Raw genomic sequence first — 56,753 nt, 5'->3', positions numbered from 1 at the left:
TGAGATGGGCAGCGCGAGCCAGGCAACACGGACCAGACAGCGCGAACTAAAACAATACGCGTGAAGGCGGTGCACCGTTATTGGTGCACCGCCTTCACTCATTATCAGATGTCTATACCCCCAGCGGGGTAAGAGCCTGAGGCAGCTTAGAGGTTAGCCTCGGCGCAGAACTTCTGCACATCCTGCAGCAGACGCGCCTTCAGCTGCTCGGGCGCCTGCTGAGCGCACGAAGAACGCATCTTCTCACGAATCATCAGCTCAAAGTCCTTCACATCCGCGCACTCGGGGCAGGCATCCAGATGCGCCTGAACCGTGCGCAGCTGCTCGGGGCTCAGCTCCCTATCGAGGAATTCGTAGAGGCGCTTGAGGGCCGCCGAGCAGGGCTGGCCGCCGCAATCCTCCAGCGACTCAGAAGCCGCGGAGGCTTCGGGGACAGAAGAATTCTTGTCTGTGGTTGACATCGGGGTTCCTTTCACACGGAAGGTATAAAGCGTTAGGGGAGTCTAGCCCCAACCTCAGGGGGGCTAACTCACAGGTAGAAGAGCGAAGCTAAGAATCTGCAGGCGCCTTGGAGCTAGAGCTCGCCGGAGGGGACTTTACGCCCTTGGCCGCCTTAGCGCCCTTGGTAGCCTTTGCCGGCTGCCCCTTAGCGCTTGCCTTCGCGGCTGCTTTCGCCTCAGCCTTCGCTTCTACCTTTGCGATGGTTGACGGGCGCAGACCGTTCTCACGCGCATAATCGAGCAGCTTCTCACGCAGAATACGGCGGCCACGATGCAGGCGAGACATCACCGTGCCCAGGGGGATATCCAGAATCTCCGCAATATCCTTGTACGCGAACCCCTCCACATCGGAGTAGTACACCACCATGCGGAAATCCTCAGACAGCTCATTCAGAGCCTCACGAACCTCCGTATTCGGCAGGGCGCTCAGCGCCTCCGCCTCGGCAGAACGCAGACCCACCGCATCATGCTCACCGGCCTGAGCCAGCTGCCAATCCTCCACCGTCTCACCCTGAGACTGCTGCGGCTCACGCTGACGCTTACGGTACAAATTGATGTACGTATTCGTCAGGATGCGGTACAGCCACGCCTTCAGGTTCGTACCCTCGGTGAACTGGTGGTACGAAGCAAAAGCCTTCATGTAGGTTTCCTGCACCAAGTCTTCAGCATCGGCAGAGTTGCGGCTCATCCGCAGGGCGGCAGCGTAGAGCTGATCCACATACTGCATAGCGTCCGCGGTAAAGCGTTCGCGTAGCTTGCGGGTATCCGCCGCGGTGTTGGTTTCAGCCATGTTTCTCCTCTACAGGAACGCGCCAGGCGTTCACTTCCATAACGTAGAATTCTTCTCTTTATTCCGCAGAATGCGCACAAACATCTGCGGGTAAAGCAAAACCCCGGGTCCGAATAATATCCGAAACGCCGGGGTTTTAAAGTGTATGCAAGATACCTTATGCGTTGGGGCGCTTACCGTGGTTTGCGCCGCCCTTACGACGGTCCTTGCGCTTACGACCGCGCTTGCTCATCAGAGCCTCCTTATAGTGTTCATGGATGCACGCCCCACCTTCGCGGTGCGTGCCCCCTATTACCTGCCCTAGCAGAGGCGGTCACCGAAAACCGGTGCTCCACGCTATAAGGGCAACGCCGTCTATTTTTTCATAGAAACGGCATGATTGCATCTTGGAACCGGGATATGAGCTAAAAAACACGAACTTTCTTCGCATCAGCTCACAACCCCAGCGGGGGGAGCGGGCTCTTAGCCGTGCTCAGGAATGTTCAGCCAGTTGTACCAGCCGCGGTGCAGAACCAGCCATGCCATCAGACCGTAACCGGACTGACCCGGGCGGCCGTCATTCGCGGCAAGGTCGTTGCGCCACTGCTCGTGGTGGAGCAGCGGGTTGAACGTATCCACGTACACGTGGTTACGGCGGGTCACCACATCCGCGTATGCCGCCGACAGGTCAGCGATACGGCGGTTACGCTCAGCGTCCAGGGTCGGCGGCGGACCAACAACCAGAACCTTAATGTTGTTCTGCGACGCCATGTCCACAATGTTCGCCAGGTTCAAACGCGAACGAGCGCTGGTCAGACCCAAATCAATGTCAAAGGTCGACGGAGCAATAATGAGGCGGTTGTCAGCACCGGGAACGAAGCGGCGGCGCGCCTCCTCGAACCAGCGTGCATTCAGCTGCTCGCTACCTTCATTGGGTGCGGCAAGGTTATATGCCGCAATGGATGCGGTGGTCTGCGGGGTGCGCGCCATAACGCGGCCAAACCAGCCGAGGGTACGGGGGTCGCCAACACCGGCGAGCAGGTCATCGCCGACTGCCACAATTCGAATATTGCGTTGCTCCACGGAATTCTTTCTTCTGCAGTATGCGCCCGCCGTGAGAGGCGGCAAGGCACGTGAGTAATAGTCTTTATATCTAGGATAAGCGCTTACCGGCCTCTTTTCGAACTTAATACCCTATCCGGTAAGTATCCGAGACTAAAAAACCCGTCTGCCCACCAGAAACATCTGACGGGAAGACGGGTTTTGAAGAGCTAAATCATGAGCCGATCAGCTGTATAAGATCTTAGCCTTCGAAGACCTGCTTGAGCAGAGCCTCAGCCTCAGCTGCGTGCAGCTTACCGGTACCGGCAGCCGGGGAAGCAGCTGCGGAGCGGGAAGCCAGGCGCATACGGCGGTCGATCAGCGGCTGCAGGTTGAGAGCCATGAACGGCCACTGACCCTGGTTAGCAGGCTCGTCCTGAGCCCACACAACGTCGGTAGCGTTCGAGTACAGAGCCAGCTGCTCCTTGATCTCCTGTTCGGGCAGCGGGTACAGCTGCTCCACCGAGACAATAGCGGTCTTGGTGTCGCCGCGGCGCTCGCGCTCAGCTTCCAGATCGTAGTAGAGGCGACCGGATACGAAGACCACACGCTCAACCTGAGCCGGGTTAATACCCGAACGGTCACCAATCACCGGCTGGAACGAGCCCTCGGTGAAGTCCTCGATGGAGGACGCAGCAGCCTTCAGACGCAGCAGCTGCTTGGGGCTGATCACCACGAGCGGCTTGTACGGACGGTGCTGCGAGTGGCGACGCAGCAGGTGGAAGTGCGAAGCCGGAGTCGAGGGGCATGCAACAGTCATGTTGTTCTCAGCGCACAGCTGCAGGTAACGCTCAACACGAGCCGAGGAGTGGTCAGGACCCTGACCCTCGTAGCCGTGAGGAAGCAGCATAACCAGCGAAGAGCGCTGGCCCCACTTCTGCTCGGAGGAAGACACGAACTCGTCAATGATGGTCTGAGCGCCGTTTGCGAAGTCACCGAACTGAGCCTCCCACACCACGAGCGAGTCGGGGCGCTCCACCGAGTAGCCGTACTCGAAGCCGAGAACGCCGTACTCAGAGAGGAAGGAGTTGTAGATACGGAACTTGCCCTGGTCCTCAGAGAGGTGCTCCAGCGGCGACCACTCTTCATCAGTGATGTGGTCGTGCAGAACAGCGTGTCGCTGAACGAAGGTACCGCGCTGAACATCCTGACCGCTCATACGAACGTCGGTGCCCTCCATCAGCAGCGAACCGAAGGCGAGCAGTTCACCCATACCCCAGTTCACGTTGCCGGTGCGGCCCATCTCAACGCGCTGCTCCATGAGCTTCTTCAGCTTCTTGTGGACGGTGAAGCCCTCGGGAGCCTTACCGAACGCGTCAGCGATGTGCTGCAGAGTCTCACGGGAGATTGCAGTCTTACCGCCGTGAACGACCTCGGTGTTCTGCTGAGCAGCGGGCAGCTCCAGACCGGAAACGTGCGCGCCAGCAGGAGCCGGTGCCGAAGACTGAGTCTCGACGAAGATAGCGTCCAGCTTCGAGTGGTAGGAGTCCAGAACTTCGTCTGCCTCTTCCTGAGAGACATCGCCGCGACCGACCAGGTCCTGTGCGTACAGGGTGCGGGTCGAGGGCAGGACGTCAATATCCTGGTACATCTTCGGCTGGGTCATCGACGGATCGTCAGCCTCGTTGTGACCGCGGCGGCGGTAGCAAATCAGGTCAATGACAACGTCGCGACCGAAGCGCTCACGGTACTCGAATGCCAGGCGTGCTGCGCGAACCACTGCATCCGGGTCATCAGCGTTGACGTGGAAGACCGGGGCCTTAGTCATACGCGCAATGTCGGTAGCGTGGGTTGCGGTGCGGCCATCGTTCGGCAGGGTGGTGAAGCCAATCTGGTTGTTCACCACAACGTGCAGGGTACCGCCGGTGGTGTAAGCCTTCAGGCCAGCCATCTGCAGGGTCTCCATGACGATGCCCTGGCCAGCGAACGCTGCGTCACCGTGAATCAGAATCGGCAGGACCGGGTGACCCTCAACGCCCTGCTCGCGGTAGACGTCCTGCTTAGCGCGGACGATACCCTCGAGCACGGTGTTTGCAGCCTCAAGGTGCGAGGGGTTAGCAGCCACGTACACCTGGGTCTGCTTACCGGAATCGGAAGTGAAGACACCCTCGGTACCGAGGTGGTACTTCACGTCACCGGAGCCACCCTCGTAGGGTGCTGCGGTGCCGGAGAACTCACGGAAAATCTGAGCGTAGGACTTACCAGCAATGTTGGTCAGCACGTTCAGGCGACCGCGGTGTGCCATACCAATGGCAACGCCCTTCAGGTCCTTGTTAGCGGCCTTGTCCAGAACAGCGTCCAGCAGCGGAATCAGGGACTCGCCGCCCTCCAGGGAGAAACGCTTCTGACCCAGGTACTTGGTCTGCAGGAAGTTCTCGAATGCCTCAGCCTCGACCAGCTTGGAGAGAACACGCAGCTGCTCCTCGCGGGTGGGCTTAGCAACGCCGCGCTCCAGGCGCTCCTGGAACCATGCGCGAACTTCGGGGTCCTCAGAGTACATGTACTCAACGGACAGGGAGCCGGAGTATGCCTCGTGCAGACGCTCCAGGATGGTGCGCAGCGGCAGACGCTCAGCGCCGCCGAAGCCACCGGTCGGGTAGACGCGGTCCAGGTCCCACAGGGTCAGACCGTAGTTCTCCAGCTTCAGGTCCGGGTGCGAACGCATCTTGTAACCAACGGGGTTGGTTGCTGCGGTCAGGTGGCCGTGCACGCGGTACGCGTGAATCAGCTGCTGAATACGTGCAACCTTGGAAATTTCGTGAGCGTCATCGACGTGGTTGTCGCGTGCCCAGCGGACCGGTTCGAAGGGAACCTTCAGGTCGCGGAAGATTGCGTCGTAGAAGTCGTCGCCGCCGAGCAGGTAGTGCTCAACCAGCTTCAGGAACTCACCGGAACCTGCACCCTGGATGACGCGGTGGTCGTAGGTGCTGGTCAGGGTGATGATCTTGGACAGGCCCTGCTGGGTGATGAGCTTCTCGGACAGGCCGCGGAACTCAGCCGGGTACTCCAGCGCACCCACACCAATGATGGCTGCCTGGCCCTTGGAGAGGCGGGGCACCGAGTGGACGGTACCGATACCACCGGGGTTGGTCAGCGAAACAGTGGTGCCGCGGAAGTCCTCAATGGTCAGCGCGCCGTTACGGCCACGCTTAACGATGTCGTTGTACGCATCCCAGAACTCGCGGAAGCTCAGCTTCTCAGCACCCTTGAGGTTCGGAACGACCAGGTTACGGGAACCATCGGGGCGGGGCAGGTCAATAGCCAGACCAAAGTTCACGTGTGCGTTGTGGATTGCAACGGGCTTGCCCTTCTCATCCACACCGTAGGTCACGTTCATCGAAGGCATCGCTGCCACTGCGCGAATTACTGCGTAACCAATCAGGTGGGTGAAGGAGACCTTGCCGCCGCGGGTGCTTGCCAGGTACTTGTTGATGGCAGCACGGTTCTCAATGAGCAGCTTTGCGGGGACCGCACGAACGGTGGTTGCGGTGGGGACAGTCAGCGACTCTTCCATGGTCGTGACGACTGCCTTAGCAGGGCCGCGGAGGGGGACAATCTTGTCTTCAGCAGGTTCCACAGGTTCAGCCTTCTTGGTAGCAGCGGGAGGGGTGGGGTTAGCAGGTGCAGCCGCAGGCTTCGGTGCCGCGGGGGCGGGAGTTGCTACAGGTGCGGCAGGTGCAGCCGGTGCGGCGGGTGCCGCAGCAGGAGCTGCACTAGCGGTACCGGCGCCTCCCAGCGCCTTGTCGATGGTCTCAAAAATGGGCCACCATGAAGGGTCCACGAGGTTCTTGTCCTTCTGGTAACGCTCGTACTGTTCTTCAACGAACCATTCGTTACCGGCAAATTCCTCAGGCACCAGATGTTCTGGCAGATTTGGCACGTTAAACGCCTCTTCCAATTAGTGTGAATTTATCCGTCGCGTCCGGGACTCTCCCCGGCATAGACGACCCGCGTCTTCGAGGGGCGAATCATCACGCTGAGCATGTGCGCATCGCCTAAGATGGTGGCCGTATGTGCGGGGTGTGCACCGTACAAACCTGCCTAGCGTGCCGTGAACGTCGGAGTTCATCCGCTTGCATGGCGGCACACTCATGCTCCTATGTATAAGTGTAAAGAGAATCACGGTGAACTTTCCAGCTCATCGCGCCATATCCGCAATGCAATTTTTCACTCTTAGGGATTAGCAATGAGCCGCGTGCGCAACAAGTGCTGTCTTGCGCTTGTGAGCAGGCACTCTACAGCACCGGGAAGAGACGAAACCTTCGCTAAAATATGGGGTATGGATGACCCTTTGAGTAAGACCCTGAATACTAGTCAACGCAGAATAACGCCCGAATACTCGGCGCTCCGTACCGGTATGTTCCGCGCCGCCACCCGTGAAAACAACTCGCTTTCGAATGCCCAGCATCTGGACACCTCCCATGCGGTAGTGCTTCACCAGAACCAAGGCGCCGCACACCAGTCAATGGAGGCGGTGGCTGAGTGGATCTGATTCTCCTACTCATCGGCCTGCTCCTCATCCTGGGAACGGGCTTCTTCGTTGCCGTAGAGTTCTCCCTCGTGGCACTCGAAACCGCAACCGTGCAGCAGGCAAAGGACTCCGGCGATAAAGCCGCCGACGCCGTCCTGCGCTGCCTCAAGACGCTCTCTACTCAGCTCTCCAGCTGCCAGATCGGCATCACCATCACCACGCTGCTGACCGGTTACACCCTCGACGCCGCCATCAAGGCGCTCACCACCGGCGCCATCAGTAGCCTGGGTCTGCCCACCAGCGTGACCGACGTACTCACCCTGCTGCTGGCAATGCTCATCGCAACCCTGCTGTCCATGGTCGTCGGCGAGCTGCTGCCCAAGGGCCTCGCTATCGCCGAACCCTACGATGTGGCGCGTCGAGTCGCCCCCGCGCAGCTCGCCTTCACCCGCGTCATGTCCCCGCTCGTGCGCATCATGAACGGCTCCGCCAACTGGATCCTCGGACGCTTCGGCATGGAAGCCAAGGAAGAACTCTCCGCGGCACGCACCCCCGAAGAGCTCTCCTCCATGGTGCGTCGCTCCGCAGAAGAAGGCACCCTCGACTCCGACGCGGCACGCTTCGTGGACCGCACCCTGCGCTTCTCCGAGCTGACCGCCTCCGAAGTAATGACCCCGCGCGGCCAGGTCGCCATGCTCGAAGACACCGCCCCCGTTGCCGAAGTCATCAAGCTGGCACGCTCCACCGGCCACTCCCGATTCCCGCTCTACAAAGGCGACCACGACAACATCGTGGGCGTCGTACACGTGAAGAAGGCGGTCGGCGTGCCCCCGGAGGTACGTGAAACCCTCGAAGCCGGTGCCCTCGCAGAAGACGTGCTGCAGGTGCCCGAAACCCTGCACCTGGACGCGCTACTCACCCAGCTGCGCCAGGGTGCCCTGCAGCTCGCCGTAGTCCTCGACGAATACGGCGGCACCGCGGGCATTGCAACCCTCGAAGACCTCGTCGAAGAAATCGTCGGCGAAGTCTCCGACGAACACGACCGCGGCCGCACCGAACGCCCCCTACGCTACGGCAACGGCGACTGGGTGTTCTCCGGCCTGCGCCGCCCCGACGAAATCAACGCCCTCATCCCCGGGCTCGAGGTTGAGGAAAGCCCCGAATACGAGACCGTCGGCGGCTTCATGATGGAACGCCTCGGCCGCATCCCCGAAGTAGGCGACAGCGTCCCTGTACCCGGCGGCACCCTGCGCGTCGACACCCTCGAAGGCCGCCGCGTGGACCGCATTCGATTCACCCCCGCACCTAGCGCACAGGAACAGGCCGAGAAGGGAGGCAACGCATGAACGACTGGGTAGCTATCGCACTGCTCGTCATCCTGCTCGCCGGAAACGCCTTCTTCGTCGCCGGTGAATTCGCCATCATGTCCACCCGACGAGCACAAATCGAACCGCTCGCAGAAGAAGGCAACAAGCGAGCGCAGACCGTCATCTACGCCCTAGAGAACGTCTCGCTCATGCTCGCCACCTGCCAGCTGGGCATCACCATCTGCTCCCTGCTGATTCTGAACGTCTCAGAGCCGGCGCTGCACCACCTGCTGGAGGTGCCCCTGCACCTGGTCGGCCTGCCCCACGCGATCGTGGACGTAATCGCCTTCGGTATCACCCTGATCCTGGTCACCTACCTGCACGTGATCTTCGGCGAGATGGTTCCCAAGAACGCCGCCGTGACCCTCGCAGCCCGCGGTGTGGCCCTCTGGATTGTGCCGACCCTGGTGACCTTCTCCAAGATTTTCGCCCCCGTGGTCGCCCTGCTGAACAACCTGTCCAACAAGCTGCTGGCGCTCATGAAGGTCGACGCGAAGGACGAAGTCGCCTCCACCTTCACCCTGGGCGAGCTGCAGACCATCGTGGCAACCTCAACCGCGGAAGGCACCGTGGAAGACGACGCTGGCGTGATTGAAAGCGCCCTCGAATTCACTGAGAAGGACGTCTACGAAATCATGGTGCCCGGCGATAAGCTCGTCACCCTGCCCTTCGGCAGCACCCCCGCCGAACTGGAACGCGCCGTGGCACGCAGCGGCTACTCCCGCTTCGTCATTACCGACAGCGACGGAACCTACATGGGCTACCTGCACGTGAAGGACGCCCTCGCCATCGCCCCCGAACGGTTCGAGGAGCCCTTCCCCTGGTACAAGCTACGTTCCCTGGACACGCTCACACCGACCACCGATATTGACGATGCGCTCGCCTCCATGCAACGCAGCCGAACCCATATCGCGCAGGTTATGGATGAACAGGGCGTAACCCTCGGCGTGGTCTTCCTCGAGGACGTGCTGGAGGAGCTCGTCGGTGAAATCAACGACACCACCCAGGATGCGGTGCGTGAGCGTGTACGCCGACAGCAGGCGCGCGAAGCCCAGTAGCCGCATGAAGCACAGTAACCGCATCGTGAGATATCCCGAATAAAACGGGAGAATCTTTGAACGCACAGTCCGCCCGGCGCCCTCGTCAAGGAGGGCGCGGGGCGGGCTGTTTTGCGGTCAAAAACGGCTTATGGGTGCTCCCAAGGGGTGGTCTCAGGCGGCGGGATGAAGCGGCAGTATAAAGTAGCGGTGGGGGAGCGCAGTAGGCTGAGCTAACTATCCCTGTTGCATAAGCTACTAACAGGGAAAAGGGTTGCCTAACAGCACCCAAATGACAACAATAAAGAGATGTTTACTGCTGCGCCTTACTCCCTTGTAATTTCAAGGGAAGCACGGTGTAGTAGGTGGCTAGGTCACTATTTACTCACTACTTTGGGCACAAAAAATAAGCCCCTTCAGCACCTGATGTCTCAGGTACTGAAGGGGCTTATTAGTTAGCTCTACTTCTCCGGTGCGGTGGGTGCAGAGGGCTTGTCGAGCAGATACTCGGTGAGCTTCTCGCTAGCCTGCGGGTCGTAGTGGTCTCCGTGAGGGTTAGCCGGCGCAGCAGGCGCAGGCATGATGTTCACCGCCTGAGCGACTACCGCGCTAGCGAGCTCATCAATATTGATGGGTTCTGCATGCGGTCGGACGTTAAGGATTGCGACGCCTAGCGCGAAGAGTGCCGGGATGACGGGAAGGTACTTCTCCAGCTGTTCGCCGGTGATAATGCCGTTGGCGACGAAGATTCCGCCGATGACTACGGCGACGCTGTAGATTGCGTTGCGGATGGATGCGAGCTGATGTGCGTTCATGGTTTTCTCCTTTTGGTTGTTTAGAATCCGGTGCCCCAGGTGGTGTCAGTGCGGCCGTCGTTGGGGCCAACGGCGATGTATCGGCGCGGGCCGTACCACGAGACGTAGCTGAGCCACACGTAGCCGTTGTTCGCGACATACCCGTCGTAGTTGAAGCCGCTGCCGGCGGAGTAGTATCCCATCGAAGGGGAATCTACCTCGGTGTCAGCGGATACCTCCAGTCGTCGGTCAGCAGTGAACCAGCCGCGTGCGTTGTACCAGACGCCATCAGGGAGCGGGGTGGGGCCTGCAGACTGTGCGGGGGCGCTCTGCTGCGGAGCCGGTGCCGGCGGCGCGCCGTTAGCGATGTTGGCGGTGCCGTTACGGTGGGCCTGGACTCGTTCGATGAAGTAGTCGTAGGGGAAGCCATAGCCGGGATCCGTATGGTCAGATTCTCGGAAGACGCGACTGATTGCGGCGTGAGAGGTGATACCCTTCTCGCCAGCGGCAAGCTGCGCATCGGTGAGGATTCGGACAGGGATGCCATGGCGCGCGCAGATGTCTGCGGTGAGGGCAGCGACCAGCTCCAGCAGGGCGCGCGAGTAGTCATCAAACCACTCGTTGCGGCTCTGCGAGGCGCGGCCTGCCATCTCGATGTGGATGCCGTGGGCGTTGCCGGTGGGCATAGCCGCCCATGCGTAGTCGCCCTCGTTGACGCACTGGAAAATCTCAGTGTCGCCGACGACATAGTGTGCGGAGGCCTGAGCCTCAGTGCGGGAGAACCAACCGGTGGCGATGTTACGGGCGACAGTAGAGTTCTCGGGGGTTTCCATCGTGTGGAGGACTACCCAGGGGCTCTTGCGCTCGTAGTATCCGTCGTAGTGGTTGGGACTGGGGGCGAGCTCAGTAACGAGCTGGCTGTCGGGCTCGAGGAGGAGCATGTTCTTTCTCCTTAGTTGAGGGTTTCGTGGTTGATCTCGACACGGTTGAACGCGCCGAGGCTCTTGGCGGTGTGAGGGGTGGGGATGTCGACGGTTAGGTTCGACCTGCCCTGCATGTCGTGGCTCCACTTCTCGATTGCGAAGCCGGTGCGAGCGCTGCGTCCCTTGTACTCTGCCTGGGCGATATTGTTCGATAGGATCAAGTGATGCGCCCAGTTTGTGATGAAGTAGTCTGCGGCTTCTGCAGGCTTGGCTTCACCGCTGACGCAGTCGTGCCAGGAGCTGGATGCGGAGCGGCATCCGGTGACCTGCGAGGAATGGCCGACGATGACCACGCCGTGTCCTCCGTTTTCCTGGGCGGTGCATGAGGCGAGCATGTTGCGTCCGCCGCGGATGAAGAAGCCTGCGCCGGCGGCGGTGAATTTATGGTTGCTGGCGGTATCCCAGATGCCTGCCGGCTTGCCGTCGATGCCGTGGATGCTGCGGCGGTTGTACCAGGACTTACACGAGGTCAGGGTGGTGTTGGTAGCGTAGATTTCGAAGCCCGCTGACGTGCCGCCAGCGATATTGGAGCCCGATACGTCGACAGCGTCGAGGATATTGTCTGCTGCGCCGATTTCACGGCGGCCAGCAGTCACCGATGCCAGATGGTCCGGGGACTTGCCAATCACCACGCCGGGGCCAAGCGTGCGGCGAACGCGAATATTGCGTAGCTGGCATCCCTGGTCATCCAGACCCAGCACCGCCATACCAAACGCGACGTCCCAGATGAGTACGTTTTCGATTCTGTGGGCGCCGTCGGGTTCATGGGGGTTATCTCCCAGTTCGGTATGCAAGAGGATGCCGCCGATATTCGGGTGCATACCATCCTTGCCAGCAGACGGGATCGCCGACGAAACGTGCGACGGGCGAGGATGCGAGGACTTAATCCACAAATCAGAAACACCCATCAACAGATTGTCCCCGCCGATACGCGGGGTGAACCAGGTGCCCGCGTGGATAATCGCTGTCTTCTGCTCCGAACCGGCGCTAGTATCCGCAAAAATTACAGTGGATTCACGCCCTGCACCCTGTAGATGCACACCGCCCAGCAACTCAATAAACGGGGCAGAAACACGGTAAGAGCCTGCCGGCAGGTGGACAGTGCCGCCGCCAGCCTCATGGACACGGCGGATAGCCTGGTTAATTGCGGCAGTCGAGTCCGCGGCGCCGGTCGGATCAGCACCCGCCTCCACCACGTTCACAGTACGGTGAGCAGGTGCTGCAGATGCCTGCACCGACTGCGGCTGAGCCGCCAGCCCATGTGCCTGTTCAGCCTCAATAACTTCGACGAGATACCTCATCGCTACTCCTTTTAATTAAGGAGAGGCAGGCACCCCGATAGTGGGGGCACCTGCCTCAACATTTTTGTACCCGCAGGCTAGGTAGCCGGCGGGTTATTTGCTTGGTCTTGCGCCGCAAACTTCGAAGTCCACAGCTCACGGCTCACCCATTCCTCCACCTCACCCGGTAGAGGCGGCGGAGGCGGCGGGGAGCCAGCCGTGATGTGGGCGTTCAACCGGTTAATGTGGGATATGGCGATGCTCATGACCCACCGTGCCTTGTCAGCCGTCGCATGGGCTTCCTGCTCCCGCAGGCGAACCTCAGCCTCCAACGCGCGACGGGCGCCCGTCTCCTCGCTCAGGTGCTTTTCCAGGTCACCGATACGGCGCTCCAGAGCCTCAATCAGCACCTTGTTCGATTCGTGCTTCGCCTGCTGCCGGCCCGTGATGAAAGCAAAAAACGCTGGGATTAGAGTGCCCAGGATTACGCCACCGAGCGCCCAGACCTCCGGCGGGAATATGTCAGACTTCATTACACCTCCACAGCCTCTTGGTAGCCATGTCTGATTACCATCCTTTCTAAGTGTTTTTTTGTGTTCCCGCGCCACGTTTAGGCTGGGGTGCCCGGCAGTACGGTCGGGAACGGATCGGAGGCTAGGTAGATGAGCAGGCCACACCGCAGGTTGGTTCGGTTTTGTGGGGAAAGGTCAAGGGTCCCGCGGCGCCAGGTGATACGATTCCCGTCACCCCTTGAATGGAGGAGAATGACCCCTCGGGGTTCTCCCGTGTCTGTGACCACGTTGGCTAGTACAGGATTGTTGGATTGCCACCCGGGTGGAACGTTGTTGCTGAGACGAATCTTTTCGTCTCTATCGCGGTACGCTTCATCTGGGATGTCGGGGCGGTCGTGAACAGTGATGGTATCCCATGCGCCGCCGCGGGCAGCGACGATGCACCAGTCTCCGACGCGACGGAAGAAAAGAGCTCCGGCGGCGAGGGCTGGAGATTCTACGCGTCGCCAGCCAGTATCGCGCGGGGTTGCCCCGGAGGCGAGGCGTTGCACAAGTGCGGCTGCTTCCGCGTCCAGCCCGCCAGGGTCACCTTTAGGACCCTGCTCGCCACGCTCGCCACGCTCGCCACGTTCACCAGGGTCGCCCTTGGGGCCAGGCTCTCCACGCTCACCAGGTTCACCCTTCACCGGTACCGGCGCAGGAATCGTACTCTCCGCACCGGCGGGGGCAACCGCCGCCAAGTTCAGCGTCACACCCGCACGAACATAAATGCTCGGGTACGGCAGCTTCGCGGCACATCCCGCGACATCCCGCAGCTGTGCCTCCACACGGTACCCCCATTCAGAAGGCACCGCCCCCGGGCTCGGAGCCATCAGGCGCACCCCCTGGTTCCCGCCGCGCGGCGCATCCCAGAGCACCCCGTCACGCAGCCACCCGGTCACCGGCGCAGGAACAAACACGCGCCTGGTCCCAGCATCCGCAACCCGCGTAGTCGGCGTAAATACCACACGTCCCTGCACAGGCACACCATCCGCTTCACCACCCGCCGCGCGCTGGTGCGTCACGAACTTCGCCGTCACCAGCCCATAAGCGGGCACAAAACCGGACTCGCTCACGGTGTCACTCACACCCATCTAGTTCCCTCCTGTCATTGCTTGGATCTTCAACCTCGCAGCATTTAGCGCCTCTGCCGGAGCCCTGACAGACTCAAGCACGGCGAGGTTCTGCCGCAGAATATCAACCTGGGTGAGGTAATCCTCCAGTTCACCCTTCGCCCACGCAATCTGCAACCTCCACAGCCACGCGGCAGGCAGCCGGTCGTACGGGTTCGCCGTCCTGGACCGCACTCCATTCTTGGTCTCCCAGATTGTGTCGTCCGTCAGATAAAGGATGCCCACGTTCAGGGTGTCCGCCAGGCGCAGCACTTGCACCGCCTGTTCAAACCCTGCGATGTCGTGGATGCAATGCCAGAACATCTGCCTCGGCTGTCCCTTATAGTGCTCCTGCACGAGGTATTTATCAGTTAGATACAGGGATGCTTCGTTCTCGAAGGTCATCATGTGCCAGCCAGTGCCGACCATTCCTGCGGTGGTGTTCGCGCCGGGGTTCACGATCGTGGGCATCCACGGGTACAGCGCATTGAAGCGGTCGGCGATGCGGTGGTGAAATTCTTCCTTGCCTGCCTGGTCGCCCCAGCCGTTATACGCCTCGTCCCAGAAGATGCCGTCCACGTCGTACCAGTCGATGTACTTGCGCACCTCATCGAACAGGGTCTCCAGGTCGCGAGGCTCCCCAATCGATGCACCCGTCCGAACGTAGCCGTAGATTTTCTGCCCATACTCGCCGCGGTTGAGCTTGAGCTGGTTCGAAAAATCCTTGTACTGCGGGGAGCCGGGGCCTTCTCCGGGTCCAGAGGCCGGGTTAATGATGAGGAACGGACAGGCTTCGGCGGCTTGCGCCATGGTGTGCCAGTTCTGCTCCGCTACCGGCTTCCAGTAGTCGGGGTAAAAATAGGTGGGAGGCACAATCGAGCGCATCCGTGCCCGGTAGGAGCGCTTCGCGTCCAAAATGCGCTGCTGCTTGTCTACATAGTCGCGGACCTCGGACATGTCCAAGATGGGACGTACCGTAGGTGCAACCGGGGCAACATGCCCCCCACCTTCACCACCGGGGTTGTTCGGGCGCGGTACCGGCGGGGCAACATATCCCCTGTCATCACTGCCGGGCCTATTCGGGCGCGGCGCCACCGCAGGAGCTGCCGCTTCCTCACTCCGAGAAGTAGCAGTCACCTTCTTCGCTTCCAAATCGTATGAGACGGTCGGGACTCGACCATCCCACGACTCACGAGAGCCAGTGATGATGCACTCAGCAACCCATCGCCCAGCATTGAGGGTGATGGTGTCGCCTGTTTGCTTGCGGGGGTCCCACAGCATAGAAATCGCATCGAACGTGATGCGCTCTGTGCCGATTTCCTGAGCAAGAGATTCTGCAACCTTCCTCGCGTCCTTCGCCGTGACATACCATCCGGCATCAAGCGTGAACACCCCTGCACCGCTCTTACGGGAATACGCCGTGAAGTGTTTCTTCTCCCACGTCACGACCCAATCCGCACGGAGCATCGGCATTGGGCGGCCCCACGCCCACTGGCCTAGCGTACCCACGCCGAGTGACGGCGCAACCAGCGAGTAGGTCTTGCCGTTCCCACCCTTAACGGTGTCGACGCGATGCGTGAGCTTCACGCCGCGCTGTCCCAGCTTCTCTAGCTTGCCAGTGAGAGTCTCATGCTGCGGCTCACCACCAGTCCACCGCCAGCCAGGAGGCTGCTCGTTGTTCTCAAACGAGATAGCCCACCAGGAACCGGTGAGCTTGTTGAACGCGTCCCAGTCGAAGATTTTCTTCTTCGCGTTCACAATCGGGCGGTAGTTTGTGTCGAGACCGATGACGTCGACATTGTCCTCCCAGTTAATGAACTGGACGTTGTCGCTGTTCTGCGTCAGCGGTGTAGAAGATGAAGCGTCGTAAGCAACCGCGGCGGCGCCGGTAAAGCTCTTCCCGCCGCGCCCTGCAGCCCATGCTCCGTCATCAGCCGAAGGCACAAGATGATTCACCCGCACAAGCGATCGCACGCCATCACGAGCCGTCTGCCATGAACCGGCGAAGACCCTCTCAGAGACGACATCAGTCACAACAGATGAGGAGGAAGCGAGACGGTCACGAGCCGCCATCACTAGCGTGCCTTCCTCATCCACCCATACCGTCGACAGCGTCGCATTGCACCACGCCGTGACGACCTCTGCAGCTTCCACATTCTCAAAACCCCTCGTGGCTGAGAGCGGCTCCGTCGCGATTGCTGACGCCAGAATCTTCGGCGGAGTCTGACGCACCATCTTCGCCACATGATTCCGCGAGTAATCGCCGATAATCGGCTCATGCTGAGACACGTGGATGCCGAGAGTGTTTGAGCAGGAGGCAGTTTCTAGCTCTGCGTCATTATTCAGGCGGCGGTTAAACTTCTGGCTATGAGATGTGTCGGTCCAGACGGTGATTGAATCCCACGCGATTGCGACCGCGAGGAGCTGGTACTTCTGCGGGGACGGCACCTTAACCTGCCCAATGAGCTGGCCTCCCTGTGACAGCGTCAGCGTGGACGCGTCTCGCGACCAGACCAGCATGACTTCAGCCTCTCCGCGAAGCTTAAGAGAGACAGACGCATCACGGTTCGGGGCCGCACGCGTCACAGCCAGGACATCCTCAGCATGACGGTCAAAGCCCTTGGCTGGATGATAAATGGTGTTAGCAGAGGTGAGGAACCCTGGCGCAGCCTCACTCACAGAGCCAGCCGAAACAAACTCACCGACCCCTGCCCCTAGTCCGAACGCCCCAGGAGCATGAATCAGCGTCGTCTCAGTGATTGGCGGCAAGAGACCGTACCCGGCCTGCTCAAGCGCCTGATACGCAGGCCAGCCACCAGTAGTCTGAGACTTATACAGCACAGCCGGCTCAATCGTCACAGGAGTCTGCAACGCAGCCGAAAGGCCGTCACTAATTGTAGTTTCGACCTCATCAGTAACCAGCGAGTATGTCGAGGCCCCCAATGAACCGGTGAACCGGAGGAACGTCTCACCATTGACTTCTGCGACAATTTTCACTGAGGCGCCAGGCCGCGGAACCCACCGGCCCTCCCCAACAGGGGCAAAAGGTTCAACAGTGGTCGCCGTGCCTGATGCCCACTTAATCCTGCCAGTGCGGGAAAAAACGCCGTCACCAGCCGCAATCAGAGACTCAGGCAGACCGCCGCTAGTATGCCCTTCCCACTCTGCAGAGAGGTGCTCTCGCTCGACACCATCCACAAAGATACTGAGGCTCGCGTCAATCACATCGCCAGGATCATACACACCAGGGAGCATTAGCCGACCTCCTCAATCTTCGCGCTCACAGACCGCCACACCGCGCCACTTGCGTGATGCACATCCTCAATCGTCGTCTCGACGTCACCAATCACGACCGATGCAGCCCCCATACCGACATCCCACGGCGGCGCATCCTTTGTCCAGGTCGCCGAGAGTCGAGAGAACTGCCCACCCATAGCCAGCGTCAACGTCGCATACGCCGCCGCTTTAGGCGGCACGGGAACAGTCACAACAAGACGCTGGGCGTTAGTGCCACGCGCTACGGCGGTGGCTGTTGCCCCTACCGCGGTTCCCGTAGCAGTGAACATCTGCACGCCCAGAATGGCGCCGTTGCCAGCCGCCTCCACGGTGGCAGTAAACGGCTTGCCAGGCATCACGGGGACACGGTCAGCCGCCACCGTGCGGGCTCCCCCACCCAGTGACGACAGTGCTACAGAGCCATCAGAGGTCACCATCGCGCCGCGATTACTGATCCCCACCATGAGAGATTGTGCCGGGGTGAGGACATTGGTTAACGCTGCTGCCTCGCTCACCCACACCAGAGGCTCAACGGGCGCGGCATGCGCCAGCTGAGTCAACGCACGAGTGTCCTCCTGTGTGCCTTTCACCTCAACACTCCAGCTGCGGCGAGGAGTAGGCGACGCTAAAAACGCCCACCTCCTCCCCGCCGCCTGCTGAAAAGCAAAACGTGCAGGCGTGCTCTCACTCAGCGACACCTTCCACAGCACCTCAGATAGCGCGCCTAGCGTGCCAATCCAACCAGACATTAAAACATCCTCTCAGCACGACGCTGCATCATCAGGAAGTCGCGCGGACCCACAGCCTGCAGCTGAGACAGCGCCTCCGCAATCTGAACAAGCGCCTCATCCGACGTGCTCACGCCGCCACCAGCAGTAGCTACACCAGCAGGTGCAACGGGGACGATAGAGGCAGTCGACGCAGCCACCGATGCGATAGCCGGCACCTCCGGGGGAGCCACCAAATCACGCATACTCGACTGCGCCGCAGCCTCCATCGCAGAAAGACCCTGCACAAAACCCTCACCGGTGAAAACACCAATCTGGCGGAACACCCTCGACGGAGAATGGATACCCAGCATCCGCTTCGCACCGTCAATAGCGCCACGCACAGGACCTAGCACAGCGTCAATTAGCCGCTGTCCGAGCCCTGCAACACCATTGATAAAACCAACCATGAGGTTGTGCCCCAGCGTCCACATGTTTCGGCCCAGGTTAGAGAGAGAATTGATGACTCCGCGCCCCAGGTTTCCGAAGAACCCGACCGCCCGCGAAATACCAGAAGAAATTGCGTTGCCTACTGCACCCATAGCATCGCCAACAATGCCGCCAAGGCGAGAGAAGGCGCCAGAAACAGCGTTCCAGACAGCCTGAGCGCCAGTGGACACAAATCTCACTACGGCGTTCCAGCCAGCACTGACCGTCTGCGCAATGTTGCCGATGGTAGAGCCGATTGCTGCGAACAGCTTGCCGACCGAAGTGACAATCCAGTTCACCGCCACACCGACCGCCTGTGTGCCAATCTGCCATGCGGCGCCGAAGGCTGCCAGTGACTTATCCGTCATGTCAGCCATCCATTGGAAAATGGCAGTAACCGTCTGAATTGCGCTAACGATTTCGCTACCAATTTCCACGAATACAGGGCCAAGCGCCTGGATCAACGGCGTCACAAAATTCAGAGCCTTCACTAGCTGCTCAGCGAACAGTACCACCAGCGGCACCAGCGCCTGCACAATCTGCACAATCACAGGTGCAAGAGCCTGGAACACCGCCATCAGGGCAGGAATCAGCGCCTGCACCACCGGCATCAGAGCCACAGCGACCTGCGTGAACACCGGCGCAAGCTGCTGAATAACCGGAACAAGCATCTGCCCCAGACTCTGCGCCAGCGGAACCACCATCTGAAGCATCACCTGCAACATCGGTGCGACCGCCTGCAACGCGGCACCAAAGACAGAGCCCAAGGTCTGAGCAATCGCCCCGACCGCCTCACCTAGAGCCCCAAAGACGGGAGCCATCGCTTCCAAGCCGGGCGCTAAAGCATCCATCGCAGCCTTGATGCCAACGAACATGATCTTGATGCCGGCTCCAACCGCAGGGTTCTGCATAATCTTGCCGATAGCCTCGCCCAGACGCCCGACAGCCGCCGCCCCGTTTTCCATCGCCGAGCCGAGCGACGGGGCAAGCTCTGCTAGGCCCTTACCAATCTCCCCAATGCCAGGAGCGAGGTTAGACATCGCCCTCTGCGCGGATTCAAAGACCGTGACCAGGGCGTTCTGCCCCTCAACGGACTTCAGCGCGCCCGCAACACCCTGAAGCCCATCCGCGAGAGCCTTCAAAGGTGAGCCGCCCGCCGCCAACGCCGCGGTGCCGATAGCGCCGATAACCCCGGCAGCGCCACTAAGGACCCGCATCAGGTCACCCGCAACGGTGACAGCGTTCTGAATTGCTGTCACCGCGTCAGCAGACGCCGACCATTCAGCAAACGCGTTAGCGGCACGGGTGAAGCCCTCCGCCATAGCAGGAAGGTACGAACCACCAATGCTGCCAAGGCGGACAATTGCCTCAGCAAAACCATATGCGCCCTGAGACGCGATACTAATCGATTCGCGAAGCGGCGCGAACAATGCGGCCATACCGCCGATAGCGGTAATACCGTCAGACATGCCGCGAAAGAAATTACCCCAAAAAGCGCCTGAAACCTCACCCAAACGGCGATACTCAGCGAAAAACGGCACGATACCAGAGGTATACAGCTCCGCGAGCCCAGCCTTCGCAACACCCCAAAAAGCTTCATTGTGGTCAGCGCGTGCATCCACGAACATGTCACGGAATCCGCCAAACTTACCTGCCAGCTGGTCTACATAAATGAGGATGTTCTGCAGGCCGTCCGCGCTAGACGCCAAACCAGTCGCAAAACCTGCAAAAATACCTGGTAGAGCCAACGCTGCTGGGCCAATAGAAACCAGCGACGCACCTACCGCAGCGATATTCTGCGCCGCAACAATGCCAACAGACGACATCGATGCCAGCGCAGCACCAGTCGCCGCAATGCGAGGAGTAAGCCGGTCCAGATTCGATGCGAACTCCCTCACGTTCGAAACCGCGTCACCAAGGACGCGCCCACCAGAGAGCGCCGCCAACGCAGATGCAGCCGATGCCGCCGCAGACGAGTTGATAACCGGGCTAATCACCGCCACGCGAGGACGAGTCAGCGCCCCCAGCTTCGCCACAGCCGCACCCGTGTCCGCATCAGCGTTAACCGTGCACTTTCGAGCTTCCTCAAGCTTCCTCAGCGCACGCTGTGCCTGCTCCACATCAGCGTCAGCGTTAACCTTCGCGATTTTCTCCGCGGACAGGTTATCCAGCTGATGCAAAGCCTTCTGAATGTTCACATCCACCGACACGGTCGCTGTCAGCCCGTTCAGCGCGTGCTGGAGGCGGCCCATAGCCGCCCGGTCCAGCACAGGCACCACAGTGACCTTCGCCGTGGTCGACTTCTCGATTCGGTCCAGTGACCGCTTCAAATCTCCACGGAACCTGGACGTGTTCGGGTAGACGCGGATACCGACCTTAGCCATTCGTTACCCTCCTAGAATCGCTTTGATGCCCGAAAAATCAATGCCGCCAGGACCCACCCTGACGGCATGTGACGTTTTCTTTTTCTTCGGCTGCGGGACCTCAACCTGCTCCGATTTGCTGAGCTTGCCGCCCTTCGCAATCGCGCGGGTGATATTGACCAGCCCAGCAGACAGGAACTCCTGGACACCCCAGCCGACCAGGTCGGGGTTACCCAGGAGTTCCGCACGCCACAGGCTGTCCGGTTCGCGCTTCAGCTTCTCAACTGCCGCCATTGCGACCCGCAACGCCCTCGCAGAGTCGATAGACTCAACATCGACCCCTAGTAGTTGCAACTCCAGGTCGAGCGCCGGGTACTTTAGCGCTGATTCGAGGAGGGCTGAGATTTTCCCGACGCCTGCATGTACGCACCCACGAGCGTCACAAGCGCATCAAGCTGCTTATCGCGTGCCCAATCCTCCCACGCACCCGGGTCCGTAGCGTAATGCTCGGAGACAAAATCCAGCAGGTCGGCAATGCCGTCCATCGCCTCCAGCGAATCCTCACCGTGCTTCTCCGACAGCTGTCGAATCACGTTCAGACGGCCAGCCAGACGAGTGCGCTGACCAGTCTTCAGCTCCCACGGAGCGATAAGCAGGTCATGGCCATCCAGTTCAGTGAACTCGGGCAGATCAACTACAGGCTCTGCTGCAACCTTCTTAGTCATGTGGTGTCCTCTCAATCAGGGATAGGGGTTAGGCAGTGACAGCTCGGGGCTCGAAGAACTCAGCGAGGGTCGCATCGTTACCAGGCAAGATACCCAGGTTCAGCTCGGTGGTCGCGAACTTTTCAATGCCAAACTCCGGGTACTTTCCGGCCACGTTCGTGTTCGGCAGACGAATAGCCGCAACATTCTTGCCATCCTCAAAGACCGCGAGGATTGCCTTGTTCGCATCGATGGTCTTTGCCTTCACCTTGTACGACTTCTTCACGGGGTCGTAGGTGCCACCTGCGAAAGCCAGTTCAAACACGGTACGGTCAATACTGAGCGCCTTGATGGTGCCGGTAACGGTCACATCCGAACGCTTAGAACGGGCCTTGACACGATCCGCAGTGCGCAAATATTCGATCTCGCCGCCGTCGGACTCCACCGAGAACGGCTCCTCCTCGTCAGTGTCACCAATCCACGTCCAGGAGCCGTAGGTGCTGGGGGTGCCAAACTTGAACTTGGTCAGGTCGAGCGCCTCAGTGTTCGGCTCTGCAACAAAAACGTGGGTGAAGCCTGTGAAAAAAAGCTTCGAATCTTCAATAACGTTGGCCAAGGGTGGCCACCTCCTAAATACTGACTGAGCCACGTGCGACGATGCGCACCGTGGCTCGAGTTTCGGTTACATGGGCTGAATGGAGAGTATGGCTGCCAGCGAGGATAGGTTCAGCCTCGACCCAGCACCTCGCAACATAGTCCGCCCCCACGATCGGGCCGAGGGTATGTGCAGCTTCGAGCAGCTGAACAGCCTCCCCACAGAGCCGCATCGACTCGGCACGAGTCGGCGCGTAGACGTGCACATTCACGGCAGCGTCCACGGCATGCCCCATCCTGGGGGACCCCACCGCAGGCGACGCAGAGACAACCTCCCAGATACATGCCGGCAGTTTGCCGAGAGTCTGGGAGGTCGCCCCACCAGAGACAGCTACACCCGGTAGCGCGGAGAGAATTTTCTGCACGATGGCCGAGATATCAACTGGCTTCATCGACGGTCCTTAAACGCGTGGGCAACCTTACCAAAAACATGGTGTCCAGGGGTTCGGTTACCGTTCGGGCTAGTGAACCCAAATTCGATAGGCACTGCTGCTTCATCGAGCGATGTGATAACCCTGTCGTGGACTCCTCGAGGAGTCACATGTGTAGTCATCACGATTGATGCCGCGAATGTGCCAGTATCCTTAGGTGCCGCAGCTTTTACTGCCGCTTGGATTTCGCGGGCGGCGGCGGCGAACTCAGGGGTGCGCGATGCCTGCCGCGCCACCTCGAGCTCGATGTCAGATTCAACCCATGACATTGGCTCCCCCTCCCCTGCCTTGCGTGTACGCCACGGCAAGCACCTTGACGTGCCCTGTGGTTGAGGACATCCGAGAGATCTGCGGTTCGCCGCGCTGCTCGAATCTCTGTCCGTCAATCTCGATGAGAGAATCTGATGTGCCTGGCCACGGCGCGCCGCCATGCTCCCCCGGCCAGTACTTGATCCGGTAAACGCTGGTTGGGGTGAGCCCGCCAGGCAGGTCGAGAACCTCGTTCGCACTCGACGGCTGGACATTACACTGAACGGGGACCCCCGCCCCCAGCGTCTCCACCACGTCACCATACGCATCCGCACTGTGGATGCGTGGGTAGACGATGACGGTATGGAGGCCTTTACGAATCCTGCTCATGCCACTCCCTAAAGGTACCGGCGGGACGAGAATGAATCCTGCCCAGGCCACCCGTACTGAAACTGCCACGGCCCCGCAGCAGCGCGCCCACTGTACCGTGCCGCAGCATAACAATCGGTCGCAGGAGCAACGGTCCGGTACCTGCCGGTTCCCGTTGCCTGTGCGAGGTTCTTCCAGTCCTTCTCCAGAATGTCCAAAAGACCGGACGCGACCATATAGTTCAGCTGGTACGAGTACCCGTCTTCCGTCTCAGACTTATAAATGCCGCCATCATCCGCACGAAGGACGCGGGCTACCGCCTCAGCCTCGATATTCTTGACCAGGTTGAATACGACCTCATCAAGAACCAGCTCATCCAGTCTCTTATAGCGGACGCGGATGAGGTTCTCCGCCTTGGAGAGCAGGGAGGCAATGTAGGATTCTTCGTCACCGCGAAACTCCCTGCGGAGCGCAGCCTTCACATCGTCAGCCGTCGCAATAGTCGGTGAATCACTCACCATGCACGCCTCCCCTCTCTACCAGCGACGCGATTACTTCAGGTCAGCGACCTTGTCTTCGTATGCGACGAACGCGGACTTGTCGGTGATGACCCAGCCGAACTGAGCCTCCACCAGCATTGCTTCCATGTTGTTCTGCCACAGGTTAACCTGGGTGCCGCCATCGTTGATGGTCGCCTGGTCGGTACGGCGAATAGAAATCTTATCCACGAAGCCGTACTTGAGCGCGGACCAGTCACCACCGAAGGCACGAACCTTGGTGTCTGCGGATGCGCCAACCTTACCGGAGACAGCACGACCATAGGAGACGGGCAGACCCAGCAGGGTACCCAGGTTGTCCTTCAGGTTCACGCTATCGCTGTAGATGGGGCGGCCGAGGGTGTCGGTTGCACCGTAGATACGGGACTTAAACGACTTGTCTGCTGCGAAGCCGTCCAGGTCAAAATCGAAGTTCTCGTTCAGGTTCACCAGATCCGCGCCAGCCAGAAGCTCAGAAGTCAGGCCGCCCTTATCCTTAGCGGTTGCACCCAGCTCAATACGGTTGGTGGTCTGGTTGACGTACTCAACACCGGTAATAGTCTGACCATTGATCGCGTTCTTGCCGTGCAGGATAGCGAGGTCGAACGCGCGGGTGATCGCCGCGGCTGCCTCCTGCTCCAGAAGCTTCAAGTAGCCGGACTGATCAGCCTGACGCGCCTCCATGCTCCAGTACATCAGCGCCGCAACCTTGATGGGCTTGATGGTCTTTGAGGTCACGCCCATGTTGGTCACGGGCTTCGCCTGGCCTTCACCGACCACGCCAGCCTGCGGCTGGGAGGTCTGAACGGAGATAGTGGTGCCGGTAATCGGGATAGGGGTGGTGCCGGCAAGCTTCTGAACGACGGAGCCTTCAGAGACTCGGCCGATGATGTTGCGGGCGAACGACTGCGGCAGGATACCGCCAGTCTTAAAGGTTTCAAGAGTCGCGGTTGCGCTCATATTTGGGTCTCCAATCAAGTTTGGGGTACGAAAAAGCCCTCACCGTCTCGGTAAGGGCTCAAATATTAGGGGCGTTTAGCCGAAGATAATCTCTGCTGCCTCTTCATAGGCATCACGTGCCGGTGCCGCGTGCTGTGCGGGGTTCGGCGCCATGCCTCGGCTCTTCGGAGCCGCCGCGAGGACCGCCTCGGTCTTCTCATTTGCGGCATCACTGATGAGCTTCTGCAGAGTTGCGAGGTTCGTCTCGATTTCCTCGCTGGTCGCACCCGGCACGAAGGGCGCGAAGTCTTGGGACAGTCCGACTGCGGCGAGCGCCTTGACGCGTGCCAGCTCAGCCTGCAGGGACGCGATCTGGGCGGCAGAGTCATCCTGCGGCTCAGGAGCCTCTGCCTCAGTGGGCTTATCCTCGGGTTCCGGCGCAGGCTCTTCAGCAGCAGTAGGCTTAGGAGCCTCTGCCTGCTTCGCCTTCACCGACGCCAGCTCAGCCTTCAGATTCTGAACCAGCTTCCAGGCGCGTTCGGGGTCGAAGGTCTCGCCGTCACGTTCCCACGGAGGTGTAGTTTCGGTGGTCTCTTCAACCTTTGCCTCAGGGGTAAGTGCTTCGCTCATCTTTGTTCCTTTCGGGTATAGCAAAAGGCACCCTGCCACTTAGCAGGATGCCTTTCACAAAAGTTATAAGGAGCTAGCCAGTGACGCCCCCGAACGGTCCTCTAGACCGAAGCATAAAAGCCGCGGCCGCCCAAGCATTATTGCCGCACCAATAGGTGAGGCTCAGGGTTGCAGGGGAATTGTCTAACTCCTTACCTACAGTCTATCAACCGTCCTTGTTGGATTCAAGCTGAATGGGGGTTAAATATTGTCCCCGAGAGTGCATAACGTACAAATTTTTAATAGGGGCTTGAGGATTGCGTACATTGTACATTCGCAGTTGCCTCTCCAATTTTTGGTCCAAATACTTGTTTCCCAAATCAACCACGAAGTTCTTCTTCTGAACCCCCTGTGCCTCAGCTTTCCTAACCGCATCAGAAATTCGGGTTTTAATTGTCGAGTACTTGTTCTTTGAGGATTTCAGCTCACTAATCAGTTCGCCATTATTCAGCCAAATAAAATCGTTGCTGGGCTTCATCGCGCCGTCTTTATCAGGTGCCGGTCGTTCAATCCACCGAACCTTATTCCCCAACGCCTCAAACCTCAGCAAGAACAACAGCTCATGACCGTACAGCCTCTCACCATCAGGAATCTCAGAAGCAAGAGACCCATAATACTTCGGGTCCACCTGCTCGCCTTTACCATCAAGCCGCTCAGCCTCCTGCCACGCCTCAGCCTCACGCGATAGCACTGTCGAGATCTTGACTGGCTCATACCCCTCTGGGTCTGCCTCATACTTACGGTCTTCCTTCTCAACCGTCTCCCGATAAAACTTCGCCAACCGCTGCTGCTCAGCCCGCCCCGACCAATTCTCAGGATCAAAAACAGGCACCACAATGCAGTCGCAATGCTCATGGAACGCTCTCGGGTTCCTCTTCCGCAGCTCAGTTCTCGCACGACGCGAGAGGAAGCCCCCTTCACGAGATTTCTTGCCAGCCTCAGCAGCTACGAGCTGTGCCGCATCAGCAGACGAATAAACCGCGCCGCGAGCGGCAAGCATGATACAGAACCCGCAAGACCAGCGCCCCTGCAGAACACGCGCCCAACCAACTGGACGAAGGCGAGGAAGCTCAGAATCAGCATCAGCATTATCTGCCTCCGCCTCTGCCCGACGCAGAGCCTCATCAGCTGAATCATTCACCGCCGCCAGAGCCTCATCGAAGCCCTCCAACGTGACCGACCCACGCTCATGACGCTCACGCTCATCCTCAGACGCAAACTCATCGAACTCGCCATCCAGGACAGACCGCATCACCTGCCTGCGGCCAGCCATCACCACATGACGCCGCGCCGCAGCAGCCAGCTGCTCAGGTGTTGCTCCTTGATTCTCACGAAATAGCTTCCTGACCGCCTGAACGGTATAGGACTCAGCCGCAGGATGATACGCGAGCGCACCAAACGGCGCCGCGGACGCATCCAAGTAATCGTTAGCGGCTTCGACCGCCTGACGGCGGTGCCGCTGGATTACACGGTGCGCCGCAGGAATCAGCCTCTCAGCTGATGCCCGGTCTGACAGGTCAAACGCAGACAGCAGATCAGTGAAAGCCTCCACAAACGCACCGCCAATTGAGGCGAGCGCCTGAGCATACGCCGCAGCGAGATCATCAAGCATGCAGCGCCTCCTTTAGTAGACGGGGTCTCCCACCGACACCGCCAAACGACGGTCCAACGCACGGTCACGCTTCAACTGCTCCGGCGACAAACCCATGAACTCGCGGACGGTCTCAGACGAGACGACACCCTGCGCCTGCGCCTGCAACATGAGCGCGTTGCGGGAGCTGAGCGAGATAACCGCGGGGTCACGCCAACGCGCCTCCAGAGTTTCCAGCCCCTCAGTGTCCACACCGGCGACCGCCAGGACACAGCGAGCCAAATCTTCCACAGCGTCACCAAAAATCGACTGCTTCAACTCCGCCTTCGTGATGAGGCGGTCTTTCGCGCTTCGCATCGCCTCCGCAGACGCGGGATTCGACTCCGTAGAGACACCCAGCATGAACGGCGGGATGCCCGTCTGCGACGCAACCTGCAACGCATAGATCTTGAAGGTATTCAGTAGCTGAGTCAGGTCAGCACCCGGCACTGAGCCGGTCTGCGAACCGGACGGGCCAACAAGGAACCTGCCGAAATAGGCTTCGAGGCGGCTCTGCTGCGGATTACCGTCCTCATCTAAGAACATTTCCTCCACGCCATCGCCAAAAAGGTAGCGAACCGGCATCGAGAGGAGCTCCTGAGCGACCTGCAAGTTCGTCAAAGTACGAGCCGCCGCGTCACACAGCTTATGGATCTCTTCAATCTCGCTTCGACCCTCTTCACCCAGGCGAATCTGATTCACAAACGGGATAACGGGGATACCATCGAAGCCATGCTCGTCGATATGGGTGAGAACCTCGAAACCGTCACGAGTTGAATAGAATCTAGTCACACCATGCTCATAAACCGCCCGGAACGTGTCAAAACCGTCACGGTACGTCTGCACCGCCTGCACCAGGCGGCCCGTAGCGTCCTTCCTCAGCTCAAACTCATCACCCTTATGCACCGAAATGTGAGGGATAGACGGGTCAGAGCCACCACCAACGACCATGAACGCCGCACCGGAGACCAGAGCCTCCGTCAGCGCCAACGTCAGCTTGGTACGGAAATTATTCGCCTGCAGAATCCTATTCAACTGCTCAGGGGCTTCATCCTGACCGCCATGACGCGAAATCGAGAACCCATCAAGCACCAAAGACTCAACGAGTACGTCCACAGCGAGCTTCGGCCAGCCGACCTGCATTTCGAGGACGCGAACGTCAGGAGGCAGGGACACGCCAATAGCGTCAAGCCTTGCAGTGCCGTTGTAGTAGGCCTCCCATTTCGCCGGGTTCTTTACAACACGGCCCATTGGTTGCCTCCCTTCTTGTCCTTCTCAGTTAGTCCATGGAACGCAAGAGTGCACGCCACCAGAGGCGAAATATCTTCGCTTCGGTTGTCACGCGTCCAGCTCCATAACTCGCTACCACCTTTAGAACGGCGGCAAGCCTGCACAGCAGCATCCAGCTCCTCCTGCCCGGTGTGACGCACCTGAGCACGCCCCAGCGCCTCATAAAACGCGCCACACGCCTGCATATAGGTTCGATGGTCAAGACCAGTAGTCATCCGCTTCAGCTTCGGGGACGCCGCAAGCACCTCAGTAGCCTGCGACGCCGCCGTATAAACCATCGCCGCAGGCTTCCACTTACGCTTCAGCTCCTCCAGACGCGCCGGCACCCAATCCGTACCAGTACGCCTATCCACAACCTCAATATGGACGTTCCCATCAGCCCGGCGTGACGCTGCAGCAATCGTCGCCACGTCACGCAAAGGCGTGACATCCACACCGAACGCAACCTCAACACCCGAACGGGACTCCGTATCGAGGCACTGAGCCCAAAAATCAGCAGGAATCGCCGACGAAGAACCAACCTTCGACCAAATACCAAGCCTCTCACGCTTGAAATGCTCATCACTCATCGCACGGCGCTCCGAATCCACATACTCAGCCGAAATGCGCCGACCGAGCGCCGGATTTGCCAGCGCCCAGTTCGCCGGGTCAGCCGGATCAGCGTCCTCGGCTGTTGACCATTCATAGAACGCCAGCTTCGTCTCCTCAGCAGGTGAGAGCGCCCTATCACGGATACTTTTCAGCACCTCAGAGTCAGGCATACCAGCAGACGAGGCGTACCAGATCTGCGGGGACTCATTCAAACTCTTCGAGGCCAGTGTCGGCAGCATCGAAGCCTGAACAGAACGCGGCAAATCATAAGCCTCATCAAAAACAACCAGGTCGGCGGTGAATCCACGCGCCGAACCGCGACTACGCGCCTTAAACAGGACGCGGCTACCGCTCGCAGTCGTCAAGGACATGCCGCTGTTACCGGTTTTGATGCCTGACATCTTCCCCTGCGGGTCGCCGACATATCCCTGCATGTACTCGACCAGCTCGGACCCGCGAATCAGCGACTCCAAACGCTGCTGATGCTCAACAGCCGTCCCGAACAGGTGCGCAGAGTGAAGAATCAGCCGCTCGCCGAACAAAAACATGCCCGCAAGCTCACGCGCCTCAAGAATCGAGCCCTTACCGTTCTGGCGAGGAACAATAAGGCCGACCTCGAACGCCTTCCATCGCCCGTCCACACGCTCACCAAGCGCGCCACGGAGCACATGCTGCTGCCAGGGGTCCAAATGCAGGCCCGCAACAGCCGCCAGATCCACCGCATCATCACCGGCAGAGGTGAAATACAGCGGCGTGACGTCAATGCGAGGTGTCTGAGACCCCATCAGCTGACCATTCTCAGCCACAGAGCCTCACCTCCACCCTAAACAGCCTGCGCCTCTTCGATGCGGCGCTTCCTACGAGCCGCCAGCTCATCCAAGGCACTCACCTTCGGCTTCGCCGTCTCCGTCAGCCGGGCAATCTCTGCCACGTCCTCACGTTCAGCCGCCATCAACCCGGCAATATCCCGTGGCGAGGCGACAATGAGCGCGGCACGTGTCCGGTGAAGACGCCAACGCGCGGACTCCAACGGGTCCTCATGCGTCGGCACGGGCACCTCACGGACCGCGCCATAGGCACCGACCTGCTCAATGACGACTACATCGCTTTGTCCAACGGTTCGGACGACAGGAGCACCAGCCGCCACCTGCCCAGCCACCCGAGCCGGGCGCTCCGCAGCTTTACGGTCACGCGCCGCCTTCGACGCGGCACGCTCCGCAGCCTTACATTCCGGGCAAGGAGGCTCACCCCGGCGACGGTGACGCTTCGCCGCCGCCGTAGTCCCACACGGGGCAAGCTTGCGGCTCTTTTTCTCAGCCACAAAGCCCCCCTCTCTCATGGGAATTTTTGGTTATGAGCCCCCGCGGGGGGATGTCACTATGACCGAAGGGGGAAACTTGACCCTGGGGAGGGGTAACCCCCCGGGGTCGTTTTCCATTCAGTGGACATCATCACTCGAAACCGTTCCATGTTGGTCGTAATCAAAATCTGTTTACACCACAGCTGGCACTCACCAGTCTTGTGTGGTCTTGGGTGGCCGCACCTGGTGTGCGAGTCGTTTGCGTCCGCGCCTACTGTTGCATCTGCGGTGTGCGGGTGCGAGGTCGCCGAGCAGGTTGCCGCCGTTAGCTATGGCGTCAAGATGGTCGGCGGTGAACGCCAGCGGGTGAGTGTAGGGCAGGCTCATGTCGATTGGTTTGCCGCAGAGGTGGCAGGGCCAGCCGTTGTCGCTGGTTGCTTTGCGCAGTTCGGCTGCGCGTTTGCGGTATGTTCGGTCACTGTATTTGGTAGCAGTCGTCACAGTCGCACCTGCTTCCGATGATGGCGCGTAGTTGCGCCTTGGAGATGGTGAGTTCGAAGTAGCCTTCGGTGTCGAAGATTGCTCGTCCCCAGCTGATGTCGATGTCCCATTCTGCGGGGAATCGTTCGCGGAGTGTCTTGAAGATTTGTTCTGATTCTTCGTCGGTGAAGCTTCTGCGGCACATGGTGTTCCTCCCGTCAGATGGTGAGGGTGAGGGTTGTGAGCAGTGTGGCGAGCAGGAGTGCTGCTGCGATGATGGCCATCAGAGCTCGGGGTGTCCCGAGGTCTGCCATGAGGCTTGTTGTGTGGATGGTTAGGTTGGTGCCGATGATGGCGGTGATGATTGCGACGGGGAGCATTGGTGTTTGCTTTCTGGTACGGGTGGAGCCCCTGTCCGTTGTTGGGCAGGGGCTCCGACTGAAGTGACTACACGCTGTTGCTAACCATCGACCTGTGTCGTCATTGTTCCGCCGCGTCATGGGTGCCTGTTTGTTTCTGGGCACCATGAAGCTGGGCCACAGTGTACACAAGTTTTCAGGCGGTTGCAACGGGTTTTGTCTATTCGGTGGAGTAAGCCTTGAGGAACGTTTCGAGCCCTTGCCAGGTGGTTCCGCAGAGGGTGCAGGTGACGCTTTCGGCGTTGATTCGGAAGCGGAGTGCTTCGTCGATTCGGAAGCTTCCGTCTTCGGACGGGGTGCTGACCCAGGTTTCACCGCATGATGGGCAGGGTACGCGGAGCGGGACAATGGTTTCGTTGAGCCCGTGAATTGCTTCACGCCAGCCGGTGAGTTTGGCGAGGGCGTAATCGTAATCCACGTTTGCTGCCCAGTGGATGAGCTTATTTGAGAGGGAGTGGCTTTCGTGAAGCTGCTGCACTGCGGGCAGGTCGTACCTGATTTGGTGTTCGATGGCGGCTTTGATGAGGAGCGCATTGTCGTTACAGGGGCTGGTGGGTTTGAATCCGCCGCCGCCGGGTCCGATGTTGGGGCGTTCGGTGATGGCGTGTTCGAGTTGCACCAGGAGTGGTGGGGATTCGAAGTAGCTGGTTTCCCCGCGCCAGGTGTAGCTGACGAGGTGGGTGTTGGTGAATTCGTGGAGGAGTGAGTCCAGGGAGAGCATGGTGTTTCTGGTTCCTTAGTGTTGTGGGTGGGTTGGTGGTTCGGGCTGGTGGTGTAGGGGTGTGATGACGATGAGCAGGCCGGGGGCTTCTTTGTCGAAGCCGCCGTGGTGTAGGTGGGGTCCGTCGAGGTGTTCGTGGTTGTCGTCTGGGAGGAGCCCCGCTTGGACGTAGGCGTCGATGAGGGGTTTGGCGGTCGGGTAGAGGTTGGCGGGGTCGTAGCGGCCTCGGCGGTTCTTGTAGATCCAGATGTCGATTTGGGCGTGGGTGAGGGTGGGGATTCGCCCGCTGGGTTGCTCCTGTTTCCATTGGTGGATGTCGTGGTTAGCTGCATGCTTCCACTCATCTGCGTTTTTGCGATAGGTGCGCCAGTGGGTGCCGTTGGAGCGGTTGATGGAGAGGAGTGTCTTGCCGTCGAGGGGTATCCAGCGGAGGATTGGTTTGCTGTGGGGGGTCTTTTTGAGGGTGATGGTTGCGGGTGGGGTTTCAGAAGGGTGGAGTGTCATTGGTGGTGGTGTCCTTTCGGTGTTGGTTGAGTATTGGGGTGTAGCCGGGGGCTGTGTAGTGGCAGATGTGGTGTGGTACTGCGGTGATACCGGGGGCTGGTGGTGCGTGCAGTTCGTTGAGGTGTAGTGCGGTGTCGGTGGTTTCGAGTTGGTAGGCGCGGCGTCCTTGGGCGAGGGTGGCGCGGATGGTTGTTTGGTTGGTGGTGGTTGTGGGGTCTGCTTGGGTTGGCATTGCGGTGGTGGGTCCGGTGAGTCCGGTGAGGATGAGTGCTCCGCAGCGGGTGCAGGTGTTGATGTGTGCTTGGCGTGCTTGGCGGGGGTTGGGCTGGGTGTTTTGTTCGTGTCGGATCCATTCGGGGGTGCCTGGTGGTGGTGTTGGGAGTTGGTCGAGGAGGTCGGGCTGTTTTTTGGCAGGTTTTCGGGGCATGGTGGGTCTTTCGGGGTGCATGGAAAAGTTGTGAAGCTGGGTGTTTTGCCTTGTCGGCAGGTTTTCGGCTTCACAACATTCACAAGGTTCTATATGCATGGCTGTAACGGGCGTGTGTGCGCGCGTATGTGTTTGTTATCTACTTGTAAAAGTTGTGAATGTTGTGAAGCCCATTTGTGCCCTGACCTGGGAAAACCCCGGCTTCACAAGGGCTAAAAGTTGTGAAGCCCTTGTGAATGTTGTGAAGCCCGGGGCTTACCAGATGTCGGCATCCTTGAGCTGCAGGCCGCCGTACAGTCGGGGGCCGCCGTGCACCTGCGGGGGTGCGTCTCGGCCGACCAGCACCCCGTGCACCTTCAACTGGGAGGCGAACGCCCTGCCCTTGACAGGTTCCAGCCCTTCTTCGGCGCACCAGATGTGGTAGGCCTGGCGTAGGTCGGTGACTGCCACCGTGTAGTGCTTGTTGCCGGGGTAGAGGTCGCAACGGGCGGCGAGGAATTGGCCGACCGTGTCCTGGCTACTCTTGTAGGCTTCGGTGGCGGCGCGGACTGCCTCGGGCGGCTGCAACCCGTCACGGAAGTATGCGACTGCGCCTGCGATGATCCATGCGAGCACTGCCGCCGCATCCTGCCGGAGCTTTTCGGGGAGGAGTTCGTCGCGTTCTTCGGCGGGGACGGTGTGGACGAACGGGACGAGGTTCATGCGCCTCCACACGGACTCGCCGCCGTCTTCGACTGCAGGCTGGTGGTTGCCCATCAGGTGCAGGTGGTGGGTGGGTGCGAATTCGAAGAAGTCCTTGTTCATGAAGCGGGCGGTGATGCGGTCGCCGCCGGTGAGTGCCTTTAGTTTGGCTTCGTCGAGGGTGTCGGTTGCGTTGGTTTCGGAGCCGACGACGAAGCGTTTGCCGTTGAGGCGTGCGAGCTCGGTTGCGTGTTCTTGGAAGGGTTTCTTCATGAGGAATCCGGCGGGTAGGGTTGCGGCGTAGTCGCCGAGTGCGCCGGTGATGGCGTCGTAGTAGACGCTCTTGCCGTTGCCGCCGGTGCCGTAGGCGAAGGCGAAGACGTGCTCACGCTGTAGACCGGTCGCAGAGTAGCCGGCAAGCCTCTGCATGTAGCCGGTGAGAGCCTGGTCGTGGTTGAAGGTGGTGGCGAGGAATCTCTCCCAGGTGGGGGAGGTGCCTGCGGGGGCGACGGCGGTTTGTTTGGTGTGCATGCGCTCTGGCGTGTGTGGCATGAGTTCTCCTGTTCTGAGGTTGATGATTCCGGTGGGGGTGTTGAGTTCGTCGAGGTGGGTGTCGAAGGCTGAGGCGGGCACTGCGATGGTGGGTTGGACTTTGAGGAGTCCGAGGAGTGCGGTGGAGCCGCGGTGTGAGCGGGCGTAGCGGATGAGTGCGTGCGCTTCTTTGTCGGGTTTGCCTTCGTCGGTGACGGGTGGTTGGAGGGCGGCTGCGAAGTTGAGGAGTGCGAGTTTGGTGTCGCCGCCGGTGTCGGGTTGTTCTTCCCAGCGGGTGCCGGTCCAGTGGAAGAAGCGGCCGCGGTCGATGTTGTAGCGGATGTGGTTGTTGAAGAGGTGGGTGAAGGCTCGGATGAGTCCTAGTTCGGTCCAGTCGGTGATGGTGGTGGCACCGTCACTGCTGACGGTGGGGTCTTCCGTGGTGGTGGTTGCTGTTTCGGTTGCCGGTTCCCTCACTGCCGGCACCTCTGCCGCCGGCACCTCTGCAGGGGTGGGTGGCGGTGTGGGTGGTGCCGGGTGGCGTGCGGGGAGGATGTCTGCGAGTTTCACGGTGATGGGTGCTTTCTCACCGAACCCGGCTGCGGCTAGAGCACGCGCGGCAGCGGAATCGTCCCCGTCGTGGTTGAGGATGCTGTACGCCTTGAACTTGGTGTACGGGGTGTCCGTATCGAACAGGGGCACGGAGGAGGAGAAGCAGTAGAAGCGGTCCCTGTCATCTGCGTGCCCGGTGGATGCGGAGTGGCCGTCGCGGGGGTGTTTGCCGGGTCGGGTCCAGAAGCGCTCACCGCTAGAGAGGGTGGAGTGGAGTGTCCAGCCGTGGGGGGTGAGGATGTCTGCCCAGTCGGTCTTTGCTTCGTAGTCGTCTCCGGGCTTCAGACCGCCCTCAGCCGGGCTTTCAGCGGCAGGGCGGGTGGTGGTGGGGTTGGGCTGGCTAAAGAGCGTTACGGGGCGTTCTGGGGTTTCGTCGAGGGTGTCGGTGATTGCCTTGTGGAACGCCGCGCGCTCGATTTCGGTGATGGTGGGGGCGGTTGCTGGGCCGCCGGCAAGCACCTGCCAGGGGTTGCCGCTCTTGTGATGCGAGCCAGGGGTGGGTGCGGCGATGAAATAACCGCCTTCGCCGCGGGTCTCTGCGAGGACTTCACCCTGTGCGTTGCGTGCGAGCTTGGTATTGCCGGGCACCTTGGCGCCCGCCTCGAGCCTGTAGATCCAGTGGAAGCCGCCGGAGGGTGAGAGTTCGAGCCAGCCGGTGTTGAGGCGTTCCCAGAGCTTGGCGTGGCCGCGTTCGGTCATGGTGGCGGCGATTTTGGGGAGGTCGGCTGCGGCGCGTCCTTCGATTTCGGTCATTTCGAGGCGGTCGGAGGCGGCGCCGGTGACGATGGCGATGCCGAGGTTACGCCGGTTGCCGTCCTTGTACCATTCGTTGATTTCGGCTAGGGGTGCGGGGGCGGTCTGGTAGGCCTTCCAGGGTAGGGCGGGTGCTTTGGTGCCGTCGGGGCGGGTGGGGATGATAGAGAGGCGGTGGTTGCGTAGGTGGAGGGCGGTTTCGAGGGTGACGGGGGTTCCCATGGCGTGTTGTCTTTCAGGTGGGCTGGCTTGGTGGGGGGTGTGCCCCGCGCGGTTGGTGTGTGGAAGAACCTGCGCGGGGCACTGGTTGGTTGGGTTGGGTGTGCGGCGCTATGCGGCGGCGGCGCGGATGGTGGCGACGGTTTCTGCGGTGACGGGCAGGCCGGTTCCGGCGAGGGTTGCGGCGATCTGTTCGTCAGCCTGGCCGGTGCCGATGAGGGCGGTGACTGCCTGGCGTACTGCGTCGGGTACGGCGGGGACCGGTGCAGGGGTTGCAGGTGCCGCTACAGGCTGTGCAGGAACAGCAGGAGCCGGTGCCGCTGCCTGGTTGGTGAACATGCCACCAGCCGGTGCCGGCGGAACGTAGGAAGCACTGTAGACCTTGCGCGGGTTCGCCGGGTTCTTCGAATTGGGGTCGAAACCAGAGAAGGTCACGGTCAGCTGGCCGCCAATGTCGATGGTGCCTGCGCCCACCTGGTGCACTGCCTGACGAATGGCGGAGAGGATGGAGCCGGAACGGCCGTCCTCAACAACCCAGAGGGTGCGCTTGCCGGTATCGTTAGCGTCCTGCGGGTCACGCTCGGCGGTGTCCAAGGTGACTGCGACCTGCATCTTCGGGCGGGTCTTCTCACGGTCCCAGAACGCGGGCTCGTTGGAACCGAACTCGGTCGCCTGGCGTGCGTCGCTGACCTCGGTGATGGTGCCGGTGTGGGTGTCGCCGGGGTTGGTGAACTTCCAGGAGTGGGAGGCGCGCGGTGCGAAGAAATCAAAAGCGGACATGGTGTTTGTTTCCTTTCAGAAGGGGTTTGAAAAATTGGGTTAGATGGTGGCGTTCTGCTTCGCCTTATCGGCAGGGCACCAGGGGCAGAACCTCTCATTGCAGAGCGGGTACATCGCCAAGGTGGCGTCCTCGCCGATTGCGTTGATGAGGGTGACCAGCTGGTTTGCCTTAGCGAGCGCAGCTTCGGCAATTTCGGGCTGGTAGGGTTCCCACCAGAAGTAGGCGTCGCCGAGCTCACCGTCACGGGGTAGGAACGCGATCATGACCTGCTCCACCTCGTACCCGGCGTTGACCCAGCCGGTGCCGTAGAGGTGCGCCTGCACCCTGTACTGGTTGGAGGGGCCGGAAGCCTTATATTTTTTGAGCATCGCCGGGCCGACGAATTTCCAGTCGATGACAGTGCGGTCGTTGACGCTGAACAGGTCGGTGGAGCCGGTGATGTCTACGCCGCCAATCTGGCCGACGGTGACACGCTGCTCGACCAGGTACCCTTCGTCCTTGTGGGCGCCGAACCACGCCTCCATTTGGGTGTGGCAGGCGGTGCCGACGGTGGGTTTCCATGCGATGCCGCGGTCTGGTTCGGTGTCTCCGGCGAGTTTGTGGATGAGGCGGCGGGTGCAGTCCATGCCGATTTCGGAGGGGCCGATGCGTTTTTGGAGGCTGCGGGGGTGGGCGGTGATGGAGTCAGTAATAACGTTCATGATGCCTGCGACGGTGAGGTCTGCGACGAACGAATCGGCTTGCCCTGCCCCTGCTGGGGGTTTGGCGATGGTGGGGTTAACCAACGTGCGTTTCCTTCCTATGGGTGGTTAGCGGATGGTGAGGCGTGCGGTGGAGTCCTCGGCGAACTGGTCCTTCAGCGCCGGGGCGAGGGTCTTCAAATCGACCTTGCGCACGGTCTGGTAGAACTGCGGGAACGACTCGACCGGGTAGGTTTCGACGAATTTCTTCTCGTTGAATCGGCGGGGGTGGGAGACGGTGAGGGTCGCGTCGCCGCAGGTGTACTTGCCGTTCGGCAGGGCCTTGAGGGTCGCCTCGATCTTGGCGGCTTCTTCCTTGAGGTGGGCGATGTCTGCCTGGATGTTGACGAGTTCGAGGGCGAGTGCCTGCAGCTGTTCGTCGGTGATGGTTGCGCCGGTGAGGGTGGTGTGGGTGGTCATTTCTTTCTCCTTCTTTCGGGTGGGGTTGAGGCGGTTGCGGCGGGCGGTGAGCCAGCCGGTGAGAACCTCGTGGTTGTGGACGTCACGCGCTGTGGTGAGCGTGGTGACGGGTACTGGGGGCGCCGCCATCGCCTTCGTGGTCATGAAGGGAATCCAGGGTTCGCGGCCTTCTGCTTTAGCACGCCGTTGTTCGCGTTTGATGCAGGTTTTGCAGTCGGGGTTGGTTTGGTGGGCGGGTTGCCCGCAGGCGGCGCAGACGTTTTTGCGGGGTGTGGGGATGCCTCGGGGGTCGCCTGCCCTGCACCAGCGTGCGTGCCTGTTGCCGCAGGCTGCGCAGTTGGGGTTGCGTTCTAGTGCATCCTGCCCGCATGCCCCGCAGAGTTTCTTGACAGCCATGATGTTTTACCGCCTCTTGAGTGCGATGAGGCTGACAGTTGCGGCGAGCACGGACAGGGAGAGTGCCGCGTTCACTTTGGCGTCGAGTGCCTCGTTGGCTTCGTTGAGGGCGTTGACGGTGGTGGTGATGCGGGCGGCTTGGGCGATGCGGTTTTCAACGCCGGAGAAGATGGTGGGCATGGTTATTTCCTTCCTTCGTAGGGGTTGTTCCAGTCGATGCTGGAGCGCTTCAAGCGGGGCGGGGTGAGTTGCTCTTTGCTGGGGATGATGTGCCGGTACTCGCGCTTTTGACGGAGGGCTTTCTCGGCGCGATAGAGCGCGTGGTCGAGAGTGGCGCGGGTGAAGCAGTACCCGGTGTCTTTGCTCCACGCAACTGGGGTGAGTGTGCGCCGGTAGACGCGGTTGGTGATGGTGAGCGGTTTGACGCCGAGGAATACGGCGGCTTCGGCTGCCGAGTAGAGGGGCTTCTCTCCCTCCCAGTCGTTGGGGTGCGGGAGGCTATCTGCGATGTGTCCCATGGTGGTGTTTCTTTTCCTGATTTGCTGAGGGCGGGGTTAGCGGCGGCGGTATGGCAGTTGCATGTGGTTTCGGCAGCGCGCCTTGGTCTCGGCACGCTTGACCTTCCACGCCGCGACGTCTTCGCTGACGTACCAGCGGATACCTGCCTCATCCTTGCAGACCGGGTCGAGGCGGGTACCCACGGCGGCCTTGATGGAGGCGTGCGAGTACTGGCGGAGCGTCTGAATCTTGATGCCTTCGTCCTCGGCGACTTGCACCTCGGAGATGAGGTTGTGGTTGGGGTTGCAGGCTTCGTATGCGGTCTTGTGAGGCAGGTCGGGGTTAGCCATTGTTGGTGTCTCCTGTGGTGTGGTCGTGGATGAATGAGCCGATGAGGATTGCGGCGGCTGCGGGGATGAGTGCGGCGGTGAAGATGATGGCGCGCAGGGCAATGTCTTCCTGTGCGGTGCCGATACCTGTGATGAGGATGGACGCGGCGACGCATGCCCAGACGAGGGCGCGTGCGGCACGAAGGGTTGCGGTGTCCATGGTCGGGGGGTTCCTTAGTGGGTGGTGATGAGGTAGGCGAAGATGGTGAGGGCGGCGATTGCCCAGAGGCCGACAGTGATCCAGGCGAGCTGGAAGAGACGGCGGTTGGTGTCGTCCATTTCTGCCTGCAGGAGGTTGATTTCCTGGTTGAGTGCGGTCTGCTTGCCGTGCACTTTGTTGGTGTAGGCGATGAGCTGGGCGATGGCTTCCTGGTGTTCCTTGCTGGTGTGGTTGAGGATGGCGATGCCTGTCTGGTGTTCCTTGCTGGACTCCTGGAGGATGCCGACGGCGGCTTCAACTTCGGCTGCCTTACGTTCGTTCTCGACGACGCACCGCATGGTGTAGGCGACATTTGCCAGGGCGTCTTTGTTGGCTTGGTTGAGCTTGGTGTACCAGCTGTCGACCCTGTTGCCGAGGTCGCATGTCCTCTCTTGCAGGGCGGCGATGTTGTTGTCGATGCTGGCGATGTCGTCGATGATGCCTTGGTGGTTGTTGACGATGGTTTGGATTGCGGTGTGGCGGTGCTGGCGGCCTGCTGCGCGGTCGCGCTTGGTCTTGGCGGTCATTGTGTAGTCCTTCCTGGGTGGTGCGGTTATACCTGCTTCAATTGGTCGAGTAACTTACGAACCCTTTCCTCCCTCTTCTTTCGCTCCTCTTCCTCCTCCTCTGGTGAGAGAGGCAAAAGGAGCCCTCGGATGGTGAATTCTTTGACGTCGATGCTGGAGTCGTAGGTGATAGCCACTTCGACGTTGCCTAGGTGCATCCCCGCGGCGATCTGCCGGATCACGCGGAGGGTTCTTTCTCCGATTTCTTGGAGCGTGTTGTTCTCTTCGGGTGAGAAGAGAGGCTCTTCATGCGGGTTCATTACTGGCTCCTTAGTTGTTGGTGTGAGTGACAGGTAGCTTGCTCAGCCAGGCGGTTACTGCGGTTGAGGTGTAGTAGACGCGCCCTCCGCGCTGTCCCGTGGTGGTTCGGATGAACTCTGGCCCGGTGCGTGCCGTTCGCCAATCGGCGAGGGTGGCGGCGGAAACGCCGAGAGCCTCGGCTAGTTCGTCGGGGGACCAGATGGTTAGTCCCTCGTGGGGGATGGTTAGCATGATGTTCCTTTGAGGGATTTCCCTATTTAGAGAAAGATGGGCAAAAATTTATAGACTCAAAGCGACTTCCTGAAGATGCTCGGTGTACATCCAGTTGGGAGCCACTGAGAAGAACAAGGCAACCTGGTAAATCTCGATAGAGTTCAGAATTGATTCACCGGCAAGTACGCGGCTAATCTTGCTCTTCGAAATACCAGTGCCAGCCTGTAGGTCTAGCTGTGTAGTCCCCGTTTTTGCAAGTGCAAGGCTAATATTCTCTCGAACAGTCCGTGCAAGGTTATCCATATTCCTCCTTTCATGGGTTGTATCAACACCTTACATTCCCTATTTAGAGAATGTCAAGATGATATTGGGAAATTTTTCAAAATTTTTGTACTATATAGCCATGGGACGTAAAGCAATTGGACCCGCAAACCAGTTCAGCAAGAAGCTCAACCAAGAGCTTCGTGCATGGATGGGACGCCGTGGCATGACAATACAAGACCTTGAAGAAGCAGCAGAAGTGAGCCGAAACCGAATCAGCCTCACTCTCTACAAGCTCGATTCCCCTCTCAACACAAATGAGTTAGATCGTATCTGTAAGGCTCTTGGTGTTGAGCCTTCTACCGTTGTACGTGATGCGGAAAAGGCTCTGCGTGTAGAACAAGCAGCTGAGACTTCTTTCATGTCCGACAAAGAATTGGCAGCGCAGATTCTTGCCCGCGCTGAGGCAGCAACCAAGGCCGGCTACCGCCTCGCCGCGCACCCTGCCGACGATGTCGTTACCGACGACGGCAACTGGACTGCATAACGACAACCCGCGGGCGCGAAGAAAGGGATAGCGCACCCGGCAATTCACTGAACTTCATGAACCAAATTCCATATGACCCCGAAACGCATGCGAGCCAGCTTGGTATCCGCATCATTGACGCCTGCCTACCTGCAGGCACACTAGCGCTCTGGGACGAGACAACAAGGACGATTCTCGCAAGCCCAGGGCTACTACACCGCCAGCGCCGATGCGTCATCGCACACGAACTGGCCCACGCCGTCAACGGCGACACTCACGCCCCCATCGACGACGTTGCCGCGCGCAAGCGCGAGCGCAGGGCAGACCTGACCGCCGCCGGCTGGCTTCTTGATCCTGTGGCGGTGCGGACGGCGTTGGCTGTGTCGCCTGATTCGTTGTCTGCTGCGGCGGCTGATTTGGATGTTACCCCGAGGATTCTCTCTGCGTGGTTGGAGGGGAGGAAAGGAGAAAGATGGTGAGGGATCCGTTGCCTATTGGGTCGCATGGTGTGATTACTGTGCGGCGCCTGCGGGCGAAGACGTGGCGGGCGCGGACGTATTTTCGTGATGAGCGTGGGGTGCGTCGTGATGTGACGGCGCAGGCGGCGACTCGTGCGGCGGCTGAGACTAAGCTGAAGCTGAAGCTGTCGAGTCTGCCGGCGGCTGGTCAGTCGGTGAATGCGAGCATGACGATTCGTGATGCGGCTGAGCGTTGGCTGGGTGGCCTGGATTCTTCATTGTCGACTAATACGGTGAGGAACTATAGGCTGTTGGCGACGGCGGTGAGTCGTGATTTGGGTTCGCTGCAGTTGCGAGAGGCGACGGCGGGTGGTTTGGATTCGTATTTGGGGTCTGTTTCTGCCCCGTCTGCGCGCCATAATCGGCGCCTGGTGCTCCGCATGATTTTTGATGAGGCGGTGCGTCTGGGCGCGGTGCCGTATAACCCTGTACTGTCGACGAGGCCGGTGAAGGGGACAAAGAAGACGGTGCAGGCGCTGAGCTTGGAACAGGTTCAGCAGCTCCGGTCGCTGGTCTCTGGTGATTTGGCTGACCTGGTGGATGTTCTGCTGGGCACGGGCTGCCGCTGGGGCGAGGGCACGGGCCTGCGCTGGGAAGACGTTGATCTGGACGCTGGCACGGTGACCGTGAACGGCACGTTGATTCATGGTGCTGGCTGGCAGGCGGAGACGAAGACCCATCAATCAAGGACCCTGCAGGTGCCGGCGTTCGTGCTGAAGGTGCTGCAGAGGCGGCGAGCGCAAGCCGCGGCTAGTGCCGTGTTCGTGTTTGAGTTTAGGGGCGCTCCGTTGAAGTACAACTCGAGTCGTGCTCAGTTGAAGAAGGCTTTGGCTGGGTCTGGGTTGGAGTGGGTGACGTGGCATGTGCTGAGGAAGACGACGGCGACGCATCTTGATCAAGTGTTGGGATTGTCGGAGGCTTCGGTGCAGTTGGGTCATGCGTCGGAGGCTATGACGCGGCAGGCGTATGTGGCGCGGTCGAATTCTGCGGCGTTTGCTGAGGCGTTGGAGGGGTTGGTGGCGTGAGGTCACTATTTACTCACTACTTTGGGCACCTGTTTTCTCCGATATTGGCGGCATCTCTCACTGGTATATGCCGGTGGTTGATTTTCGCTTGACTTGGTGTTTTTCGGTGATTTAGCCGTTTGAATACCCGTTTATGCCAGTCTTATTTTTGGGCGCTGGATTATAAAGAGTTGTTTATACGGGTGTGCGCATGATGTAGTTAAGGAACCTACAGACTAGAACGAACCGAAAGAGAGCCCTCATGTCGCACCCGAAGATCACCCGCAAGCACTTCCTCACCGCAATGGGCTCACTCGCCGCGTCCTCCCTGCTACTGGCAGGCTGCGCAACCGAGAACAAGACCTCCTCCGGTTCGTCCTCCTCGGCTGGCTCCAACAACGGCAAGGTGAAGGTCGTCGCCTCCACCGACGTCTACGCAGACATCGCCAAGCAGGTTGGCGGCGACTACATTGAGGTCACCGCGCTCATCGCCTCCACCAGCACCGACCCCCACTCCTACGAAGCCACCAGCGCCGACCGCCTCAAGGCAAAGGACGCATCCCTGATCGTCATCAACGGCGCAGGCTACGACCTGTTCCTCGAAGACCTCGCAGGCAAGGACAACGCCTCCCAGAAGATCGTGAACGCGGTCAAGGTCAGCGGCAAGCTCACCGACGCCGAATACACCCACCTGGTCGAGGACCACCGCGGCGGCGAACACCACGAAGACGGCGGCGACCACGCCCACGCACACGAGTTTAACGAGCACCTCTGGTACGACTTCGAAACCATGAAGAAGGTCGCCCAGAAGATCGCTGAAGAGCTCGCAGGCCTCGACTCCGCACACGCTGAGGCGTTCCGCACCAACGCATCCACCTTCTCCAAGGAACTGGACGCACTGGACACCACCGCCAAGGCAATCGCCGGTGAAGGCAAGAAGTACCTGTCTACCGAGCCCGTGCCGGACTACCTGATTTCCTCCACCGGCGCAGAGAACGCAACCCCCAGCGAATTCGCTGAGGCAGCCGAAGCCGGCAACGACGTCCCCGCACTCGTCCTGAAGGAAACCAAGGACATGGTCACCGAGAAGAAGGTCCAGCTGCTCGCCTACAACGAGCAGACCTCCACCTCTCAGACCAACGAGGTGCTGCAGGCAGCTAAGGACGCCTCGGTGAACTACGTATCCTTCACCGAAACCCTGCCGGAGAACACCAACTACCTGGCATGGATGAAGACCAACGTCAGCAACCTCGAAAAGGCGCTCTCCTAAGTGACTGACAACAATAACGGTGCCGCCCCCGCGATTTCCATTCGCGGGGGTAGCCTCGCTTTCGGGGCCCGCACCCTCTGGAAAGATCTAACCCTCGACATCGGCGCAGGCGAATACTTCGCCGTGCTTGGACCCAACGGCTCCGGCAAGTCCACCTTCCTCAAAGTCGTTCTCGGCCTGACCGGACTCAACGCCGGCGAAATCTCCGTGCTCGGCAAACCCGCACGCCTGGGCAACGCCGGCGTCGGCTACGTACCGCAGCAGAAGTCCATCCCCACCTCCACCCCGATGCGCGCCCGCGACCTCGTGGGACTTGGCGTGGACGGGCACCGCTGGGGCATCCGCCTGCACGGCCGCAAATACCGCGCCAAGGTTGACGAACTCCTCGAAGCCGTCGGCGCGACCGAATACGCGAACGTGCCGGTGGGTCTGCTCTCCGGCGGTGAGCAGCAGCGTCTGCGTATCGCCCAGGCGCTCGCGAACGACCCGAAGATTCTGCTGGCTGACGAGGCGCTACTCTCCCTGGACCTCAACCACCAGTACGCGGTGGCTGAGCTGATTCACCGGTTCAACCGTGAACGCGGCGTGGCGGTGGTGTTCGTGACCCACGAAATCAACCCCATCATTGAGCATGTGGATCGCGTGCTCTACCTGGCAAACGGTCGTTTCACGGTCGGCTCGGTGGAAGAGGTCATGACCAGTGAGACTCTCACTTCCCTGTACGGAACCCCGGTGAGCGTGCTCAAGTCTAATGGCCGTTACGTGGTGGTGGGTGAGACTCACGCCAGCGACCACTGCCATATTGAGGGCACCGACCAGAACATTCACGGTTCCCACCTGAAGTCTGGTCTTTCTGAACCGCAGCGCACTCTACACATTCCGGGAGGAACCACTCGATGACCATTCTTGCTTCCCTCCCCGCTCTGGCACCGGTTGCCGCCGCACAGAATGATTTGCTCTCCCGTATCTTCGTTTTTGACCGCTACGGCGAGCTGCTGCAGATGCTGCAGAACTCCATTTTTGCTGGCGCTGTGCTAGGCATTATCGGTGGTTTCGTCGGCATTTTCGTGATGATGCGCGACCACGCCTTTGCGGTGCACGGCGTCTCTGAAATGTCTTTCGCGGGTGCCGCCCTTGCCCTGTTGCTCGGCTATGACGTGGTGACCGGCTCCATGGTCGGTTCGATTGCCTCGGCTCTGCTGATTGCCTTTCTGGGCTCTAAGGCGAGCAATTCGAACTCGGTCATTGGTGCACTCATGCCGTTCGGCTTGGGCTTGGGTATTCTCTTCCTCTCCCTGTACCAGGGCCGTAGCGCGAATAAGTTCGGTCTGCTGACCGGTCAGATCGTGTCCGTGGATGCCGACCAGCTGCACACCATGATTATTGGTGCGGTGGTTATTATCAGCCTGCTGGTGATGGTGTGGCGTCCGCTGAGCTTCGCCTCCCTGGACCCGGAGGTCGCGCGCGCTAAGGGCGTGCCGATGCGCTTTTTGTCCCTGGTGTTCATGGTGATTCTGGGTATTGCTGTGGCGCTGTCTGTGCAGGTGGTCGGTTCGCTGCTGGTGCTGGCGCTGCTGATTACTCCGGCGGCTGCGGCGATGCAGGTGACTGCCTCTCCGGTGCGCACCCTGATTCTGTCGGTGCTGTTCGCGGAGGCGTCCATTGTGGGCGGTATTCTGCTGGCTCTTGCCGGTTCGCTGCCGATTAGCCCCTACGTGACCAGCATTTCCTTCCTGATTTACGTGGTGTGCCGTATGATTGGTGGCGTGAAGCGCCGCCATAGCGCGTCGGGCCGCCAGCTGGCTGAGAAGGCATAAGACCTATAGAAAGAGCCCCACCTCGGGAATGAGGTGGGGCTCTTTCGCTGTCGTGCTGTGTTAGCGCTACGGGTCATGTACCCGGTGCGCAATGCGGGCGCAACCTGTGTGGCGTTATGTTGCCTTGTCCAGATGCCCTGTGTGTCGTGCTGTAGCGGCGTCGAAGATTTTTGAAGGCGCCGTATCCTTCGTTGAGAAGGTTTTCCCCGGTGGGGGGGGGGGAGAGAGAGCTCCTCAGATTGAGGGGCTTAGAGGTTGCGGCTTAGCCTGCAACGTTAGCGTGCAGCGCCGCCCTGCGATTCTTCCTCGCGACGTGCCAAAGTGCAGTCCGGGCAGTAACCGGTCACTTCAACCACGTGCTCCAGCTCCGAGAAGCCGTGCTGCTTGCCCATGGCCAGTGCCCAGTCCTCGAGGGCGGGTGCTTCCAGCTCAATGGCGGTGCCGCATCGGCGGCAGAGCAGGTGGTGGTGATGGTCCTTTACCTGGCAGTGGCGGTACAGGGTCTCACCCTCAACGCCCTTGACCGAGTCCAGCTCACCGGCGTTAGCCAGCGACTGCAGCACGCGGTAGGTGGTTGCGAGAGAGACCTGTTCCTTGCGGTTCGCGAGGGTCAGGTGCAGATCCTGTGCTGAGATGAAATCGCCGAGCTCTTCCATGGTCGCCTTGATGATGCGACGCTGGCGGGTATTTCGGGCTTCGGCGGGCTTCGTAATTCTCCGTACGGGAATATGAGTGTCCATTGCTGAACCTTTCGGGGCGGAGGGCCGCCCCATTGTGTGGTCGATCTTGTCTTACGACTTTACACTAGAGGCGTTCAAAAGGTGGTTGATTTGCGGCTTATCTCAAAAACTGAAGCCGCCGCGAGGGAGCGGTTGGGGTTCGCGGTAGACTGAAACTATGAAGATGACGAAGTACACCCACTCATGTATCCGCCTTGAGAATGAGGGGCGCACCCTCGTTCTTGACCCCGGCAATTTTGCCGCTGAAGGCGAGCATGCCACCGCGCTGGAAGGCGCCGATTACCTGTTCGTGACCCACGCGCATCCGGACCATTTTGATGGTCCGTCGGTGCTGTCGCTGATTGCTGAGCGTGCCGAGTCGCAGAACCCCTTGAAGATTTGGGCGCCCGAGGCTGTCGCCCAGGTTATCAAGGAGGCTGTACCCGCTGCCGAGGTTACCGTTGTTTCCTCCGATTCTGAGTTCAGCGTCCCCGGTTTTGAGGTGAAGACTTACGGCGGTCAGCACGCTCTGATTCACCCGCTGATTCAGACCATCGCAAATATTGGTTACCTGATTAATGGTGCCGTGTACCACCCGGGTGACTCCCTTGTGGTGCCCCACCGTGTGAAGGCGCAGACCGTGCTGGTGCCGATTCACGCACCCTGGTCGAAGGTTCAGGAAGTCATTGATTTTGTGATTGCAACCGGCGCGCAGCGTGTGGTTCCGATTCACAACGGCATGATCAACCAGAACGGCACCGGCATTATTGAGGGCCTGGTGACGAACTTCGGTGCGAAGTACGGCACGGAGCTGAAGCACCTGAACCCCGGCGAGAGCATTGAGGTTGAGGCGTAAGCCTGAACGTTGAGCTTCAAACGCGCCGACGACGGCGCATGAAGGAGATTATTGTGAGCACGATTTTTACCAAGATTATTGACGGCGAGATTCCCGGCCGCTTCGTCTGGAAGGACGATCAGTGCGTGGCGTTCCTCGACATCATGCCACTGTCGGAAGGTCACCTGCTGGTGGTTCCCCGCGCTGAGATTGACCGCTGGCCCGACCTGCCCGAGGAGCTGGCTGCCCACCTGTTCGCTGTGGCGCACAAGATTTCGGGTGCCCTGGATCAGGCATTCGATAAGGACCGTGTGGCTCTGATGATTGCGGGCTTCGACGTTCCGCACACCCACATCCACCTGTTCCCGGCTGACGGCATGGCTGACTACGACCCCGCCAACGCCAAGAAGGATGCTACCGCCGAAGAGCTGGATGCGGCCGCCGAGAAGGTCCGCGCAGCCCTGCGCGAGCGCGGCCACGGCGAGTTCGTGCCCGAGGCGTAAGCGCCGTTTACAGCGCCTATAAACAACGAAGGAGCCGCCCTCTACAGAACAGTAGAGGGCGGCTCCTTCGTCGTTATACCCAAACGGGCGAGAATTTTAGTGCTTTTCAGCCTTGGAGATCTGGTCAGCCAGGTCCTCGGGGGAGAGGTTAGCGGAGGAGAACTCGGGGGTCAGCGGCAGGTGCAGCTGCAGACCGGTGCCGGGGCAAATCTCGACCTTTGCGGAGCGCAGCTTGAAGTCGACCACGTGGCCGCCCTGAACGCGCTTATCGTCGATGAAGTGGGCGTGGCAGCCGGGCACCGAAATGCCCTGCTCGTAGATGGGGGTGCGGAAGCCAACGATCGTGCCGGTTACGTTGTCGAACTGGACGATGTCCTCGTTCTCGGTGGCGGCGACCATCTTCGGGTAGGGCTTCTCCTGCTTGATGACGGTGCGGGTGCGGACCCACTCGAAGTCGCCGTAAATCTTGACGGCGTACATGTAGTTCTTGGAGACGGTGAAGTCATCCAGAATCTGGGAAGCAGACTTACGGAGCAGGTTCTGCGGTAGTTCACGCTTAATCATGGGCACGAAGTTGGTGACCACGGCGTAGGGGGTCTGCTGGCGCAGGTCCGGCAGGGATACGGAGCCGTCGTGACGCACCTGGTAGCAGACGCCGTCGAGGACGACCATTTCGCCGTCGAGGCCGTTGAAGGTACCCACACCGAAGTTGCCGTGGCTCAGGAGCTCACCGATGGTCATCTCGCCATCGTAAATGCCGTCCAGCAGCTGGGACATGAGGCCGGTCTGAAAAACTTCGTTACGGAAAACAGTTTCACCGTTTAGGATGGTCGGCTGATATGCCATGAGATTTCTCCTCGTTACAGTGGATGCGGCGTCAGACGGGTCGGTCGGTCATCGGCGATACTCGCCCTAGCTGATGCTAAAAAGGGGAAGGGCGTCGGTGAGAACACGGCGTTCGGTGTCGTTTCTCGCGGAATTCGTAGGTGCCGCCGGCCGGGCGCACACACTTTCATTGTACGCCTGCCTGCGAACATATCTACCGGTCAGTGGGCCAACATCTTATGATGTGACCTCTAGCCCGCTGAAAGCAGGCACCGGCACGAGGACATAAAAATAGACTGGCGTTCCCTCCGGTTGCACGACAAAAAGGGAGGGAACGCCAGCACCAACAGCTTAGCCCTTAGAGCCGCTCTAAGCGCAACTAAAGCGCGCAAGACCCATCGAGGCATAAAAATATTGGACACGTACTGTCGCCAAAAGTGCTACAGCAAGATAGAAGTCCGCAGAGATACTCCAGCAGACACAACAACGGCCTATACGTTCCTAAAGGAACATATAGGCCGTTGTCTGTTCTCCAGAACGCACCCCCCTACAAGGGGCACCGTTCAGGAAGAAAGATTAGACGCCGTAGTACAGCTGGTACTCAAGCGGGTGCGGAACCAGCGAGAGCGGCTCCAGCTCGTTCTTACGCTTGTAATCGATCCATGCCTGAATCAGGTCCTCGGTGAAGACGCCGCCCTCGAGCAGGAAGTCGTGGTCAGCCTCCAGAGCAGCCAGAGCCTCCTCGAGGTTAGCCGGAGCCTTCTTGATGTCCTTAGCCTCTTCGGCGGGCAGCTCGTACAGGTCCTTGTCAATCGGTGCCGGCGGCTCAATGCGGTTGCGGATACCGTCCAGACCAGCCATCAGCTGAGCAGCGAATGCGAAGTAGGGGTTAGCGGAGGGGTCCGGTGCACGGAACTCCAGACGCTTAGCCTTCGGGTTGGTGCCGGTAATCGGGATGCGGATACCGGCGGAACGGTTACCCTGCGAGTACACCATGTTGATGGGAGCCTCGTAGCCGGGAACCAGACGCTTGTAAGAGTTCACGGTCGGGTTGGTGAACGCCAGAACAGCGGAGGAGTGCTCAATCAGACCGCCAATGTACCAGCGTGCGGTGTCAGAGAGGTTAGCGTAGCCGCGCTCGTCGTAGAACAGGGGCTCACCGTTCTGCCACAGAGACTGGTGGCAGTGCATACCGGAGCCGTTGTCGCCGAAGACGGGCTTGGGCATGAAGGTCACGGACTTGCCCCATGCGTCTGCGGTGCCCTTGATGACGTACTTGAACTTCAGCAGGTCGTCAGCAGCCTTGGTGAGGGTGTCGAACTTGTAGTTGATCTCTGCCTGGCCGGCTGCGCCCACCTCGTGGTGGCTACGCTCAACCTCGAGGCCAACCTCGTCCATTGCTACGCACATTGCGTCACGCAGGTCAGCCTGCTTGTCGACGGGGGAGACGGGGAAGTAGCCGCCCTTGACGGGGGTCTTGTTGCCCAGGTTGCCGCCCTCTTCCTTGCGGCCGGTGTTCCAGGGAGCCTCGTCAGAGTCAATCTTGTAGAACACAGAATTCGGCTCAACCTGGTAGCGGACGTCCTCGAAGACAAAGAATTCAGCCTCGGATGCGAAGAACGCGGTGTCTGCAATGCCGGTGGACTGCAGGTATGCCTCGGCGCGCTCAGCAACGCCGCGGGGGTCACGGTGGTAGGGCTCACCGGTGCGGGGGTTCACGATGGAGCAGATGATGACCAGGGTCTTCTCAATGCGGAAGGGGTCAACGTATGCGGACTGAACATCGGGGATCAGCTGCATGTCGGACTCAGCAATGCCCTGGAAGCCGCGAATGGAGGAGCCGTCAAAAAGCTGGCCGTTGACGAAGAAATCGTCATCAATCGCCTTGGCGGGCAGGTTGAAGTGCTGCTGCACGCCGGGCATGTCGGTGAATCGGATATCAACGAAGACTACTTCTTCGTTCTTGATAAAGTCGAGAACTTCCTGGGGGCTGGTAAACATGAGGACTGCTCCTTGTTCGACTGACGGTGCAGGAGGGTATCTTCCCTCATCACATTCAGTCTTTGGTTTAGTTTTTGGCCGCGGGCAAAACCCTGTGACATATCAAGCATAGTGGTTATTTTTTGCGCGTGCGTGACTATCGTGTTTCGGTAATGTTACAAATCCTGGAAAGGAGTTACATTTTGGTTGCCTCACGAAACACAGCGTAGCCGCTAACGCCCCGCATCAAGGGCAGTAGCAGAGCCCGTAGCAACGCCAGTAGCAGCGCCAGTAGCAGTCCAATAATCGGGCGTAACAAAAGGCTCCGGCCCTCCCACAGGGGAAGAGCCGGAGCCTTCAAAACCTTATATCAGCGCCTCGCTTAGCGGCCGCGCATCGCACGACGGTCGGGGCGTGCACGCATCGGGTCAACACCCTTCGGCAGACCGTTCATCGGGTTACGCATAGTGTTCAGGGTGCTCAGACGACCCGAAACAACCTGCATCTCCTGCTGAGTCAGAGCCTTCGGAAGCTTGTTCATGGTCTTCACAACGTCCTTGAGCTCAACCTGACCCTCATCGTGACCGGTCTCAATCACATGAACCGGAACGCCGGGAGCCACACGAGCCAGGTGCTTCTTCTCAGTGTTCACCAGCGAGTTCACACGGCTGTGAGGGCCCTCGGTCACCAGCACAATACCGGGACGGCCCAGCGCACGGAACACCAGATCCTGGTTACGGTTCGCAGCAACAGGCTGCTCCTCAACAATCCAGCCGCGGCGCACCGAGTTCATCGCCGCACCACTACGACCGGGCTGGTTCTCAATCTGAGCAAAAGCCGCAGTCTGCGCGCGGCGACCCAGCAGAAGCATCACCACAATAGCGGCAACGCCCAGACCCAGAATCAGGAAAGTAATCCAGTTATTCAGGGCAATACCGATGAGGAGGAAAACCAAAAGGGTACCCAGAGCCGACAGACTCAGAATCCAACCGATATTCGGGTCGGACTTCTTGGTCATCTGGTAGACCTGCTTCATCTGGGCGAAAGTGCCCGGAGTGCGTTCCTTCTTCTTTTTCTTCTCTTCGCGCTTATCTGCCACGATTCTTCCTCGGCTGGTTCTTCCGCGGTCCCGAAGCGCCTCAAACGCTCACGGAACCATAGTGACGTAACGATGCAGTGTATGCCTGCAATTTTTCTAGTTTACCCTACCCACACAAGGGACGGGGCATAAGGGGAGGCTCCCCGAACACCGGACGAAACCGGGTTCGAGGAGCCTCAACGCTCTCAGAAAGATTCTGAAAAGGCTTAGTAGCCTGCAGCCACCAGAGAGGAGGCTTCCTGCAGGGCTGCACCCTCACCCTCAATGTGAGCCAGGTTCTCGGGAATCGGGTAGCCGTTCTTGCGCATTGCACGAGCCCACAGGCGACCTGCACGGTACGAAGAACGAACCATCGGGCCCGCCATAACGCCAGCGAAACCAATCTCCTCAGCCATGTTCGCAAAGTCCACGAACTGCTGCGGCTTCACCCAACGCTCAATCGGGTGGAAGAGCGGACCGGGGCGCAGGTACTGGGTGAGGGTAATGATGTCACAGCCAGCATCGTGCAGATCGCACAGCGCCTCGTAAATCTCGTCATCGGTCTCGCCCATACCCAGAATCAGGTTGGACTTGGTGACCATGCCGCCTTCCTTAGCCTGGGTAATAACATCCAGGGAACGCTCGTAACGGAACGCCGGGCGAATCTGACGGAAGATGCGGGGAACGGTCTCCAGGTTGTGCGCGAACACCTCAGGCTTAGCGTCAATTACCTTCTGAACATGCTCGGGAACACCCTTGAAGTCGGGCACGAGCATCTCAACGCCGGTGTTCGGGCACATCTTGTGAATCTGGCGGGTGGTCTCTGCGTACAGCCACGCACCGCCGTCTTCCAGATCGTCACGAGCCACACCGGTCACGGTAGCGTAACGCAGACCCATGACCTTAACGTTCTTAGCAACCTTGAACGGCTCAGCGTAGTCCACAGCAACGGGCTTACCGGTCGCAATATTGCAGAAGTCGCAACGACGGGTGCACTCGGAACCACCAATCAGGTAGGTTGCCTCACGGTCTTCCCAGCACTCGTAAATATTGGGGCAGCCAGCCTCTTCACACACGGTGTGCAGGCCCTGACCGCGAGCCAGCTCGCGCATCTCGTTGTATTCGGGGCCAACAATAGCCTTGGTCTTAATCCAGTGAGGCTTCTTCTCAATGGGAACCTCAGCGTTGCGGGCCTCCACACGCAGTAGCTTGCGTCCTTCAGGTGCGGTGCTCAAAAGTCTTCTCCTTGGTCTAGATGTGCCCTCTGTGCAGGTGGGCCATCTTCTATTTTACGCCCGCTCAGGCGTAGGTGAAACTGATTTTCGTATATGACGAACAAAGCCGGACGCGTTACGTGTACGGCCCGTTCGATGCTTCTTGACTGCGTCTAACCCTGCGTTTAGTCCTGCGCCGCAATGGGCTCGAAAGACTCCGCCAGGCGGTCCTGGTACTTCAGAAGCTCCGCCTCCAGCGGCTCCAAAATATCGGCGGGGGTGACGGTGCGGCCCAGCTGCTCCGAAATAGTGGTAACACCCGCATCGCTAATGCCGCAGGGAATGAACTGCTGGAAGGGTGCGGTGTCGTTGCAGCAGTTAATCGCAAAGCCGTGCATGGTGGTGTTACGGGAAACGCGCATGCCCAGTGCCGCGATCTTCTTGTCCTGGGTGATGCCGTTGCCCAGAATCCACACGCCGCTACGGCCCTCAACGCGCTCACCCTTAATGCCCAGACCGGCAAGGACGTTAATGATGATTTCCTCGATAATGCGCACATACGCCACCACGTCAATGGGCTCGGGCAGGCGCAGAATCGGGTAGCCGGTCAGCTGGCCGGGGCCGTGCCAGGTCAGCTTGCCGCCGCGGTCAATCTTGACGACGGGGGTGGACTTGTCTGCGGGGTACTCGTGGTCTTCGGTGCGTTTACCGGCAGTAATCACTGCCTCGTGCTCAAGCAGAAGAATCGTATTCTGGCGGGTGCGGTTAGCCACCTCATCGTGGATGCGGTACTGCTCGTCCAGGCACTCAACATAGTTCACATAGTTCGGGGCGAAGCCCACGCGTTCAATCGTCACAGACATACTTTCTACCTTAGTACTGCTGGTGGAGGGAAGAAAATTAGGGCGCCCTGAATCACGTGATGAGCGAACACGTCGGAATATTACGTGAGGGTATGCTCAATGGGAGGAAGGGCGAATAAGCAGATAAATGCCTGAATTCACCTTTGGGGTTCTTTGGGGTATTTGAACTGTTTTAGTGTGCTTAAAGATATTGTTTGATGTAATTTGATAACATGATGGTATGAGAAGCAAAGAAGCACACGTTCTGGAAAGCATCGCCAACCCGGCTCTACCCACCCTGCAGATTGTCGAGTACCGGGGCGAAACCACCGCAAGTGCACCCACCGAGAGCGCACCCGCCGTACGTTCCGTACCCTCCGCGCACCCCGGACGCTACACCCTGCGCACCATTTCTCAGCCTGCCCCGCCTGCTCCCTCCACCCCTGTAGCTCCCTCCACCCAGCTGGCTCCCGCCGCGCCCACTCTGCGCGCGGCAGCCAACGGGTACGGATTCGAGGAAAATACGGATGCATCCGCCCAGAGGCACGTCCAGACCCCGCAGGTAGCCGCCGCTCTACGTAACGCGCCCGGACTCGCCAAGCTCCACGCCGTTACTAGTGAGAGCGCCGATAGCGCCGATCAGCTGTGCCTCTGGTACGAGCCCCTCGATGCGGGCACCCTTGACAAGCTCCTGCGCGCTCGCGCCCTGACACCCGCCGAGCTCATGACCCTGGCACGCACCCTGCACCGGGCGCTCGGCAGTCTCAAAAAGGTGGGGGAGGGGCGCGCCGAACTAAGCGCCGAATATATCGCTCTGAGCGCCGCCGGAGTGCCCAAACTCCTGCTACCTGATGCCGTCTATCGTGAAGCGGCTCCTCTAGATACGGAACAGCTCACCGCCGCTCGGGGCAACTACGCACGTTCCGCAGCGGCACTGCTCTGGCAAGCCGCCTGCGGGCACGCACCGGAACCCTCCGCCGCCCGCGTACCCCTCTCACTGCGCATGGATTCACAGCGCATGGGAGTGGTCGGTACTGCAACCGATGGGGCACCCAGCAGCGAGTGGATTGAGCGCCTCGGCAGAGCCCTCGAATACCTGCTGGACGCACCCACCCAGGATGCGGCGCTCGCAGGGCTCAGCTCCGTGGTCGCCCTGGCGGAGGAGGTGCCGCCTCGCCCGCTCAACGTCTACCTGAGCTGTTCAGAACGAGCCCGCGCCCTAATTCCCGCAGCTGTGGAGCCCGCGCCGGTACAGAAGCTCTCAAAGGCGCAAAAGGCGCAACGCTACCTGGCGGAACGTTTGCCACACGTGAAGAAGCCGGGCATGAAGAAGCCAGCAGCTACCGCAGGTTCTAAGCCGTTGAGCCCCACTGTGAACCCCGCAGAGACTGCGCCGCCCGCTCTAAAGAACGCAGCGGCGACGGGCACATCCCGCCTGACGGCGCTACGCAGTGCGTTCACCCGCCCCACCGCGCGACTGGGACTGGCTGCACGCCTGGGACTTGCCGCGCTCGCACTGGGGGCTATCGCGCTGCCTCTCGGGTTCACCCTCTACGGGCAGAACGCTCCGGCAACGGCGCAGCCCGTATCCGCTCAATCTGTGAACGCAGCGGGGGAGCAGGGGACCGGTGGCACGGCAACACAGGATCAGAGCACGCAGGATACAACCGCGCAGGATAAAAGCGCACAGGGCGATCAGATTCTACGAGCCCTGATCGACCAGCGAAACCAAGAACGCCGTGCCCGAGGCGGCGCAGAGCTCACTGTCGACACCGCCGAAGAACTCAGCCGCGACAGCGAGAACATCCGCGTTATGGCGGTAGTCTCCGCACCCGGCTACCGCGCCGATAAAACTGAGCAGGATGCCCGTAAACTCAGCGAAGAAAACGGCGTCACCCGCCAGAAAGTCATCTTCGACCTGCACCGCGGTGAGAAAGGCTGGGAGATAGCCCGCGCCGAACCCGTACCGGCATAGCTGACGCCGCGTAACTGACACCATGCAGCTGACGCCGCGTAACTGACACCGTAGAAACGCGGACACAACAAAAGGCGGCGGCCCCACCCACCGAAGTGGATGGAACCGCCGCCTTCTGCTCACTGTCCGGGAAAACCCGGAGAGCTACGCTCGGTTACCCATCAGGGCACCGCCACAAGGAAACTTCCTTGAATCTATGCAGGTGTCTTAGAGACCCAGCTCAGACTCGAAGTTTGCCTCCTCCAGGCGGGTCTTGAGGGTGTGCAGGAAGCGACCAGCGTCCGCACCGTCGACCACGCGGTGATCGTAGGTGAGGGACAGGTAGCACATGGAGCGGATAGCGATAACGTCGTTACCGTCAACATCCTTAACAACCATGGGGCGCTTCACGATGGAACCGGTACCGAGGATTGCAACGTTCGGCTGGTTGATGATCGGGGTGTCGAACAGTGCACCGAAGGAACCAATGTTGGTGATGGTGAAGGTCGAACCCGACAGCTCCTCGGGGGAGATGTCGCCGGTGCGTGCGCGGCCACCCAGGTCGCCAATAGCCTTTGCCAGGCCAGCAATGCCCAGGTCAGAAGCGTTCTTGATGACGGGAACCAGCAGACCCTTGGGGGTGTCCACAGCAATAGCGATGTTCTCGGAGCCGTGGTAAGTGATCTGCTTGTAGTCTTCGGTCATGGAAGCGTTCAGAGCGGGGTGCTGCTGCAGAGCCTCAGCGGATGCCTGGACGAAGAAGGGCAGGAAGGTCAGCTTAGCGCCCTCACGAGCAGCGAAGCCGTCCTTAGCCTTTGCACGCAGCTGAACGATGCGGGTCACGTCAACCTCGGTGACCTGGGTCAGCTGGGTGGAGATGTCCAGGGACTCACGCATACGCTTTGCAATAACCTGGCGGATACGTGCGGTCTTCTCGACGGTGCCACGCTTGGGGGAAACCTCGAAGGTGTGCGGTGCCTTTGCGGAACCAGCAGCCGGAGCAGCAGCTGCAGCGGGAGCAGCAGCGGCGGGAGCAGCGGAACCCTTAGCAGCGATAGCAGCCTGAACATCCTGCTTGCGGATGCGGCCACCAACACCGGTGCCCTTGACGGTGGACAGGTCGATGCCGTTGTCCTTAGCGAGCTTACGGACCAGCGGGGTCACGTATGCTTCGCCCTCAGCAGCTGCCGGAGCGGCAGGTGCAGCGGGAGCTGCAGGAGCTGCAGGAGCTGCGGGTGCAGCGGGTGCAGCCGGAGCAGCAGCGGGTGCTGCAGGAGCTGCGGGAGCCTCAGCAACCGGAGCGGGAGCAGCCGGTGCAGCAGCAGCGGAAGCGTCGCCGATGATAGCCAGAACCTGGCCAACCTCTGCGTCCTCATCCTCGGGGATGCGGATCTCGAGCAGGGTACCTGCTACGGGGGAGGGAACCTCGGTGTCA

General features: G+C 60.0%; 58 protein-coding genes and 1 pseudogene. 12 read left to right on the top strand and 47 right to left on the bottom strand.

Translation table 11 applies throughout. The annotated features are described in order from the left end of the window. Positions 1-146: 146 nt before the first annotated feature. From rsrA to HMPREF2682_RS03430, 5 genes are all read right to left on the bottom strand, one after another. On the bottom strand, positions 147-461 hold the full coding sequence (gene rsrA / locus HMPREF2682_RS03445) for a mycothiol system anti-sigma-R factor (RefSeq protein WP_070831481.1): 315 nt from the start codon (positions 459-461) through the stop codon (positions 147-149). A gap of 88 nt (positions 462-549) precedes the next feature. Beyond that, positions 550-1,290 carry a sigma-70 family RNA polymerase sigma factor gene (locus HMPREF2682_RS03440; RefSeq protein WP_070831479.1) on the bottom strand — a complete coding sequence of 247 codons (741 nt, stop codon included), beginning with the start codon at positions 1,288-1,290 and terminating at the stop codon, positions 550-552. Positions 1,291-1,447: 157 nt separating this feature from the next. Beyond that, positions 1,448-1,522: a 50S ribosomal protein bL37 gene (locus HMPREF2682_RS09630; RefSeq protein ID WP_095343185.1), complete on the bottom strand. Its 75-nt coding sequence runs from the start codon at positions 1,520-1,522 to the stop codon at positions 1,448-1,450. A 230-nt stretch (positions 1,523-1,752) separates the two neighbouring features. Further along, a complete protein-coding gene (locus HMPREF2682_RS03435; protein ID WP_005505446.1) occupies positions 1,753-2,352 on the bottom strand; it encodes a GDSL-type esterase/lipase family protein in 600 nt (199 codons plus the stop codon). Between the two features lie 220 nt (positions 2,353-2,572). Beyond that, positions 2,573-6,250 carry a multifunctional oxoglutarate decarboxylase/oxoglutarate dehydrogenase thiamine pyrophosphate-binding subunit/dihydrolipoyllysine-residue succinyltransferase subunit gene (locus HMPREF2682_RS03430; protein ID WP_070832603.1) on the bottom strand — a complete coding sequence of 1,226 codons (3,678 nt, stop codon included), beginning with the start codon at positions 6,248-6,250 and terminating at the stop codon, positions 2,573-2,575. A gap of 602 nt (positions 6,251-6,852) precedes the next feature. On the opposite strand from HMPREF2682_RS03430, the gene HMPREF2682_RS03420 reads away from it, so the two are divergent. Continuing rightward, positions 6,853-8,187, top strand: a complete 1,335-nt coding sequence (locus HMPREF2682_RS03420; protein ID WP_070831473.1) for a hemolysin family protein — start codon at positions 6,853-6,855, stop codon at positions 8,185-8,187. After that, positions 8,184-9,266 (top strand): hemolysin family protein, encoded by a 1,083-nt coding sequence (locus tag HMPREF2682_RS03415; RefSeq protein WP_070831471.1) that lies wholly within the window; start codon positions 8,184-8,186, stop codon positions 9,264-9,266. Before HMPREF2682_RS03420 ends, HMPREF2682_RS03415 begins: the two co-directional genes overlap by 4 nt. Positions 9,267-9,706: 440 nt before the next feature. Here the strand turns inward: HMPREF2682_RS03415 and HMPREF2682_RS03410 are convergent, their stop codons facing one another. The 35 genes from HMPREF2682_RS03410 to HMPREF2682_RS03240 all read right to left on the bottom strand — a co-directional run bounded on the left by HMPREF2682_RS03410 (position 9,707) and on the right by HMPREF2682_RS03240 (position 40,275). After that, entirely contained in the window at positions 9,707-10,060 is a 354-nt protein-coding gene (locus HMPREF2682_RS03410; protein ID WP_070831468.1) for a hypothetical protein, read from the bottom strand. Between the two features lie 20 nt (positions 10,061-10,080). Then, the gene (locus HMPREF2682_RS09525) at positions 10,081-10,980 is read right to left on the bottom strand and encodes an N-acetylmuramoyl-L-alanine amidase (protein WP_070831466.1); all 900 of its coding nucleotides are present in this window, start codon (positions 10,978-10,980) and stop codon (positions 10,081-10,083) included. An 11-nt stretch (positions 10,981-10,991) separates the two neighbouring features. Continuing rightward, positions 10,992-12,323 (bottom strand): right-handed parallel beta-helix repeat-containing protein, encoded by a 1,332-nt coding sequence (locus HMPREF2682_RS03400; protein ID WP_070831463.1) that lies wholly within the window; start codon positions 12,321-12,323, stop codon positions 10,992-10,994. 77 nt (positions 12,324-12,400) lie between these two features. Then, complete coding sequence (locus HMPREF2682_RS03395) at positions 12,401-12,835, bottom strand: hypothetical protein (protein WP_070831460.1); 435 nt, start codon at positions 12,833-12,835, stop codon at positions 12,401-12,403. 1,112 nt (positions 12,836-13,947) lie between these two features. Beyond that, complete coding sequence (locus tag HMPREF2682_RS03385; protein WP_168167721.1) at positions 13,948-16,962, bottom strand: spherulation-specific family 4 protein; 3,015 nt, start codon at positions 16,960-16,962, stop codon at positions 13,948-13,950. A gap of 257 nt (positions 16,963-17,219) precedes the next feature. Continuing rightward, positions 17,220-17,831: a hypothetical protein gene (locus tag HMPREF2682_RS03380; RefSeq protein WP_141762613.1), complete on the bottom strand. Its 612-nt coding sequence runs from the start codon at positions 17,829-17,831 to the stop codon at positions 17,220-17,222. Positions 17,832-17,989: 158 nt separating this feature from the next. Next, complete coding sequence (locus HMPREF2682_RS03375; protein ID WP_070831448.1) at positions 17,990-20,821, bottom strand: phage tail protein; 2,832 nt, start codon at positions 20,819-20,821, stop codon at positions 17,990-17,992. Between the two features lie 3 nt (positions 20,822-20,824). Then, on the bottom strand, positions 20,825-21,094 hold the full coding sequence (locus HMPREF2682_RS03370) for a hypothetical protein (RefSeq protein WP_141762612.1): 270 nt from the start codon (positions 21,092-21,094) through the stop codon (positions 20,825-20,827). An 83-nt stretch (positions 21,095-21,177) separates the two neighbouring features. Continuing rightward, positions 21,178-21,525: a hypothetical protein gene (locus tag HMPREF2682_RS03365; protein WP_070831442.1), complete on the bottom strand. Its 348-nt coding sequence runs from the start codon at positions 21,523-21,525 to the stop codon at positions 21,178-21,180. A 28-nt stretch (positions 21,526-21,553) separates the two neighbouring features. Next, a complete protein-coding gene (locus HMPREF2682_RS03360) occupies positions 21,554-22,120 on the bottom strand; it encodes a phage tail tube protein (protein WP_070831439.1) in 567 nt (188 codons plus the stop codon). A gap of 426 nt (positions 22,121-22,546) precedes the next feature. After that, positions 22,547-22,858, bottom strand: a complete 312-nt coding sequence (locus HMPREF2682_RS09625) for a DUF5403 family protein (RefSeq protein WP_070831433.1) — start codon at positions 22,856-22,858, stop codon at positions 22,547-22,549. Next, complete coding sequence (locus HMPREF2682_RS03345; RefSeq protein ID WP_070831430.1) at positions 22,845-23,228, bottom strand: hypothetical protein; 384 nt, start codon at positions 23,226-23,228, stop codon at positions 22,845-22,847. The genes HMPREF2682_RS09625 and HMPREF2682_RS03345 overlap by 14 nt, the downstream gene beginning before the upstream one ends. Positions 23,229-23,236: 8 nt before the next feature. Further along, positions 23,237-23,728: a Gp19/Gp15/Gp42 family protein gene (locus HMPREF2682_RS03340; RefSeq protein WP_070831427.1), complete on the bottom strand. Its 492-nt coding sequence runs from the start codon at positions 23,726-23,728 to the stop codon at positions 23,237-23,239. A 30-nt stretch (positions 23,729-23,758) separates the two neighbouring features. After that, on the bottom strand, positions 23,759-24,703 hold the full coding sequence (locus HMPREF2682_RS03335; RefSeq protein WP_070831424.1) for a phage major capsid protein: 945 nt from the start codon (positions 24,701-24,703) through the stop codon (positions 23,759-23,761). A 75-nt stretch (positions 24,704-24,778) separates the two neighbouring features. Beyond that, on the bottom strand, positions 24,779-25,312 hold the full coding sequence (locus HMPREF2682_RS03330) for a hypothetical protein (protein WP_070831421.1): 534 nt from the start codon (positions 25,310-25,312) through the stop codon (positions 24,779-24,781). Positions 25,313-25,517: 205 nt separating this feature from the next. Continuing rightward, complete coding sequence (locus HMPREF2682_RS03325) at positions 25,518-26,963, bottom strand: VG15 protein (protein WP_070831418.1); 1,446 nt, start codon at positions 26,961-26,963, stop codon at positions 25,518-25,520. 12 nt (positions 26,964-26,975) lie between these two features. Beyond that, a complete protein-coding gene (locus HMPREF2682_RS03320) occupies positions 26,976-28,232 on the bottom strand; it encodes a phage portal protein (RefSeq protein ID WP_070831415.1) in 1,257 nt (418 codons plus the stop codon). Next, a complete protein-coding gene (locus tag HMPREF2682_RS03315) occupies positions 28,217-29,668 on the bottom strand; it encodes a terminase TerL endonuclease subunit (RefSeq protein ID WP_083321754.1) in 1,452 nt (483 codons plus the stop codon). Before HMPREF2682_RS03315 ends, HMPREF2682_RS03320 begins: the two co-directional genes overlap by 16 nt. Before the next feature lie 17 nt (positions 29,669-29,685). Further along, complete coding sequence (locus HMPREF2682_RS03310) at positions 29,686-30,183, bottom strand: hypothetical protein (protein WP_141762611.1); 498 nt, start codon at positions 30,181-30,183, stop codon at positions 29,686-29,688. Between the two features lie 189 nt (positions 30,184-30,372). Continuing rightward, positions 30,373-30,663: an HNH endonuclease signature motif containing protein gene (locus HMPREF2682_RS09515; RefSeq protein ID WP_210400851.1), complete on the bottom strand. Its 291-nt coding sequence runs from the start codon at positions 30,661-30,663 to the stop codon at positions 30,373-30,375. 197 nt (positions 30,664-30,860) lie between these two features. Then, positions 30,861-31,022 (bottom strand): hypothetical protein, encoded by a 162-nt coding sequence (locus tag HMPREF2682_RS09440; RefSeq protein WP_168167720.1) that lies wholly within the window; start codon positions 31,020-31,022, stop codon positions 30,861-30,863. A gap of 199 nt (positions 31,023-31,221) precedes the next feature. Further along, entirely contained in the window at positions 31,222-31,782 is a 561-nt protein-coding gene (locus HMPREF2682_RS03300; RefSeq protein ID WP_070831408.1) for a DUF7340 domain-containing protein, read from the bottom strand. A 15-nt stretch (positions 31,783-31,797) separates the two neighbouring features. Further along, positions 31,798-32,286 carry a hypothetical protein gene (locus tag HMPREF2682_RS03295; protein WP_070831405.1) on the bottom strand — a complete coding sequence of 163 codons (489 nt, stop codon included), beginning with the start codon at positions 32,284-32,286 and terminating at the stop codon, positions 31,798-31,800. 682 nt (positions 32,287-32,968) lie between these two features. Beyond that, positions 32,969-35,512, bottom strand: a complete 2,544-nt coding sequence (locus HMPREF2682_RS03290; RefSeq protein ID WP_070831402.1) for a phage/plasmid primase, P4 family — start codon at positions 35,510-35,512, stop codon at positions 32,969-32,971. 108 nt (positions 35,513-35,620) lie between these two features. After that, complete coding sequence (locus HMPREF2682_RS03285) at positions 35,621-36,289, bottom strand: hypothetical protein (RefSeq protein ID WP_070831399.1); 669 nt, start codon at positions 36,287-36,289, stop codon at positions 35,621-35,623. Positions 36,290-36,328: 39 nt separating this feature from the next. Next, a complete protein-coding gene (locus HMPREF2682_RS03280) occupies positions 36,329-37,075 on the bottom strand; it encodes a hypothetical protein (protein WP_070831396.1) in 747 nt (248 codons plus the stop codon). Between the two features lie 24 nt (positions 37,076-37,099). Next, positions 37,100-37,594, bottom strand: a complete 495-nt coding sequence (locus HMPREF2682_RS03275) for a hypothetical protein (protein WP_070831393.1) — start codon at positions 37,592-37,594, stop codon at positions 37,100-37,102. Between the two features lie 258 nt (positions 37,595-37,852). Beyond that, positions 37,853-38,026, bottom strand: coding sequence for a hypothetical protein (locus tag HMPREF2682_RS09435; RefSeq protein ID WP_168163102.1), 174 nt, complete (start codon positions 38,024-38,026; stop codon positions 37,853-37,855). A gap of 2 nt (positions 38,027-38,028) precedes the next feature. Continuing rightward, positions 38,029-38,364 (bottom strand): hypothetical protein, encoded by a 336-nt coding sequence (locus HMPREF2682_RS03270; protein WP_070600024.1) that lies wholly within the window; start codon positions 38,362-38,364, stop codon positions 38,029-38,031. A 36-nt stretch (positions 38,365-38,400) separates the two neighbouring features. Next, on the bottom strand, positions 38,401-38,694 hold the full coding sequence (locus HMPREF2682_RS03265; RefSeq protein WP_070600021.1) for a hypothetical protein: 294 nt from the start codon (positions 38,692-38,694) through the stop codon (positions 38,401-38,403). Next, positions 38,687-38,893: a hypothetical protein gene (locus HMPREF2682_RS03260; RefSeq protein WP_070600019.1), complete on the bottom strand. Its 207-nt coding sequence runs from the start codon at positions 38,891-38,893 to the stop codon at positions 38,687-38,689. Before HMPREF2682_RS03260 ends, HMPREF2682_RS03265 begins: the two co-directional genes overlap by 8 nt. Before the next feature lie 14 nt (positions 38,894-38,907). Then, positions 38,908-39,459 (bottom strand): hypothetical protein, encoded by a 552-nt coding sequence (locus HMPREF2682_RS03255; protein WP_070600018.1) that lies wholly within the window; start codon positions 39,457-39,459, stop codon positions 38,908-38,910. Between the two features lie 26 nt (positions 39,460-39,485). After that, a complete protein-coding gene (locus tag HMPREF2682_RS03250) occupies positions 39,486-39,758 on the bottom strand; it encodes a hypothetical protein (protein WP_070600017.1) in 273 nt (90 codons plus the stop codon). 10 nt (positions 39,759-39,768) lie between these two features. After that, positions 39,769-39,990 carry a helix-turn-helix transcriptional regulator gene (locus HMPREF2682_RS03245; protein ID WP_070831390.1) on the bottom strand — a complete coding sequence of 74 codons (222 nt, stop codon included), beginning with the start codon at positions 39,988-39,990 and terminating at the stop codon, positions 39,769-39,771. Positions 39,991-40,038: 48 nt separating this feature from the next. After that, the gene (locus tag HMPREF2682_RS03240) at positions 40,039-40,275 is read right to left on the bottom strand and encodes a helix-turn-helix domain-containing protein (RefSeq protein ID WP_070831387.1); all 237 of its coding nucleotides are present in this window, start codon (positions 40,273-40,275) and stop codon (positions 40,039-40,041) included. A 58-nt stretch (positions 40,276-40,333) separates the two neighbouring features. On the opposite strand from HMPREF2682_RS03240, the pseudogene HMPREF2682_RS09620 reads away from it, so the two are divergent. From HMPREF2682_RS09620 to HMPREF2682_RS03210, 7 genes and pseudogenes are all read left to right on the top strand, one after another. Further along, positions 40,334-40,588 (top strand): annotated as a pseudogene (locus HMPREF2682_RS09620) (helix-turn-helix domain-containing protein); the annotation flags it as partial. A 66-nt stretch (positions 40,589-40,654) separates the two neighbouring features. Then, a complete protein-coding gene (locus tag HMPREF2682_RS09595) occupies positions 40,655-40,780 on the top strand; it encodes a hypothetical protein (RefSeq protein WP_256370761.1) in 126 nt (41 codons plus the stop codon). Between the two features lie 56 nt (positions 40,781-40,836). Beyond that, positions 40,837-41,238 carry an ImmA/IrrE family metallo-endopeptidase gene (locus tag HMPREF2682_RS03230; RefSeq protein WP_083321752.1) on the top strand — a complete coding sequence of 134 codons (402 nt, stop codon included), beginning with the start codon at positions 40,837-40,839 and terminating at the stop codon, positions 41,236-41,238. Between the two features lie 98 nt (positions 41,239-41,336). Further along, entirely contained in the window at positions 41,337-42,302 is a 966-nt protein-coding gene (locus tag HMPREF2682_RS03225; protein ID WP_168167718.1) for a tyrosine-type recombinase/integrase, read from the top strand. 241 nt (positions 42,303-42,543) lie between these two features. Next, positions 42,544-43,551 (top strand): metal ABC transporter solute-binding protein, Zn/Mn family, encoded by a 1,008-nt coding sequence (locus HMPREF2682_RS03220; RefSeq protein WP_070831379.1) that lies wholly within the window; start codon positions 42,544-42,546, stop codon positions 43,549-43,551. Further along, positions 43,552-44,451 (top strand): metal ABC transporter ATP-binding protein, encoded by a 900-nt coding sequence (locus HMPREF2682_RS03215; protein WP_049327709.1) that lies wholly within the window; start codon positions 43,552-43,554, stop codon positions 44,449-44,451. Continuing rightward, entirely contained in the window at positions 44,448-45,368 is a 921-nt protein-coding gene (locus HMPREF2682_RS03210; RefSeq protein ID WP_070831376.1) for a metal ABC transporter permease, read from the top strand. Before HMPREF2682_RS03215 ends, HMPREF2682_RS03210 begins: the two co-directional genes overlap by 4 nt. A gap of 275 nt (positions 45,369-45,643) precedes the next feature. Here HMPREF2682_RS03210 and HMPREF2682_RS03205 read toward each other — a convergent pair whose 3' ends face one another. Then, positions 45,644-46,108, bottom strand: coding sequence for a Fur family transcriptional regulator (locus HMPREF2682_RS03205; protein WP_049342169.1), 465 nt, complete (start codon positions 46,106-46,108; stop codon positions 45,644-45,646). 157 nt (positions 46,109-46,265) lie between these two features. On the opposite strand from HMPREF2682_RS03205, the gene HMPREF2682_RS03200 reads away from it, so the two are divergent. Then, positions 46,266-46,943: an MBL fold metallo-hydrolase gene (locus HMPREF2682_RS03200; RefSeq protein ID WP_070831373.1), complete on the top strand. Its 678-nt coding sequence runs from the start codon at positions 46,266-46,268 to the stop codon at positions 46,941-46,943. Between the two features lie 53 nt (positions 46,944-46,996). Next, the gene (locus HMPREF2682_RS03195) at positions 46,997-47,425 is read left to right on the top strand and encodes an HIT family protein (RefSeq protein WP_070831369.1); all 429 of its coding nucleotides are present in this window, start codon (positions 46,997-46,999) and stop codon (positions 47,423-47,425) included. Positions 47,426-47,521: 96 nt separating this feature from the next. Here the strand turns inward: HMPREF2682_RS03195 and budA are convergent, their stop codons facing one another. The 5 genes from budA to lipB all read right to left on the bottom strand — a co-directional run bounded on the left by budA (position 47,522) and on the right by lipB (position 53,466). Continuing rightward, on the bottom strand, positions 47,522-48,271 hold the full coding sequence (budA, locus tag HMPREF2682_RS03190; protein WP_070831366.1) for an acetolactate decarboxylase: 750 nt from the start codon (positions 48,269-48,271) through the stop codon (positions 47,522-47,524). Positions 48,272-48,826: 555 nt separating this feature from the next. Then, positions 48,827-50,251, bottom strand: coding sequence for a type I glutamate--ammonia ligase (glnA, locus tag HMPREF2682_RS03185; protein ID WP_070831363.1), 1,425 nt, complete (start codon positions 50,249-50,251; stop codon positions 48,827-48,829). 361 nt (positions 50,252-50,612) lie between these two features. After that, on the bottom strand, positions 50,613-51,329 hold the full coding sequence (locus tag HMPREF2682_RS03180; protein ID WP_070831360.1) for a DUF4191 domain-containing protein: 717 nt from the start codon (positions 51,327-51,329) through the stop codon (positions 50,613-50,615). A 206-nt stretch (positions 51,330-51,535) separates the two neighbouring features. Next, a complete protein-coding gene (gene lipA / locus HMPREF2682_RS03175; protein ID WP_005505472.1) occupies positions 51,536-52,543 on the bottom strand; it encodes a lipoyl synthase in 1,008 nt (335 codons plus the stop codon). A gap of 164 nt (positions 52,544-52,707) precedes the next feature. Further along, on the bottom strand, positions 52,708-53,466 hold the full coding sequence (lipB, locus tag HMPREF2682_RS03170; RefSeq protein ID WP_256370608.1) for a lipoyl(octanoyl) transferase LipB: 759 nt from the start codon (positions 53,464-53,466) through the stop codon (positions 52,708-52,710). A gap of 139 nt (positions 53,467-53,605) precedes the next feature. Here lipB and HMPREF2682_RS03165 point away from each other — a divergent pair, with 139 nt between their 5' ends. Next, complete coding sequence (locus tag HMPREF2682_RS03165) at positions 53,606-55,339, top strand: peptidase (protein ID WP_070831357.1); 1,734 nt, start codon at positions 53,606-53,608, stop codon at positions 55,337-55,339. A gap of 207 nt (positions 55,340-55,546) precedes the next feature. Here the strand turns inward: HMPREF2682_RS03165 and sucB are convergent. Continuing rightward, the coding region (gene sucB, locus HMPREF2682_RS03160) for a 2-oxoglutarate dehydrogenase, E2 component, dihydrolipoamide succinyltransferase (protein ID WP_070831354.1) at positions 55,547-56,753 on the bottom strand (1,207 nt) is incomplete at its 5' end.

This window comes from Rothia sp. HMSC061D12 (genome assembly GCF_001836735.1).
Taxonomy (GTDB): Bacteria; Actinomycetota; Actinomycetes; order Actinomycetales; family Micrococcaceae; genus Rothia.
This window is presented reverse-complemented; position numbering and strand designations above follow the sequence as displayed.

Coding starts and splice junctions, on each gene's coding strand:
- rsrA (WP_070831481.1), bottom strand. CDS start 461: ATGTCAACCACAGACAAGAATTCTTCTGTCCCCGAAGCCTCCGCGGCT.
- HMPREF2682_RS03440 (WP_070831479.1), bottom strand. CDS start 1,290: ATGGCTGAAACCAACACCGCGGCGGATACCCGCAAGCTACGCGAACGC.
- HMPREF2682_RS03415 (WP_070831471.1), top strand. CDS start 8,184: ATGAACGACTGGGTAGCTATCGCACTGCTCGTCATCCTGCTCGCCGGA.
- HMPREF2682_RS03410 (WP_070831468.1), bottom strand. CDS start 10,060: ATGAACGCACATCAGCTCGCATCCATCCGCAACGCAATCTACAGCGTC.
- HMPREF2682_RS09525 (WP_070831466.1), bottom strand. CDS start 10,980: ATGCTCCTCCTCGAGCCCGACAGCCAGCTCGTTACTGAGCTCGCCCCC.
- HMPREF2682_RS03400 (WP_070831463.1), bottom strand. CDS start 12,323: ATGAGGTATCTCGTCGAAGTTATTGAGGCTGAACAGGCACATGGGCTG.
- HMPREF2682_RS03395 (WP_070831460.1), bottom strand. CDS start 12,835: ATGAAGTCTGACATATTCCCGCCGGAGGTCTGGGCGCTCGGTGGCGTA.
- HMPREF2682_RS03375 (WP_070831448.1), bottom strand. CDS start 20,821: ATGGCTAAGGTCGGTATCCGCGTCTACCCGAACACGTCCAGGTTCCGT.
- HMPREF2682_RS03370 (WP_141762612.1), bottom strand. CDS start 21,094: ATGGCGGCAGTTGAGAAGCTGAAGCGCGAACCGGACAGCCTGTGGCGT.
- HMPREF2682_RS03365 (WP_070831442.1), bottom strand. CDS start 21,525: ATGACTAAGAAGGTTGCAGCAGAGCCTGTAGTTGATCTGCCCGAGTTC.
- HMPREF2682_RS09625 (WP_070831433.1), bottom strand. CDS start 22,858: ATGTCATGGGTTGAATCTGACATCGAGCTCGAGGTGGCGCGGCAGGCA.
- HMPREF2682_RS03345 (WP_070831430.1), bottom strand. CDS start 23,228: ATGAGCAGGATTCGTAAAGGCCTCCATACCGTCATCGTCTACCCACGC.
- HMPREF2682_RS03340 (WP_070831427.1), bottom strand. CDS start 23,728: ATGGTGAGTGATTCACCGACTATTGCGACGGCTGACGATGTGAAGGCT.
- HMPREF2682_RS03335 (WP_070831424.1), bottom strand. CDS start 24,703: ATGAGCGCAACCGCGACTCTTGAAACCTTTAAGACTGGCGGTATCCTG.
- HMPREF2682_RS03330 (WP_070831421.1), bottom strand. CDS start 25,312: ATGAGCGAAGCACTTACCCCTGAGGCAAAGGTTGAAGAGACCACCGAA.
- HMPREF2682_RS03325 (WP_070831418.1), bottom strand. CDS start 26,963: ATGCTTGATGATCTCGCTGCGGCGTATGCTCAGGCGCTCGCCTCAATT.
- HMPREF2682_RS03320 (WP_070831415.1), bottom strand. CDS start 28,232: ATGGGCCGTGTTGTAAAGAACCCGGCGAAATGGGAGGCCTACTACAAC.
- HMPREF2682_RS09440 (WP_168167720.1), bottom strand. CDS start 31,022: ATGCTCCCCGTCGCAATCATCACCGCCATCATCGGCACCAACCTAACC.
- HMPREF2682_RS03300 (WP_070831408.1), bottom strand. CDS start 31,782: ATGCTCTCCCTGGACTCACTCCTCCACGAATTCACCAACACCCACCTC.
- HMPREF2682_RS03295 (WP_070831405.1), bottom strand. CDS start 32,286: ATGACACTCCACCCTTCTGAAACCCCACCCGCAACCATCACCCTCAAA.
- HMPREF2682_RS03290 (WP_070831402.1), bottom strand. CDS start 35,512: ATGGGAACCCCCGTCACCCTCGAAACCGCCCTCCACCTACGCAACCAC.
- HMPREF2682_RS03285 (WP_070831399.1), bottom strand. CDS start 36,289: ATGTCCGCTTTTGATTTCTTCGCACCGCGCGCCTCCCACTCCTGGAAG.
- HMPREF2682_RS03275 (WP_070831393.1), bottom strand. CDS start 37,594: ATGACCACGAAGGCGATGGCGGCGCCCCCAGTACCCGTCACCACGCTC.
- HMPREF2682_RS09435 (WP_168163102.1), bottom strand. CDS start 38,026: ATGCCCACCATCTTCTCCGGCGTTGAAAACCGCATCGCCCAAGCCGCC.
- HMPREF2682_RS03270 (WP_070600024.1), bottom strand. CDS start 38,364: ATGGGACACATCGCAGATAGCCTCCCGCACCCCAACGACTGGGAGGGA.
- HMPREF2682_RS03265 (WP_070600021.1), bottom strand. CDS start 38,694: ATGGCTAACCCCGACCTGCCTCACAAGACCGCATACGAAGCCTGCAAC.
- HMPREF2682_RS03260 (WP_070600019.1), bottom strand. CDS start 38,893: ATGGACACCGCAACCCTTCGTGCCGCACGCGCCCTCGTCTGGGCATGC.
- HMPREF2682_RS03255 (WP_070600018.1), bottom strand. CDS start 39,459: ATGACCGCCAAGACCAAGCGCGACCGCGCAGCAGGCCGCCAGCACCGC.
- HMPREF2682_RS03250 (WP_070600017.1), bottom strand. CDS start 39,758: ATGAACCCGCATGAAGAGCCTCTCTTCTCACCCGAAGAGAACAACACG.
- HMPREF2682_RS03245 (WP_070831390.1), bottom strand. CDS start 39,990: ATGCTAACCATCCCCCACGAGGGACTAACCATCTGGTCCCCCGACGAA.
- HMPREF2682_RS03240 (WP_070831387.1), bottom strand. CDS start 40,275: ATGGATAACCTTGCACGGACTGTTCGAGAGAATATTAGCCTTGCACTT.
- HMPREF2682_RS09595 (WP_256370761.1), top strand. CDS start 40,655: ATGTCCGACAAAGAATTGGCAGCGCAGATTCTTGCCCGCGCTGAGGCA.
- HMPREF2682_RS03230 (WP_083321752.1), top strand. CDS start 40,837: ATGAACCAAATTCCATATGACCCCGAAACGCATGCGAGCCAGCTTGGT.
- HMPREF2682_RS03220 (WP_070831379.1), top strand. CDS start 42,544: ATGTCGCACCCGAAGATCACCCGCAAGCACTTCCTCACCGCAATGGGC.
- HMPREF2682_RS03210 (WP_070831376.1), top strand. CDS start 44,448: ATGACCATTCTTGCTTCCCTCCCCGCTCTGGCACCGGTTGCCGCCGCA.
- HMPREF2682_RS03205 (WP_049342169.1), bottom strand. CDS start 46,108: ATGGACACTCATATTCCCGTACGGAGAATTACGAAGCCCGCCGAAGCC.
- HMPREF2682_RS03200 (WP_070831373.1), top strand. CDS start 46,266: ATGAAGATGACGAAGTACACCCACTCATGTATCCGCCTTGAGAATGAG.
- budA (WP_070831366.1), bottom strand. CDS start 48,271: ATGGCATATCAGCCGACCATCCTAAACGGTGAAACTGTTTTCCGTAAC.
- glnA (WP_070831363.1), bottom strand. CDS start 50,251: ATGTTTACCAGCCCCCAGGAAGTTCTCGACTTTATCAAGAACGAAGAA.
- HMPREF2682_RS03165 (WP_070831357.1), top strand. CDS start 53,606: ATGAGAAGCAAAGAAGCACACGTTCTGGAAAGCATCGCCAACCCGGCT.